The sequence below is a fragment of the Paenibacillus sp. NRS-1760 genome (genome assembly GCF_050467785.1).
Classification (GTDB): Bacteria; Bacillota; Bacilli; order Paenibacillales; family Paenibacillaceae; genus Pristimantibacillus.
In genome coordinates this window covers 1-57,671 of the sequence record NZ_JBITPK010000002.1, presented here as the reverse complement: position 1 = coordinate 57,671, position 57,671 = coordinate 1, and the positions used below count along the sequence as shown (strand labels likewise).

Here is a 57,671-nt window from a genome sequence, read left to right as displayed (position 1 = left end):
CAGAGGTGATTACGGAAAAATCAGCAAATGTAGCGGCTACCTTAGCCATCGCTCTACGTTTCTCTGTGCCTGATTCCCCATCAGATGCGTAAACGCCGAACACGAGAATGATTTTGCCTTTGGTAAAAGGCCGGATTGTTTTTAATGCCTTCTCTAGGCTGTCCTCGGTATGAGCAAAATCGACGATGATCTTCGTATCCTCATCTTGATAGACAACTTCCAGCCGGCCTTTAATACCCTCAACAGCCAAAATGCCGTCTGCGATTTGCTGTAGCGTAAATTGATTGCAATAAGCCGTTGCAATAGCGGCTAGACTATTATATACGTAGATCGTCCCAGGCAGGTTTACTTTAATTGCGATGCTGCCCTTTGGCGTATTTACATTATAAGTCGTATAGTCGGCATAATAAGTAATATCCGTCGCGTAAATGTCAGCTTCCTGCTCAATGCCATAAGTAACCAGCTTTGGGCCTTTATGCTGCAATCGGTCAATGAGGATACGGCCAAATTTATCATCTGCATTAATAATGTTAAAGTCCGTCGTCATGTCGAACAGCAAAGCCTTCGCTTCGAAATATTCCTCCATCGTATGGTGAAGCTCCAAATGATCCGGCGTTAGATTTGTGAAAATGCCAGTTTTGAAGCTGGAATGAGCAACGCGTTTCAAATTGAGCGCATGCGAAGAAACCTCCATGACGCAATGCTTCATATGTGATTCAATCATATCGACGAAGATTCGTTGCAAATACAGCGATTCCGGCGTCGTATTTTTGTTTTGAATCAGCTTGTCGCCGATAACTGTGCCGATCGTGCCGATAATTCCGAGGGCTGTCCCCGTTTGCTCGAATATAGATTTTAGAAAATATGTGGTCGATGTCTTCCCGTTTGTTCCAGTGATGCCGAGAAGATTCATTTGCTCAGTCGGGCGATGATAGAAGTTTGCAGATACCAGGGCGAGCGCCTCACGCGTGTCGTTAACTTGCAGTACCGTTATTCCTGCTGGCACATGAACATCCTTCTCCACAATAACGACGGTCGCACCAAGTGCGATTGCTTTTTCGATGAAATGGTGTCCATCAACCGAAAAGCCCGTTATAGCGACAAATACGCCATTGGCTGAAGCTTCCCTCGAATCAAAGGCAATGGAGCTTACTTCAATATGCAAATCGCCTTTCACGAGCGTGTAATCCAGATCTTTCAGTAAGGAGGTCAATAACATACGATCAGCTCCATTCTATTACCTATTACTATTTTCGCAGGCTATCTTCTTAGAAGCTTTTTCGTAAGCTTGCCACCGATGATAGCCGCATAGGAAAAGGCTGGTTTCGGGTCCTTCCAATCCCAGATCGCATAAGCTTTCGGTTTAAACAAGGATACGAATACTTGCTTCCAAGTCAATTGACCCGTCTTGATGTAATCGCGAACAGCAAGCATGTCCTCATATCCGTACCAGAAAACACGGTTCGTATTCTCTTTGACGGCTTTGGGAGGCACAAGGTTGCCGCCAGTTAACTCTTGGTAAGTAATCCATGGAATATTTACCCCAACTCGGTACAGCAGGTTGTTCAGGTTGGTAATCCGGCAATTGACTTCGATTAAATAAAAACGGCCAGTTTCGGCGTCTTTTTTGAATTCAATCTCCGCGAAGCCTTTCCATTTCATCTTCTCTAGAAAAGGAGCTCCGATATCGAACAGCTCTTGTACGTATCTCTGTCCTGTATACACGGATGCGCCGAAGTTGATCGGATATTGGCGGAATTTTTGACAAGTGACCCAGTGAGTGACCTTTGAATCTTGGTTTAAATACGCGTCGAACGTATACATATGATCGTCGAAACCTGGGATGATACGCTGTACGATGACTTCCAAGCTCGCTTCCTTCGCTTTGGCCAGCGCTTGTTCGAGCTCAGCGCGGCTATGTACCTTAAAGAGCTTGCGTCTAAACTTGGCAACGAAGGATGGAGAATCTGTTGGTTTGACGATACAAGGATATTTAATGATTTCGTCGATCTTCTCAAAAAAACGATCTTCGTCTACACGGACCGTTTCGGGAACAGCTACGCCATTTTCTAGAGAAAGGCGCTGCAGCACTTCTTTATTCATCATATCCGAGTATATGCCCGGAATGTCTTGTGGTATGAGATAGTGTTCTCTAAGCTCTTCCAAATGCTCATCGATAACCTCAAGATAAGAATCGTGGCATGGAATAAGGACAGGAGGAGCGCTTTGCTTGCGGGCATATTCCTTCAAGAAACGAATGAACGCTGCCGTGTCTTCTTTATAATGAGGAGAGATTAGTCTCTCAGACGTATATTTTGAATCGGCGCCATAGGTATCTTTAGTCGAATAATCTACGGCAACCGTATGTACACCGTTAATGCCTAGGCAACGAATGGTGCTTAAACCTATATAATAATTACAACCCAAAATTACTGCTTTATTATTCACAAAGGCACATCCCGACATCCTAATTTATGTTCATTTCCCTGTATTACGACTAATGTTTTAAATAATTTTACTTCATACTTTCTTATAATACAAATGGATTTATCCTCATAATAGCTACAAAGATGTGGAGGATTTGGACCAAATCCGAGGCGCATGCTGCCGCTTAAAACAGCTTCTTTAACAGCCGTTTTTTCTGGCATTCGACACCATTACCCGTAAATCGCTGAAACCATTTATCGGATTTTTTAACATTAAAGCACTTGATGAGCGTTATTAGCATATTTGTGATTTTATTAACATTTTTCAATTATTCATATATATGTATATTTTACTATTCTATATTTAACGCAAGTAACTTTTTCCATATATTGATCGATTTTACTAGTTAAAAAGAACTAGAAATTGGATAAAATAACTTCATTTTGTCGAATAATGCCCGAAAATTGTCTACGTTCGTCGACAAGTTTTTACAAACTCCTTATTGCTCTACGAGTATAATAGAAGCATTACCACACGAGTGCTAGATAAGGAGCGTGCCCCGAAGCGAGCTATGGACAAAAAACACTTGCTTAAACAATTGCAGTCGTTGCGGCTAAAGCTTCATGAAATAGCCGAAGCGCGCGGCAGTCTGACAGATCCGGATGTTCTAGCGATTAGCGAAGAGGCCGATCAACTAATTGTTGCGTTACAGCATATACAAAGAAACGAGCTAACACATATTACGATACGCCGCGACGATATGTAGAGAATATTATCTCTCTCGAAGCCGTCGGAAAAATTGAGTCAACAGGTTTGAGCATTCAGGCTGTAAAATACCACTAGTGAGCTCCGTTTCATGGTTGAAACGGGGCTCTTGCAGTAAATTCATGAGTGTCCCAGCACATCCAGCCTTCGGGTCGGTTGTTCCATAAACGACACGTTTAACCCGAGATTGAACAATGGCGCCGGCGCACATTGGACAAGGCTCCAACGTGACATACAATGTACAATCTAATAATCTCCATGCGCCGATGCGATCGCAGGCGTCACGAATAGCTACCATTTCGGCATGAGCGGTTGGATCAAACCTCGTCTCACGCAAATTGTAGCCTCTTCCGATGATTTCATTGTTTCTGACGATAACAGCCCCGATAGGAACCTCTCCAATTTGCTCGGCTTTTTTGGCTTCTTCAATAGCTTCCAGCATCCATTTCTGATCTTCTTGCTCTCTTGTCATATACAATAACTCCTTTACTATTTATTCATTATACAACGAACAAATATTCCGTTGTTAACATGTCGTGGATAACATTGTGGATAACTATCATGATATACACATAAATACTCACAATTTATTCAGAGCTGTGCACAGTAATTGTGGATATTGTGTATAAGTTGTTAATAAAAACGTTTTTGTGTAAAAGGATGTGTCATTCATTGTCAATAAAGATGAAATTTTCAGTCTTGATCACGCTTATCGTTCTGACGTTTTTTATATTCCAGCACATGCTTAGTGAGTATTCGATGATTCAAAGCATGCGTGAGCAAGCAAAACGAGCGATGCACGATACTTCCATGCATGTGGCGAACACATTTTCCTCTTACGAGAAGAAGTCAGGTTCAGGCTATATCTTTCCGGAGAAGGATCGCTCAGGCCCTGGGCATATCTTTGATATCGTAAAAACATTAAATCCAAATATAAATGAAATTACAGTATTTGAGCAAGATACGTTGGCTGTTCGTTACGGTACTTACACGTATTTGGATTCGAATAGCGATCAATCTATTATAACCGATGTAAAGAAAACAGGTTTTGAGCTTCGAAAGATGGAGATCAATGGAAAATGCTATTTTAGAAGTTATTATTATACGAAGCAGATGGGCAACTACATTATAAGTGTCGTTTATGACAGTAAGGGAATTAATGATCTTATCGCGCAGAAGCGAAATGATTCATTTATTTATACGGGCATATCGATGGTGCTCGTCCTCTTTATTAGCTATTGGCTGGTAGGAGTAATGATTAGACCTTTAAAAGATATATTATGGAAGGTTAACGAGGTTTCATCTGCAAGGTTTCAACAGCCGATTCGAATTAAACGCAAGGATGAATTCGGCTTGCTGGCTCTTAAGGTCAATGCGATGTCGCAAAATCTAAGTATATATATGAACAAGCTGCGCAGAGCGTTTGAGGAAAACCGCCGGATGAAGGAGCATTTGGAGTCATTTATTAACCACACGAGCGATGCGATTCATCTTATTGATTTGGATGGTAAGGTTATTCAAGTAAACCGTGCTTTCGAGCTGCTCTTTGGTTATGAGGAAGAAGAAGCAATTGGTCTCATTAATCCTATTCTTCCCGACTCTCATCATGCAGAGATGAGGGATATGTTAAACCAGATCTTGTCGGGCAAAGTACTGCCAGCTCAGGAAACGATACGAATGACGAAGCTTGGAGAGCTGATACCTGTAAGTGTAACCATATCGCCAATTCGTGATTCGGACGGAACGATTCGTGCCTTTGCCAGCATTTCAAGAGACATGAGGAGCCGTAACAAAATGGAAGAGCTGCTGCGCAGGTCGGAGAAGCTGACGACAGTAGGGCAGCTAGCAGCAGGCGTAGCCCATGAAATTCGCAACCCGCTGACGACGCTGCGCGGTTTCCTGCAGCTCCAGCAGGAGAGTAAGAAGCTGGCGCTTTCCCACGTAACGCTTATGTTATCGGAGCTTGACCGGATCAATCTCATTGTTGGCGAGTTTCTCATTCTAGCGAAGCCGCAAGCGACGAGGTTTGTCACCAAGGACATACGGGATGTACTGCAAGATGTTATTGCGTTAATGAACAGTGAGGCACTTCTTCATAATATCGAGTTTTGTGTTACTCTAACCGATGATTCTTGCTTAATTTCATGTGAAGAAAATCAATTGAAGCAAGTTTTTATTAATTTGCTGAAAAATGCGATTGAAGCGATGCCAAATGGTGGACGAATCCATATTCATATTAACCATAAACGGGAATACATTTCGATCACGATAACGGATGAAGGAATGGGCATCCCGGACGATATGATACCGAAAATTGGAGATCCCTTTTTTACAGCGAAGGAAACGGGCACAGGGCTCGGCATTATGGTTAGTCAGCGTATTATTAACAGCCACCGCGGAACGATGGATATTAAAAGCCAGGTTAATGTCGGAACAACGATACATTTGCTGCTGCCAGCTTTGAAAGAAACACGGGAGAGCGGTATACTGGAAGCATAAGCACAGATCGGGCTTCTAACGGAAATGTAAGAGGAGGGATTCTCGTTGAAGCAGGAATCTTCTGTAGATGGTTCATGGCAAAAAGAGAACGTGCTTCATGATGCTTCAGGCTACAGCGCCTTACTCGTAGGAGCCACTGGTTTGATCGGAGCAGCTTTGCTCCGTCAGCTGCTTCGTGATCCGCTGGTGACGATGGTAACCGTTATTGTAAGGCGGCCGCTAGAGACGAAAACTTTGGGCAGAGCAAATGAGCTCTCCAAACTGAATATGATCGTTATCTCCTTTGAGGATTTGGATCAAACGCTGGAGCAGGTACATGCAGACGTCGTATTTTGTACGCTTGGCACGACGATCAGGGTGGCGAAGACGCAAGAAGCCTTCCGCAAAGTAGATTACGAATATCCGCTCACGCTTGCCAGGTTTGCAGAACGAACGAATGCTTCTTTATTTTCTATCGTGACGGCTATGGGGGCTTCCTCCAGCTCGAAAATATTTTACAGCAGAGTGAAAGGGGAACTGCAGGATGCGATTGCTAAGCTGAGCATTCCGCTAGTTCAAGTGTTCCAACCCTCGCTTCTGCTAGGCGAAAGACCGCAGGCTCGACCTGGTGAAGCGTTTGGAGCTGTCGTTTCGAAAGGGCTGCAATTTGTGATGGTTGGTCCGCTGCGCAAGTATCGGCCGATTAAGGGCGAGGATGTAGCTTTGGCAATGAGAAGAGCGGCGGGACAAGCTGGACAAATGAAGGCAGCAAGCAAGTCATCGATGATTCAATATTATTCATCGGACAAAATTGCCGACTTGGCATTACATACAACGGGGTGAAGCAGCTTTGAGAATCAATAAGTTTATTAGTGAAACAGGTTATTGCTCCAGACGTGAGGCGGATAAGCTCGTAGACAGCGGACGTGTTACGATCAATGGAGAAAAGGCACAGCTCGGCAGCCAAGCTGAAATAGGTGACGATGTACGTGTTGATGGCCGCAAAATTGGCGAGCAAAAAAATCATGTTTATATTGCGCTTAATAAGCCGGTAGGCATTACCTGTACAACCGAGCTTCATATTAAAGGCAATATTGTTGATTTTGTTGGTCATGAGGAGCGTATCTTCCCGATCGGGAGGCTGGACAAGGATTCGGAGGGATTAATTCTTCTCACGAATGACGGTGATATCGTCAATCCGATTCTACGCTCAGAAGGCAAGCATGAGAAAGAATATTTGGTCACAGTAGATAAACCGATGACAGAAGCGTTCTTAAAAGGAATGGCAAGCGGAGTTCATATTCTCGGCAGCATGACACTGCCATGTGTTGTAACAAGAGTGACGGACCGCGTATTCCGCATTATTTTAACGGAAGGCCGCAATCGTCAAATTCGTAGAATGTGCGAAGCATTCGGTTATCATGTTCGGAGACTGCAGCGTCAGCGTATTATGAACATCCAGCTCGGCGGTCTTCATGTTGGCAAATGGCGTGATTTGAGCGAAGCCGAGAAGGCGACTTTGTTCGAAACATTAAGCTATGAGCCGGTCTAAGCAGGAAACATTCATTCGTATAACGACAAAAAAACCTGAATCACACGCTTAGGGCGAGTTGATTCAGGTTTTTTTATTATGGTTTTTTCACATTTAATTGCTGGGCATTTGTGACATCGGCGTACGTATGAATGATCGAAACCTCTACACGACGGTTTTTGGATTTGCCTGCAACCGTCTCGTTGTCGGCAACAGGGCGATACTCTCCGTAACCGATAGCGCTAAAGCGCTCAGGTTTCAGTTGTTTATTTTCGAGCAAGACGTCCAAGAAACGAATCGCCCTCATAGAGCTCAAATCCCAGTTTGATTTAAATTGGTAAGTCGAGATCGGCGTTGTATCGGTATGACCGGAAACGATGACCTCGTAATCAGGATACTGCTGCAGCATTTTGCTGATCGCAACGGCAAGCTCCTTCGATTCAGGCTTAACGGTTGCTTGTGCCGGTGCAAATAATGCGTTGTCGCTAATCGTAATCATCAGCTGTGAGAGATTTAGCTTCGTCTCAAGATCAGATGTCAGGCCGTTCTTCTGAATATAGGCATCTACTTTTTTCTTTAGATCCTCGAGATCCTTCTGCTCCTGCTTAATAAGTTCCTCGCGAGCTTTCTCTTCAGCAGATTGATTTTTGTTGACATCCTTGTCGGGAAGCTTGCCGCCTTCTTCTTTTTGCTTCTTCCCGTCATCCTCGCCGCTTTTCACAGCGGACGTTTCGGTTAGAATACCGCTGCCAGTGCTGAGTGCTAAACTAAATGCTTTCGACATTTCTTCAAACTTCTTTACGTCGACGGAGTTCATGGAGTACAACACGATAAAGAGTGCTAGCAGCAGGGTGAGCAAATCGGCGTAAGGAATGAGCCATGATTCATCCACATGCTCCTCGTGTTCTTCATGTCTATGCTTTCTGCTCAACGGCGCCTTCCTCCTTTTCCCTCATCTTCAATCTTTCTGTAGGTGTAAGGAAAACAGATAGCTTCTGATTAATAGCGATCGTTGATACGCCGGATTGAATAGAAAGAAGGCCTTCCACCATCATAAGACGGATTTGAATTTCTTTCTTAGACATGCGCTTCAGTTTATTAGCAATAGGATGCCATAATACATAACCTGTAAAGATACCAAGAAGTGTTGCGATAAAAGCTCCTGCGATGGCATGTGCTAGTTTTCCCATATCGCTCATATCAGCAAGTGCGGCAACGAGGCCGACAACTGCTCCGAGTACCCCAAGTGTAGGGGCATATGTGCCTGCTTGCGTAAAAATAAGTGCCCCCGCTTTGTGGCGGTCTTCTGTTGCGGCAATATCCTCAAGTAAAACATCGCGTACAAAATCTTGGTCATTTCCGTCAATAATCATACGCATGCCGTTACGAAGAAATGTATCTTCAATCTCGTCAACTTTTGCTTCAAGAGCGAGCAAACCCTCGCGACGTGTAATGGAAGCCCATTCCATGAAGCGCTGAATCAGCTCATCACGCATAGGCAGCTTTTGCTCAGTGAACACCATTTTGAATAGTTTACCGACTTTGGATAGCTCGGACATCGGGAAGGCGATCATGACGGAGGCTATAGTTCCCAAAATAATAATCATAAAAGCAGCTGGATTTGCAAGAGAGGACAGGTGTGCTCCCTTTAAAACCATGCCTCCAAGTACAGCGACTAATCCTAGCACCAAACCAATAATTGTTGAATTTTTCATCATACACCCCGTCCAATACATTTTCGACATTTCTCTACTTCTTATATTATCGACAAATGGGTATTCTGAAGTTAGAGTATATGGAATGATTTAAGGCGAATGCGTTAAAAAATGATAAAATGCGGTAGAATAGTAGAGAGATATGTACAAAAAATGACGATAGCAAAGGTGGTATACGCAAATGGGCGTAAGACATGCAAGAGAATATTCAGATATATTGAAGGATTTTACAGCAGCTGTGGCTGAAATTGAGAATAGCTATACTTTTTTTGAAATGGAGCCTGATGAATGGGCTCAGCTGCCTGTAAGCGATCGGCATGAAGTGATGGAGGCTTTGGCGGATGATGTTTTCTTTGGGCTAGGAGAGAATCCGGTCATTGAGGTAGGCAGCGGTGTCATTACGTATAATAGCAAACATCACATCATAGAGGTTTCACAAGACGATAAGGTGACCCAAATCATTAGATTGATATAAGCATTCGACATAAAACTTCATATAAGTAGTGCTCCTGTCGGATCTTTACATTTTATGTCGACTCTATTACAATGTTATTCAATACAACATGACATATAATTTGACATTGATCTAACATAGAGGAGAACGACATGAATGAGTGCTCATCATCGTTGCTGTTGCCGAAAGCGCTTGAATTGGATGGTGAAACATTAGCTGCATTTTATCAGCCCATTATAGCGATGGATACAAGACGCATTATGGGTTACGAGGTGCTTGCTCGAGCTGTAAAGGGTGATTCCGTGAGGAGTCTTGGACCTTTCTTCTGCAATGAGCAAATTCCAGAAGAGGACCACATTATTGTGGACCGGGTACTGCGGGAGCAAGCATTCTCGAAGCTGGCTTCAATGGAAGAACAGCAGCCGATGTTATTCATTAATTTGAAGCCGTCTTGGATTTATCGGTATGAGGAGATTGGCGAGCTCTACACGTTGTCGCTGCTTGATAAGTACGGAATAGACCCGAAACGAATTGTCATCGAGATAACGGAGGAAAGCTTCCAAGGTTCCATGGATAGGCTTCGTTCTGTTGTCGACATATACCGGGCAAGGGGTTGTTTAATTGCAATCGATGATGTAGGCAGTGGTTTTAGCAATACGGATCGGATTGCTCACATTCAGCCTAACCTGCTCAAAATCGATATTCATATGATTAAGAAAAGCGCGACTCATGACGGTTATTTCGGCGTGCTGCGATCCTTCTCTGATTTAGCAGAGCAAATTGGAGCTTCGCTCCTCGTCGAGGGAGTGGAGACAAGGGAGGACTTAGCTCGCGCAATTCAGGCAGGCGCCCGTTACGTCCAAGGCTATATGTTTGCAAGGGCAGAGCCGGAGTTTCGTGAGCCTGCTTGTTTTGCATCTCTAATTGAAGCGGAGCTTGATCAGCATCTGCTGCATTTCGTTGGAACTGAACGCTATTGGCAGCGGCAATCGGAGAAGCTGGCAGAGCAGTGGGTTGCGCTTGTTCAGGAGACGCGTTACCTGGATCATGAGGATGATTGGATAGAGGGGCTGCTTCCCGAGCTTTACGACCATTGCATTCGGGTTTATTTGTGCAATGAGAGCGGTATTCAGCTCTCATCCAACTATTATCGCGATGCGGACAAGGCTTGGAGGCGAGAGGAGCAATACCGCGGTGCCAACTGGTGTTGGCGTCCCTATTTTGTTCCTAATCTCGTCCAGCTCAATGAGCATCGACGTGCAATCGTTTCGCGCGCCTATACTGATCTCGATTCTCACGCATGGATTAGAACCGTATCTGTTCTAGCAGCGCCTGGTCTTATTTTACTTATGGATTTGAGGGATTCTGAGCGCGGAGCCCAGCGTCGTTAACGTGCGGCTGCTGGCTCATAAACCATACAATGGCATTCGGCAAAGCCAGTGGGAGTAGACCGTGCATAGGTGTCTGTTATATGGAAACCGGCTTGTTCATAAACGCGCATCGCACGAATATTCCAAGTAAGCACCTCCAAATCAATTTCGTTTTGAGGGGTGCGCCTTATTGCCTCTGCGACAATGAGACGTGTGAAGGCAAGGCCGAGGCCTTTACCGCAAAGATCAGGCCGCAATCCGAGACCGAGCCGCGTTACGCCTGTTAAAGGAAAAAACTGCGCGAACCCAATGAGCGCAGACTGAGCGTCTAGGACAGCCATATATTGGGCAGCACGAAGGACGGAATCGCCAAATTCGATTTCGTCTTTTTTCATTTGCTCCCAATCCGGCCAGTTATAAACATCAAATGGAGCCTCGTAGCGCCAGCCGCATAGTTGCTGTGCATGGACGGTTTCGAGCGGGCATATGGTCATATCGCCTTCATCTCGATTATAATGAATAGAGCTTTGATGGCTTGTCATTTGTTTTTACCTCCGCTTGAAATAAAGTAGCTGAATAGAGCGAATGTCGAATGAAATAGGTTTATTATAACAGATAGGCGTGCGTTGATCGCGCGTAAATAAGGAGAAGCATCAAAATGAAGAAGTTGATCTGGCTAGGCTGCTTGTCATATTTAGTCATCGGAGTTGCCCATGTTGTGGGCGGATCTATCTTGGAACAGCTCATTGCTCATTATGGTTTAACCTATAAAGATGGCGGGCAATGGATTATGAATCAATTCCTCGGGTTCCTGGTGGGTGTTCTGTTAGCGCCATCTATTACTTCGAGAGTTGGAAAAAGAGGCGCAGTACTGATTGCGATGGGCGTACTGACGCTCAGTGAGGCGGCATACAGTTTGCTGCTGCCATGGGGCTGGATGCTCGCGATTGCTCCGCTTGCGGGTCTTGGCTTTGGGATGACGGAAGCGGTCGTCGGCGCAATGATTATTGATATGGCAAAAAACGGCAAGGCATCGGCAATGAGCCGATTGGAAACCTTTTTTGGCGTTGGCGCATTGTTGATTCCAATTGCAGCGGCTTATCTGATTCAGCATAGCATATGGCAGGTTTCCTTTCCGATTCTGGCAGCGATGTCAGGCATCACCTTTGTTCTCTGGCTGACGATGTCCTTTGGAGAGCTGGATGATGAGCTTGGTATAGTTGCTCGAACACCGGAAGTGAAGGAAGGCCATTCGAATGAGTTGGAAGGATTGCAATCCACTCGCGGATCTGTCTTTTTTGGCTATCCGCGCAAAGCACTTCCATTTCTCTTGTTATCGGCTTTATTTTTTATGCTTTATGTAGGAATGGAAATGAGCTTCTCCAACTATCTGCCTTCTATTCTCATCGTTCGTTCAGGCGTAGGAGAATCCAGTGCGGCAGCGGTGCTCAGCTTGTTCTGGGGAACGATGGTGCTAGGGCGTCTATTTGCGGGGCTGCTGGCTGATCGAATGGGTTATTCGCGTTATTTGCTTATTGCTACAGCAGGCGCCTCGGTCGTTTTTGTTTTAATGGCTGTTATGGGTCAGCTTAGCTGGATGCTTGCCTTTGTCGCACTTAGCGGATTGTTCTTCTCGGGTATATTCGGTATCGCTCTTGTTTATGCCAATGAGCTCATTCCAGGTATGACGGAGAGGACAACGAGTTTGCTTGTAGCATTCGGCGGGCTTGGAGGAGCGATTTTTCCGCGTTTGACTGGCTGGATAATGGATCAGTACAACGTGCAATCTACGTTATGGTATATAAGCAGCTTAGTTATACTGATGCTGCTTCTGCTAGCGGCGATGCTCCTGCTCGGAAGAAAACAAGTTCACAGCGTACGATCCAAGGCTTAAATGAACTACAAATTATAAAAAACCTCCACATTCGCTGTTTCAAAGCGGGTGTGGAGGTTTATTTATTATTAAACGTGTTATTCTAAATGTTTTCAGCTATTTAAGAATGGTTTTGTATACCTCTATGGCGCGCGCGCGTGATGCTTTCAAGTCGACGATGGCACCGCTTTGCGGCTGATGAATCTCTTTGTCTGTCAAATGATTCAAATGAGGCAGCCAGCGCCTAATATAGCTGCCGCTAGGATCATGCGTCTGTGACTGAGTTGCGGGATTCATGATGCGGAAGTAAGGCGCTGCGTCATACCCGAGTGAAGAGCACCACAGCCAACCGCCGCGATTAAGCGTGTTGTCATAATCGCTTAAGTGAAGGCGGAAATATTGTTCGCCAAGCGTGAAGGGACATAGCAGATTTTTAGTTAAAAACATAGCTGTTACCATTCGCAAGCGGTTGGGCAGCTCACCTGTACGATTGAGCTGCGTCATGGCCGCATCAATGATTGGAATGCCGGTGGCAGCTGCAGCCCATGCTTCTAGATGAGCATCTGAGAGCTTGGACATATCAGCGAGCTGCTCGTAACGAAAAAAATCATCATGATACATCGCTTGATATAAATAAAAATCACGCCATGCCAGCTGCCTTACCCATGATTCAGACCCCGGAAGCCCTTGGGTCATTTCGTAGGCTTGGCGGGCGGAGATGGCGCCCGTATTAAGGAAACGTGCAAGCTGGCTTGTATGATCGTCGGCATAAGCGTCCCTGCTCTCCGAATAAGAGGCAAGGCGTTCTCGTACGAACCGTTCCAGCTTGGATAATCCTTTGGACGATCCTTGCACGTTTGTGCCGCCTAGGGCGCATGAAACGGATTCGGGCAAAGCGAAGGACAACGCAACCTTGGCATTAATTTCGCTTAAGGTAGCAAGCTCATGAATCGTCGTTTCACTCATTGGGCTATAGCACTCCAGCATAAAGCTGCTCCACTTGCGATAAAAGGGTGTGAAAACCTTGTATGGCTCCATTTTTCGAGCAAATGCCGGGAAAGCATCTAGATCAGCAAGAGGTGAATCGGCAATAGACATCCAGCGGCGGCCAAGGCTGCGTGTGATTAGCCCAAGCTGCTCATCTCGCTGCCGTGAGTAAGGCGTATAGTCTGTATGAACAATAACCTCATCAATAGGATGCTCATGCAGCAGTGCTTCGGTGATCGCAGCAGGATTACCATAAAGCACATGCAGTTCCTTTCCTGCATTAGAATAGCTGTGCAGAAGCGAGGCGGCTTGCGCCATGAAATTTCGACCGCTATGACTAGTTAAACGGCCATCTCCTGTAATAACGGGATCTATGATTAGCAAATGAATGCCTTGTTTCTCTTTTTTCTTCAAATAATCAAAAGCGCGCAAATCTGCAATACGCAAATCCTTGCGGTGAATAAACAAATACATCAGTGATAGCTCCTTCCATAAGCGCAACAGTGAACGGCCGCATTCCAGCTGGAATGAAACAGCAAAGCCGCAAGTCATTTGTCGTCAGAGGACAAAAAACTGCGGCTTTGCTAGATGAGTCTACCCGTTCAATCCTCAAGAAGAGGGATTAGGTTGCTCTATTTTACGTCAACGTTGGCTTGGTATGAATCAGCATCCATGATACGACGAGCAGTTACATATCGTCCCTCATAGTACTCGGAGTTAAGTTTGTCAGTTACAACGCCTCTGCTCGAGGATGAATGTACAAACTTTCCATCTCCAATGTAAATGCCAACATGGGATACGGCGCTATTATTGCCGCCAACTGTGTCGAAGAACACAAGATCTCCCGCAATGAGGTCAGCCTTAGCGACCTTTGTACCTTCTTTTGCTTGCGAACCAGAAGTACGTGAAAGCTCAATGCCCATTTTCTCGAACACATAGCTCGTGAAGCCGGAGCAATCAAAACCTTTCGACGACGTTCCGCCGCTTTTGTACGGAGTGCCAATAAGATCATTAACAATTCCGTTCAATTTTGAGTCAGCGAAAGCGCTTCCCGCTTGAAAAGCGAGCACGAGAACGAGACCCAGGATTAATGCGGTAATCTTCTTCAATTGTGAAACTCCTTCCAATGCCGACGAGGTTAGCTGTGGGGTTCGGTTGAAGGCTCCCTATGATTCCTCGGGCGTTTGAAAAAAACTCAAACGTCGGAATCAATTCACCCAAAGTGGTTCCCCCGTATCCCAATAGGGAATTAGGCAGTTTTTTTATTGCTTTGAGAAATATTCGATTATTTTCAATGATCTCCTGCCTTTAGTGGCAATTTCTAATAATTCTCATGTAACCTTTTGACAATTTGCTTCGTTAAACCGTTCTTTCTGTAATATAAACACGCCATAGTAGTGCTTTCTAACTAAATACATGGAGTCAATTTCATTAATTATGTGGATGTTGTGTAAAATATACCTATTTGTCCTTTAGGTGCTATATCGCAAGGACTAGCTTAAAGTGCCGTAAACGGCGGTATTTCACTATTTTGCTCCTAATAAATTAGAAAAATCTCATCTATATCACTCGTGAATAAGCGTAGATTCAGACAGCCTAGCTGCTGCTCCAGATAGAGCGGCAGAAATAGACAAAGGAGGCTGTTCATGAGAACAGCCCCCTTTGGGCAATCGAAAAAAAGTTTTATTTTGCAGTAACGATTTTTTCAGAAATGAGCTGTGGATCGTTGTTTTTTTGCTGCATCCAAAACTGTACCTTGTATTTTCCAGCATTTTTAAAATCGTAGGAAACGAGCTTGGAGCTGAACCAAAAGGTGTCTTTTTCGACGAACTCTTTAAAATCATCATCATCCTGGCTGCGGCTGTCGATTGTCGTTTCCTTATCATTAGGATCAACGATGGTCACTTTGAACTCTGAAATCGCCATATTCAAATTATCGATTTGCGCTTGCACTAAAAATTTCTGAACACTGCCTTTATCAACCTGTCCGAACATAGCTCGCTTCTCGTTCATTAGAAACATATGCACATTGGGCTTTTGAATAATGAGCTTCTTATCACTGCTCTTCCATTGGACGAAGGCTTGGAGGCTGTCGCTTAAAGAACGAATACTAATATAAACCTTATCATCCACAACGACAGCATCGTCAGTGGATTGCTTATTATTATAAAGGAGCGTTACCTTCTGAAATAGTTTGTCTGCTGCAACCAATGAACCGCCCGATAAGAGCAATACCATGGATATAATAACTAGTTTTTTACGCATCATTTGTGAATATCCCCCATTTTTGATTTTCTTTCAGTTATTTATACAGAACTGCCATCATTTAGTTGCGGTTAGTTGTAAAAAAAACCTCCACACCACAGCAAAGCGTGGAATGAAGGTTTATTTTTGCTTCAGCATCTAGAGGACGCTGAAGGCTTTTTTGGTTTGCTACATTCTTTTCGTTTCCAAAAAGTCATATTGCGCGGCAATCGTCCAAACCTTCATCAGTGTTTGAATGAGATAATAGCCTTGATGCAGGATAAGTGCAATTAGCCCGGCCCAAAGCATGGAGAGACTTGTCACCACAAGCCCAGCAGCCGCTCCAATCCCCCACATGATGAGCGACACAGCTGCATAGGTGAGGAAATTTTGGAGAGCGTGCCATAAGGAACGGAATATGCTTCCTCCTGATGCAGCGCTGAATTGCATGGCTAGAAACAGCAGATGCAGTACTGTGCCCCATAGGAGCCATAGAAGGGCTCCAGGGAGCACCGTTTGCAGTAGCTCTGGAATAGAGCCGCTCTCTAGCAGAGCATCCAGTGAGCGCGGCAGCACATACCAAGCAGGAGCCACAGATAAAATAACCTCGATCCAGTAAAGCAGAACTACAGGCTTCCAAGCTTTGCGAATGCCTTCTAGAAATCGTGTCCCTCCATTCGATCTGGACTGATTTAACGAATAGAATAGACCGGCATTGAATAAGGGAGTGATCAGCATTCGGGCAACAAGGAGACCGCCCAGCGTCCAGACGTAAGGATTAATGAGATCGGTCTTGAACAGCTGGAATTGTGCTTCGGTCATGAATAGCTGAACGGCTGCTTCTGAAGGAGCGGAGCTTGGATATCGCCGCAGCAGCGGAGCTACGACCGAATCAATGAAGCGGTAAAGGAAGAACCCCCAGATCAGCTGATAAAGAAATAATAAAACAACAATGTAAAAATGTTTCACCGCTAACCGCCAGCCTTGCTTCAAATGTATTTTCATCGTTTATCGCTCCTTGAACGCAATTACTTACCAGCTCAGCGACCCGAGCAGTCCTTCAATTAGTTGGACAACGCCGAGGCTCCATCTCGTGCGTTTATCCTCTGGCAGCTGAGCCTGCATGTAGTTGTTAATGAGCTTATTATCAAGCACATTGCTGTTGTTTGGGTCAACGACCGCCCATTCAAGCGGAGCGGAATGCAGCTGTTTATATTGCATATGGGATTCCTGAGTATCCCAAAGCTTTGTTATTTTGGTGCCGTCAGTAAACTTCATCAACACTTTTATCTCGCCATTGCTGCCGCCGTTTTTCTTAATGAGTACAACAGATTCATACATCTCAGCACCATCTTGGGTGACTGGGCGTACATGAATCGATTCGATCGAAAAGTCGGCCATTTTGTTGCCGTAGACATATTGGCTGAAATAATCATTCCATTTCGTTTTTGTTACCTGTTCGACAACACGCTGGAAGTCTGCTGTCGATGGATGCTTGAACTTATACTTTTGGAAATAGGTTCGCAATATTTTTTGCATCGTTCTGGAGCCGACCTGATTCTCGATACCAATGAGCACCAGCTTTGCCCTCAGATATACATTCTCGGCATATTGCGAGTGGCTGGCGTATGACCAAGATTGCTGCTTGAGCGGAGCAGGGTTGGTCATATAGCTCGCTTCCATGCGCAAATTCGGCTCCAAGCCGTATGCCGTCTCCATTACTTTATCCTCGGCATAGGACGTAAACCCCTCGTCCAGCCATGCCTCCTCGAATTCATTAGAGGCGACCATTCCGTACCAATATTGATGGCCAATCTCATGAACGACCGTACGTTCAAGATCGTAGCCTGGGTTATCATTTTCTGCAGCGAAAGCGGTTATGAGTGTTGGATACTCCATGCCGCCAGCTCCGTTCGCTCCTTTGGGCGGAACGACGATCGACAGCGTACTGTAAGGATATTCACCATACCACTTGGCGTAGCTTGAGAGTGCGGACTTGGCTGCATGCATGTAGCGATCCTTAAGGTCAGCATGCGCAGGATCAAGATACAGCTTAATGCGCACACCGGGAATGCCGGTATCTGAATAAGCAGTCTCTTCATAAACGAAGTCTGGTGAGGCCGACCAAGCAAAATCATGAATATCATCAGCATAAAACTGGTAAATCTTTGTTGCTTCCTTGATCTCGATAGGCTTTGTTTGGAAGCCCGTTGCAGCGACGGTGTAGTTCTCAGGCACATTAATCCGAACGCTGTATATGCCGAAGTCGCTGTAGAACTCAGAATTGCCATGATACTGATGGACATTCCAGCCCTCAGCTGTACGTCCGCGCATGCCGGCTGTCTCATATACAGCGAGCTTTGGAAACCACTGCCCAGCCATCACGAAGTTGCCGGAATAGCCCATTCTTGCGAATACCTCTGGGAGCTTCACCTCGTAGCTCATTCGCAGCGTTACGGAGGTGCCGGGAGCGATAGGCTCCGGCAAGCGGATTTTGGCCAAAGTAAAATCATTGGCATTGCCATCGTCAGGTTGTACATATTGAAGACGTGGCAGAAGGCTCTCACCGTTCAGCGTTTCTAGCGTAAGCAGGTTCATATAGCCTTGGCTATTGGTTGTTGCTTTGTCCTGGCGCAGCTTGCCGCCGGATTCTTTCATAAACGTGGTTTTGCCCGATTGAAACGCGTTCGGGTACAGATGGAAATAGAGCTCGGACACTGTTTTTTTGCCAGGGTTAGTCCAAGTTACGGTTTGCTCACCGTTCAGCTGCTTTGCATCATTCGTTAAATGCACGTTGATATGGTACTCAACGACACGTTTGCTTAGCTCTTGCGGTTTAGGTGTGATGACCGTATTCGGCTCCTGCACGGCAGGCGGCTTGACCGACTTTTGGGCAGGCGCTAGTGCTTGCTTGGCGTTAGCGGCGGGGGCGAAAGCATAAGTATATTGGGATTGCCAAGCAGTCCCGAAGTCATGCTGCATCGATATACCGAGCAGCGCGACTGCGAGTATTACGAGTAAAATTCGTTTGAAATAGCGTGGAGTCATTGAACGTTTCCCTCCCGTTGACAAGCATCTACAGCATGTATATGTTTGCTTTTCGATGATTATTAGCTAAAATGGAATTATTGTATCGGGGAAGGTGTGAATACGCATGACGGAAGAACAAGGACAACCGGCTGAGCCGGTAAAGAAAGAAAAGAAATCACTGTCGCTCAACGTAGTGAGCAGCAAACAACATAAAGGTTTTGGAGCAGGAACGATCGATTTGAGCGCGGTATCCTGTGTTATTATTGATGATGGCGTTGCTTATATTGATGTTGGCGCTATGCATGCAAAGAGTAAAGTAGAGCGTGGCATTAAGTTTACGCCTAACAAAGAGGATACTCCGAACGGTCGTCAATGCTGGATCGTATGGGTAGCGGTTGACCGCAATGAAGAAGGTTCCTATTACGCGGGCGCTACGGCATGCGAGATGCTGATTGATTCCGAGGCGCGTCGCGGGTGGAAGCTTCTCCCGGATCACGTGAACAAGCTGGATCAATCACTCAAACGCCGCTATAACTTGTCCGAGCTTGGCGATGTCGATAAATCGGCGCTTCGCAAGCTGCTTGTGGAGCATAATCTTGAGTGGTGGGATCGCTCCCCAGATGAGCTTAAGCAAGCTTTGAACGTATAACAGCTGGCGTTATTAGCAGCAGATTGAGTTTATTGTGAATTTTGGATGAGAACCTCATCGTTCGTAGGCTAGTCCTATCGAATGATGAGGTTTTCCGCGTTGATAGAGGCTGATAAAGCATTAGAAATTTTTTTTTGGCAGCAAGTGCAGGGTATGCGGGACAAGCTGGCGTCTATTAGATTGGGAAGGAGGGGAGCGACATTCAAGACGAGGATTGGATCAGAGAGGTACAGAAGGGCGGGCCCGAGCATTTTGGTCCTTTTGTACAGGCATATGGTCCTTATATATATAGAACAGTCTTCGCAGTGCTTCGTTCACCGCATGATGCGGAGGATATTACACAGGAAGTGCTGCTGCAAATTTATCGCTCCCTTCCGGATTGTCGATTGGATGGGCTCAAAACATGGATTACCCGTATTGCCGTCAATCGAGCGATCGATTTCAAACGCAGCCGTGCACGAAAGCCAGAGGAGCTAATGGATAGCGAAGCGATGTCTGAAAAAGTACATGAAGAACTTGTGTCTGCTCCTGCTGCAGAAACATTAGCCATCGAACAGGCGGATAGGCAGCAGATACGAGAGCGAGTTGATGAAATGCCGGAAAACTATCGTGAAGTCATAACCGCTTATTATATGGAAGACAAGTCATATGAACAAATCGCAGCCGAAACTGGACTAGAACGCAAAAGCGTAGAGTCCAGGCTGTACCGTGCAAGAGGCTGGATGAAGCGCCATTTTCGGAAGGAGGACTTCGAATGATGATTGAGCATATCTCTTCTGATCAAATGTCCCGTTACGTAAACGACAGACTGGTTGAGGCTGAGCGTATACCGGTTGAGCAGCATTTGGCTGCTTGCGACTTCTGCTTGCAGCTGTTCGTCATAGCGATTGAAACAGCTGAGGGCGAGATGCAGCGGGCAGATTCTCATTTAACGACGCCGCTGCCTAACATGGAGCAAATAGAGAAGCGTGTCGTGGAGCAATTGATGATGGAGCAGGAACATGATCATAGAGAAGTCGGGCCACATGTTGTGACGAGTACTATACAAGAGAAGCCTCGCCGCCTGCGGACATGGCTTCAGCATCCGGTAACACACTACACCATTGCAGCTTCGATTACGCTGCTGCTGCTTGCCAGCGGGACTTTTGCCTCCTTCTCACAGAAGCTGGCTCAGCTTGATATGAATGAGAATAAACAGCAGGATATAAGGCCGAATCCGCCAGTGGCGACAGGTGGACATTCCGAATCTTGGTCAGACAGAATGGTTGATCAAACGGGGTCGTGGCTCGATGGCTTAAAAGCATCTCGATTTAGATAAATGAAAAACGATGATAGAAGGGAATGAATCAATGATGAATAAAAGCCCGTTAGCGGCGTTCTTTCTTTCTTTTTTACCTGGCGTAGGACATGCCTATGCAGGTCGCCCAGTACGTGCGGTTTTGTACGGGGGAGCTTTCTTTGGTTCGATAGGATTGTGTATTCTATTTGGATTAATGGGCGGGTATATGGAGGATACAGTTTATATCTTTTTGTTTTTTATAGCGGCGATGGCGGGAATCATTAATATGATTGATATGGTCATCTTCCTGTTGCTAGGCAAGGGATTGCCGTCAGGCGCTGCTAACCAGCATCCATTCGCGCATCCTGCTGATCATTTCTCGCCAGGCTTTGTTCCTTTGGAGCAGGAGCGCCAGCGCGAGAAATCGCGTACCATCATGTTCTCTCTGATTCCGGGTCTAGGGCATATGAATATGGGGCTTATGCAGCGGGGCATTACCTTTCTCATTTCCTTCATTGGCTGGTTTGCGATTATCGTCTTCTTAGGCACGATAACGCACAGGGCAGAGCTGCTCGTGTTTCTTTTGGCGCTTCCCGTTATTTGGATATACAGCATGTTTGACGCAATCAGCCAGCTGCATGCCAAGCAGCGCGGGGAGCATGTGGCGGACCGTGCAATATTTGAGGATATGGAATCGTACATCGCCTCTGGGCGTAAAAGCAAAGTGCTGGCTATCGCGTTAGCTATTTTTCCAGGTGCAGGACATCTGTATCTAGGTTTGCAAAAACGCGGACTGCAGCTAATGGGCGGTTTTCTTCTCGCCGTCTATATTATGGACAATTTGCGCTTGTCGCTGTTTTTTTTCCTGCTTCCGCTGTTCTGGTGCTTTGCTTTCTTCGATGCGCTGCAGCAGACGTCTCGTTATGAGCGTCAGGAGCTTACCGATGAACCGGTATTGACGCAGCTTGTCCCTTATCAGCGCTGGTTTGGTTTTGGGCTGCTGGGATTCGGCGTTTATTACTTGCTCGATCGTGTAGCTGTAGAGGTTACTTCTCATTTCTCAAGGGAGCTTTATTCCCAATACATGCAAATTAAATATATGATACCAACGGCTGTTGTCGCATTTATTATGATTATTGTAGGCATGCGTCTAGCTTTCGGAAGCAAGGCATCTCCGGTAATGAGCAAAGGTAAACCGCCAGAGCTTCATAAGCCGGTGCCAAGAAAGTACGAGGAGGATTCGCATTGAACACCAACACGGTAAATATGGCTGAACCGTCTGTCAATCAACCATCAGGCGTTCGCACTTGGCGCGTCGGCTCATTATCCATGGGCGTGACACTGATTCTCGTGGGGACAGCATTAGCTGTCTCTCTATGGCAGGACATGGAGGCTTACGAGGTGCTCGTGTGGGTCGCACCCGTCGTTTTCATTATGCTTGGAGCGGAGCTGCTGCTTTACTTGAAGTTTTCTAGCAGTGCGCGTACTATCGTTCGTTATGACTGGATGAGTGTCTTTTTTGTAGGAATGGTTGGAACAGCCAGTCTCGGGCTTGCACTGCTCATGTCAACGGGCTTGTTCGATGAGCTGCAGCGAGGGCTGCAAATGTCGCAGCGATCGGCATTCGTGGAAACGAAGAAAATAGGGGTGCCTGCTGATATTAAGAAGATTGTTGTGCATACCTTGGATGGCGTGACGCTTGAGCATACGGAAACACGTGAGCTTAAGCTGTTTGGCCAAATTCGTTATTGGTCATCCGAGAAGTATGAGCGATTGGACAATAAAATGCTGAAAACCGATGTTGTTGGCTCAACGATGTATGTCATGATTGGTTCCGTCGATCACCGGGACGGCGGCCTCATCTCAGACACGGTCAGCCAGGAGCTGACATTAATTGTACCGAAGGATGTAGAGGTTTTGGAACAGGGGCGTTAGTAGCGGAATTGGAAAAGCAGCTTGAAGCGGGATGTTCTCGCTTCAAGTTGCTTTTTTTAAGAGAGGGGATATGAGGAGATGTCGTTCATTGCTGTACTTCGATGGGCAACTTACTCAACACCTCTTGAAGAGGAGCTAGGACACGATAAGAGCCGCGAAGAGGTATATAACCTAACTTGCGATTAATGCTGAGAATAGGTGCATTTGTTGAGTCATTATCTGTACGGATATATGCGGCTTGATGCTGCTGAGCAAGCTCAATCGCTTTGAGCTTTAAAGCAAAAGCAATCTTCCTGCCGCGATAAGCTCTGCTTACACCGGTATATTCATGATACATCCCGTTTGTTTGTGGATTAAGCAGGACATTAGTAACCCCCACGAAGCGGTTGCCGTCAGCCGCGATAATCACTTGCTCAGGCGCATAGCCGTCTACTTTCAAATACCATTTGCGCCATTCGACGAAATCAGGGACTTCACCAAGATAACCGGGAATGTCCACCAGCGTTTCTTTATAGATCTCATACAGCTTCTGTTCGCTTTCTTCACCGGGTTCATCGGCAAGCGTTAGGAAGCGCAGCGCCCCAAGGTCTGGCATGCTTGGAAATTGTGGTTGTTGCGCTCCATCATGTTCGCCAAGTGTAAGGACGGACTGGAAGGCATGGCGTTCAATTACAAAAGCATGTCGCTTTGCAAACTGAATCGCATCCTCATTATCGTCCCATACTTCAGTAATGAGCGTAGAAGCGCCGATTTTCAAAGCCCATTTTCCAATGTGAGCTAAAAGCAATTGGCCGATTCCCTGCTTGCGATAAGGCTCTGATACGACAAGCGTATTGCATAAGTAGCCAGGCTCTGTCCAAGGCGCCCGCCAGGTCCAGGCGTAGCCAACAATATCGCCTTGCTCGTTTACTGCAACCTGCCGCTCACGATCGTATCCGGCAAGCAGTCCGTTCTCATCCATCCATGTATGTCCAATCTCATAAAGCTTCTTATCTGCATCATGCAGGTTCTCAGCAGTCGTCGGTTCTGACCACACTTGATTAAGCAATTGTGCAAGCTGCTCGTAGTCCTCTGGCAGCTGCAAGGGGCGTAGTGTAATGGACATGGCGTCCCACCTCATCTTTCGTTTCGGTATTCATATAAGATGATTATGGCACGGATGAAGCAGCCCTAGATAGGGAGAGTTTGACTATAAGCATTAAATAACAAACGAAAAAAAGCTGTGCCAAAGTCAGAGAGACTTTGGCACAGCTTTATATTTATTCATATTGCCGATTATGAAGCGACGGCAACGGCATTGTAAGTCATAATCCATACAGAACCTGCGACGATCGTCAGCAAAATAACGAGGCCGAATATAAGCGCCATCAGGTTGAAGCGAGGTTTCTCCTCATCCCTTATGTGCATAAAGAAGATAAGCTGAACAGCAAATTGCAGAACTGCCGTCACAAGGATGAGCAGCGTTGCAGCTTTTTTGCTGAGTAGGTCATTCATTACTACGACAAGCGGAATGATAGTCAGAATGATGGAGAATAGGAAGCCGATCACATAAGACTTCATCGATCCGCCATGGGACCCGTGTGCGTCCTGCGAATGTGTGTTATGGTTTTCCATCCTACATCACCCCCATCAAATAAACGATTGAGAATACGAAAATCCATACGACGTCCAAGAAATGCCAGTACAAGCTGATGATGCCTACTTTGCGCTTCGTAACGGGTGTAATGCCGCGGCGTCTAATCTGAAGAATTAGTGCAATCATCCAGACTAAGCCGAGCGATACGTGAAGTCCGTGTGTGCCGACGAGAACGAAGAAGGCCGACCAGTAGGCACTTGTTCCGATATTAGCGCCTTCGTGCACCAAATGCATGAACTCATTTACTTCAAGATAGATAAATGAAGCGCCGAGCACTGCTGTAATGGCGAGCCAAAGAATAAGGCCGCGCTTGTTGCCTTTGTTCATTTCAAGAACGGCTATACCACTTGTAAAGCTGCTTGTCAGTAGAATGAAGGTCGAAATGATAATACCGTTCATCTCAAGCAACTCGGCACCAGTCGGTCCGCCGTCAGTGTTGAGACGGAGGACGACATAGGTTGCAAATAACGTACCGAACAAAATAACGTCGGTTATAAGAAACAGCCAGAAGCCGAACATTTTCATCGATTCTTGATCGTGATGATCGTCATGGTGACCGCCGCCGTGTCCAGCGCCGTGTCCGCCATGCGCTCCTGCTGGAGTGGAAACTGCATGTGCCATTATTTTGTCCCCCTTAACGCTGCTTCCGTACGTTCAATCTCATCCACCGGAATGTAATAATCGGTATCGTAAGAGAACGAACGAACAAGCATACATACGGCTACGCCGACTAGACCTGGTATGGCCATCCATAGCCAATCCCATACGAAGCCGAAGCCTGCAATAAACCAGCAGATCGACATAATGAATGGAATACCTGAATTTTTTGGCATATGAATCGGTTCAAGCGGCGCAAGTGGTTTAGCAGGCTGACCATTCGCAATGCGCTGCTTTTCTTCCCACCACTCGTCTTGGCTAGTAACCTGTGGCAAGCGAGCAAAGTTATAGAGCGGCGCAGGTGATGGAATCGACCATTCGAGCGTACGGCCATCCCATGCATCGCCATCCTTTTCTTTCTTGAAAAACTTGATGCTGTGAGCGATTTGCCATACTTGGAAAATAAACGCGATACCCATCAAGAATGCTCCAACAGTAGAGACGACGTTCAAAGGCTGCCAGCCCATATCGAAGTCATATTCGTTGAAACGACGCGTCATACCCATTAAGCCAAGCGCGTATTGCGGCATGAAACAAACATAGAAGCCGATGTTCCAGAACCAGAATGCCCATTTGCCTAGACCTTCATGCAAACGGAAGCCGAACATTTTTGGCCACCAGTAGTAAAGGCCTGCGAAGTAACCGAACACAACGCCGCCGATAAGCACCTGATGGAAATGCGCGATCAGGAAGTAACTGTTGTGGAACTGGAAGTCAGCAGGTGCGACAGACAAGAGCACCCCGGTCATCCCACCGACAACGAAGCAGGGAATAAATGCTACCGTCCACATCATCGGAGTTGTAAACCTAATTCGGCCTCGATACATCGTAAACAGCCAGTTGAATATTTTAACCCCGGTCGGTATTGCGATAATCATCGTCGTCAAAGCGAAGAAAGCATTGACGTTGGCGCCTGAACCCATTGTGAAGAAGTGATGCGCCCATGTAAAGAAGGAGAAGAAGCTGATCGACATAAGTGCGAATACCATTGACTTATAACCGAACAATTTTTTCTTCGAGAAAGCCGAAACAATTTCAGAGAAAATACCAAAAGCAGGCAAGATAACAATATATACCTCAGGATGTCCCCACATCCAGATGAGGTTGATATACATCATCGGGTTGCCCCCGCCGTCGAGCGTAAAGAAGTGAGCGCCCAGATAACGGTCGATGAACAATAGGAACAAGGTAACAGTCAAAATTGGGAATGCGAAGATAATAGTTACACATGACGACAAAACAGACCATACGAACATCGGCATTTGCATGAGCTTCATGCCTGGTGCGCGCATTTTTAGAATCGTAACGATAAAGTTAATACCTGTAGCCAATGAACCGATACCTGAGATTTGAATACCCCATATATAGAAGTCCTGTCCGAGTCCCGGACTTCCTGACAGCTCAGAGAGCGGCGGATAAGCGAGCCATCCAGCATCAGGTGAACCGCCGATAATGAAGGAAACGTTAAACAGCATGGCACCGAAGAAGAACATCCAGAAGCTAAGGGAGTTCAAGAACGGGAATGCAACGTCGCGGGCACCAATTTGCAGTGGGACGACGATATTGAATAAACCGAACATAAGCGGCATCGCCATGAACAAAATCATGATTACGCCGTGCGTCGTAAAGATTTGGTTATAGTGATCCGGCTGCAAAAACTCCACTTCAGGAGCTGCGAGCTGAACACGCATGAGCAGCGCATCAACTCCGCCGCGGAACAACATAAGAATAGATGCGATGATATACATAATACCGATCTTCTTATGATCGACGCTGGTCAGCCATTCCGTCCAAAGCCAGCGCCATTTTTTGAAAAAGGTAAGCGTGAATATAATCGCCACAACCGACAGGCCGATGGATACTTGAGCCCCTAAAATAAGCGGATCGCCTGTGACGAAAAATTCGGACGCGAAATCTTTAATTTTGTCTAACATGAGGGGTCCTCCTAAAAGTTTGTGGCACAAACTCGCCTCTTAAGCATTTGCTTGAAAGCGGGTTAATGACCCGCATGAATATGAGCATTTAAATCTGGTTTGCTTTTCGTTTCTTTTTGCGTCTCAGACGTATCCGCTGTAATGGATTCTTTATCCGTTCCTGCGGCGGGCTCTGTTGCGGCTCCACCATGATGCTGGTGAGCGCTGCCGTCGCCTTTTACATATTGCGTTACAATTTTATTGAACAATCCTTCAGGGAAGCTGGAGAACAACTGCACATTAGAAGGACCTGGTTCAGTAAGCTTCTCGAACCCTTCCATTGTCAGTTCAGGCGATGATGCTTTAACCTCGCTTACCCAAGCTTTATAGTCCTCTTCGGACGTAGCATCCACCTTGAATGTCATTTTGGCAAAATCTTTTCCTGTGAAGTTAGCACCGGAGCCATAATAGCTGCCTTGCTCATCAGCCTGTAGGAATAAGGTCATTGCCATCCCTGACATGGAATAAATTTGTCCGCCGAGTTGTGGAACCCAGAAGGAGTTCATCGCCGTATCCGATGTTAACTGGAATCTAATCGGCGTATCTTCAGGAATCTTCAAATAGTTGACGGTCGCAATATCCTCTTCTGGATATTTAAACAACCATTTCCAATCAAGTGAAGTAACCTGAATCGTAATTGGCGCCTTAGCCGACTCAATCGGTTTGGAAGGCTCGAGCGCATACGTGTATTTGACGGTGACTATAGCAAGAACAAGGATCGCTACAATCGGAATACTCCACCAGGTAATCTCTAGCTTCGTGCTGTGCTCCCAGTTAGGCTTATAGGAAGCTTTACTGCCGGGCTTATCACGGTACCGCCAGACGATAACAGCTGTCAGGATAAGTACGGGCACGATAATTACCGCACACAGAATGGTTGAAAAATAAATCAAATCTTTCTGAGACTCGCCGATTGGCCCTTTCGGATCGAGCACGATGAATTGCTCGCCGCAGCCGGAAAGCATAACGGCCATTAGCATAATCAGTGCGGGTGTCAGCATACGAAGAAACGGTCTCATCATCAGTTCAACTCCTCAAAATTACTGCTTACGACTACAATAGCAGATCCACAAGGTAATAACTGCGGGGTTAACAATTACGTCAATAATTCGTCTTTATTCTGTAATAGAAAGTTCACGGCTTAGACAACTGTTAGATTTAGGAGCGTTCAGACAGTGAATTGTTCTTACATATAGTAACTTTACCCAAATAAAATTGTTTTGTCCCAGTAAAAGCAAATAGACAGTCGCATCTGGTCATTGACCGAATGTGACTGTCTATTGGTTAAGAGTGATGAAGTTAATTTTAATTATTGAGGCTCGTTAAAATCCTTTGACGACTGCTCTTGGTTAAGGCGTGCATGAACAAGTCCGATCGCTGTGCCAATAACATAAATATGAACGCTGCCGATTAGGAATCCGATGCCGACCATAAGTCCAACATTTTTATCGCTGAAATGGCTTAAGTTAATGAGGCTGAGTAGAACGCCAATAGATAAAACGATCCAAGAGATGGCAGTCATTGCCTTTACGAGGCACTTGACATCTGATTTAGAAGGCTGAATGTTGCTGATTGTTGCGGTTTTTGTTGTCATATTTAACACTCCCGATCAATTGTAAGTGTTTTCTTATCCATACTATACCACAACTTTGTGGTTTTGTTCAAAGAAAATTCACTTTTTGATCATAAGTTGGACAAAAATGCGCAAAGATCACGGTTGGTTCAATATTGGAAGGAACAAGAGCCCTCCTCATTAAAGGAAGGCTGCTGTTTGTTTAGTCTGTCCACCAGCGTTTCAAGTCATTCCACCAAGAGCGTCGTCCTGCTGTACCAGATCCATTTTGAGTGGCGTCACTGTCGTTATTTCCTGCACCCGCAGGCTCGCCGCATACATCAGTCGGCTCCGTTCCGCTGATGAAGGTTTCTAATCGTCTGTGCGGACAGCTGCTTTCTGCAAGCTTGCCGCTTGTCGGATCGATATACACGTTCACGATACCTTCCGGAATCGGGAAAATCTTCGGCGGTATGGCAGACAGCGCTTGCTCCGTAAATTTCGCGAAAATGGGAGCAGCTCGGTAAGCTTCGGCAACGGTTAATTTGCGATCCTTATCGTATCCTACCCACACTGCTGTCGCTAGTTCAGGCGTATACCCAACGAGCCATGCATCTGTTGGGGTCGTACCTGTCTTGCCTGCTATCGGCCGCTTAATAATAGAAGATACGCGGAAAGCTGTTCCGCCTTCTTCAAATACACTCTCCATTAAACTGGTCATGACATAGGCTTCGGCTGGGGTGATGGCTTGCACTGATTTTTGTTTCGCTTCATATAATACCTGTCCCTTGCGGTCCTCAATGCGGAGAATCGCAATCGGCTCCATGTGGATGCCGCCGTTTGCGAAAGTGCCAAATGCAGAAGCCATTTCGAATGGGCTGACTGGAAAGGTGCCAAGCGCAAGTGAAGGGACCGGCTTCATCGGACTTTCAATTCCCAGCTTCTTTGCCGTTTCAATAACTTTATCAGCGCCGACGGTCATGATGGTGTTAACCGCATAAATATTATCCGAGCTGGCCAGCGCCTGTCTCATATCAATCAGCTCATTCAAATACTTGTCACCGTAGTTGCGTGGTTCATACGTCTTCCGTCCCTCATCATATGTGAATACAGTTGGTTCACTTTTATAACGGGTAACAGGTGACATAAAACCACTTTGCAAGGCGGTTAAATATAAGAAAGGCTTAAAGGAGGAGCCGGGTTGGCGCGTCTTTGCAAACACTCGATTATATTGGTTGTTCTTATAATTTCTTCCGCCAACCATCGCTTTGATATATCCGGTGCGCGGGTCTATAGCAATGAGCGCCGCCTGCTGCTCAGAGTTTTCGGGAAAGCCCTTTGCAATGACCTCTTCAGCCGTTGCTTGCGCGGACGGATCAAGCGTTGTATAGATGGTAATTCCGCCCTCATTCAGCAAATGTTCATTAATACCTAGCTTGTCGACAGCAATATACCTGATATAATCGCGAAAATAAGGCGCAAACCCTTCCTGGTCGCCAGAGCCAAGTGTCTGGAAGCTCAGCATTTCCTTATAAGCGGCATCGGCCTGCTCGGATGTAATTGAGCCGCCTTCAAGCATCGCCTGCAAAATAGTAAGCTGGCGGTCCTTTGCATTCTTCATGTTAAGGTACGGCGAATAATACTTAGGGCCCTTCGGAATGCCGGCAAGCATCGCGCTTTCTGCAAGCGTGAGCTCGGAAGCGTGTTTATTGAAGTACATCATCGCCGCTGCTTCAATACCATAGGAGCCGTGGCCATAATAAATTTGATTCAAATACATGCCCAGAATTTCGTCCTTGGAGTAATTCATTTCAAGCTGAACCGTGTACATCGCTTCCTTCAGCTTGCGCTGCCAGGTTCGCTCATGCGTCAAATATAGATTACGTGCGAGCTGCTGAGTAAGCGTGCTTGCGCCTTGGCGTGCCGAGAAGCTTTGGACGTTAACCATAACGGCTCGCGCCATTCCCTTCATATCGAAGCCGCGATGATCATAGAAGCGGCGATCCTCAATAGCTAAGGTTGCTTCAATTACATAATGCGAAATGTCGGATAGCTGTACAGAACGGCGGTTCTCTCCAGCATGAAACGTATCGATGACATTGCCATGCAAATCAAGCATTTGAGATGTTTGGCTAATCGCAGTGACTGGCAGCGATTGCGTACGTAAGAAGATAAGTGTACCGGCCAAGATGAGTATGAAAAGGGTGAATGCGGCAGCTGCCCATCTCAACCATTTCTTCATTTTCAGAAATTGGGGAAGGAACCTCTCGGTTATAAATGGAAAAGCAGGCCTGCGGCGCAGCTTACCCTGCTGGTTGGAATTTTTTTTCATGGAGCAGGCTCCCTTCAATGCAAAACTTCGCTTTTCCTTAGTATGGAAAAACGAAGAACACCCTATTCACGAAGAGGAGCGTAATCGTAAATATTTGTAGAAGGGGATTAGATAGTTTTCATTATATAGATTGATATTCGGACTTTATTCAGTAGCGTGGCAAAAGAATGAGCAGCCTGCAGTACAAAAATAATAGGCTTGAAATTAGGATGTTGACGATAAGGAAAACGCATGATAATCTCTGATTAAAGGTTTAACCACGAATGACGAGCGTTATTTGGTTAAACGTTTAATTGGTTATCATAATCGTAAAATAAGGCATGGTATTATGCAAAGATCCATGAACCTTCCTTATTATGCTGCCAAGGGTTCAAAAATTGTTCTATTGAAAGGTGGTGTTGCCTGACATAGTGGATGACGATTTATGAATGCGTTTACATTATAATCGCACTTATTCAAATCAACGCAGGTAAATGAGCTTCTATTATATGAAAAGGATCGTGATGATTAATGACGAATAGCCTTAAGAAACGTCTATCCGTACTCATTATTATGAGTATGGTGCTCACATTCTTCGCGCAGGCACAGACTAGCTATGCAGCTTCTTACGAAGCGGAGTCGGCTTTACTCTTAGGGGGAGCTGTATACGCGAATGATCATACGGGTTATTCCGGTTCTGGCTTCGTTGGCGGTTTTATAGATGGCAATAAGGGAAATGCAGCTGCTCAGTTTACGGTAAGCGCGGCAGCAGCTGGGGTTCATAACGTAACCGTGCGGTATGCGAATGGAAATGGCAGTGCGAAGACGTTGAGCCTATACGTAAATGGCGTCAAAATGAAGCAAACGACGCTGAATGCAACCGCGAATTGGGACAGCTGGACGACCAGCACGGAAGCATTGACGCTCGCAGCAGGCAGCAATACGATCCGCTACAAATTCGACACGACAGACACAGGAAACGTAAACTTAGACAAAATTGATGTTGAAGCAGTGCCAGCTGGGCCAAACACCCTTGAAGCAGAAGCGGCGACTCTTACGGGAGGAACAACTATAGCTAACGATCATACGGGCTATACGGGAACCGGATTTGTCGGAGGCTTCACAGATGGCAACAAAGGAAGCGCGGCGGTACAATTTGCAGTTACGCCAGCCGCAGCCGGAAGCCGTGAGCTGACGTTCCGATATTCAAATGGAACAGGCAGCGATAAAACATTAAGCCTTTATCTGAATGGAACAAAGCTTCGTCAGGTTACGCTTCAAGCTACATCGAATTGGGACACATGGGGCACCAAGCTGGAAGTCGTTACTCTGAATGCAGGCAGCAATGCCGTTCGGCTTCAATTTGATACGACGGATTCTGGAAATATCAATTTGGATAACCTCGTTGTAGGTGCTCTTACAACAACGCCGACACCAACCCCTACAGCAGCTCCAACACCAACCGTGACACCAACGCCTACGCCTACTGTAACACCAACACCAACGCCGGGCACGGGGTTTGTGTATCAAGCGGAAGATCAATTTTTCTCAGGTGGAGTAACCAAAGCATCGACCTATTTGCAAAACTTTACAAGCGTCGGTGCGAGAGCAATTTGCACCGTTAACCGGACTGCGGAGGGGAACTCGGCTGTTGAGCTTCGCTACGCAAATGGAACAGGGGCGAGCAAGACGATAAATATTTACGTGAATGGCGTGTTTGTTAAAACAACAACACTCTCAGCAACTGGAGGAGCAACCACTTGGGGCAGTCAAAGCGAGACGCTGAGCCTCCGCAAAGGTTTAAATACGATTACGTATCAATATGACAGCGGAAATAGCGGCGGAATAGCGATCGATTACATTTCCGCAGCAGGTGGAATCAGCTTGGCGGCGCGGGGAGCAACCGTACCTTATCAAGAGCTGGAAGCGGAGAGCGGCACGACGAACGCTCAGGTGCTTACAGCAAACCGTACTTATTTAACTGTTGAATCAGAATCGTCGGGAAGACGCGCTGTAAAGCTGACATCTACTGGGCATTATGTGCAGTGGACAGCGCCACAAGCAGCTAACTCTGTTGTTGTCAGGTATAGTATGCCTGATTCGGCTGGGGGCGGCGGTACGAATGGAACACTTAGCCTTTATGTGAACGGAGCTAAAACACAGACACTCAGCCTAACGTCACGTTATGCATGGACGTATGGCGCTTATCCGTACAATGACAATGCTGCGAACGGCGAAGGACATCGATTTTATGATGAGAGCCGCTTCCTTGTCGGAAACATTCCTGCGGGGGCTACGGTGAAGCTGCAGAAGGATTCTGGCGATACAGCTTCTTACTATACGATTGATCTTATTAACTTGGAACAAGTAGATGCCGCCTACACAATGCCTGCTAATTTCGTGAGCATTACCTCCTTCGGAGCTGTTGCGAGCGATGCAGGTGATGATACGCAAGCGATTCGCGACGCTATTGCTAATGCGAAGTCGACAGGCAAAGCAGGCGTGTGGATTCCATTAGGCACCTTCCGAATGAATGACCGTGTGAATGTGGACGGTATCCATATTCGCGGCGCTGGCATGTGGTACTCTAATTTGCAAGGCACTAACGGGAAAGGCGGCTTTTATGGCGTAGGCGGTAATGTAACGATTACCGATCTTGCGATTACGGGAGATTCGCTGTATCGGAACGACGGTGCGGACCACGCTGCTTTCGAAGGAAACTTTGGAATAGGCTCGCTTATTCAAAATGTATGGATCGAGCATACGAAGGTGGGCTTCTGGCTGCAGTCTGGAACGGACGGTTTATATGTAGTCGGAGGTAAGATTCGCAATACATGGGCGGATGGAGTAAACCTTCATGGCGGTGTCAAAAATACAACGATCAGCCATTTAAGTGTACGCAATACAGGAGACGACGCCTTCGCGATGTGGTCGGACGGCTCACCGAATGAGAACAGCATGTTCCGCTATAATATCGCCCAGGTCCCTGTTCTTGCAAATACGTACGCCCTTTACGGCGGCAAGGACAACAAGATATGGGATAACATCGGTGCAGACACGGTGACGGCTTCTGCAGGCATCGTGGTCAGTACAAGGTTCAATGCCATTGCATTTAGCGGCACGACTGAAGTGAAACGAAATACGCTGAACCGTACAGGCGGCTGGGAGCGCAACTGGAACACGAGCTTCGGCGGTTTATGGATCTATGCAGAAAACCAGAGCATTTCGGCTCCAATCGTTGTCGATAATGTTCAAATTAATGACAGCACCTATGAAGCTGTGAAATTCAGCTACAATCAATCGATAACAAACGTGAGCTTTAATCAAGTGAATATCAGCGGCGCCGGCACCTATGGGATATTGTTCGATTCCGTTACTGGATCAGGGACGTTTAGCAATGTAACGGTCACAGGGGCTGCATCGGGAGGGCTATCGAATCCGAATAATCAGTTTGTAATAACTAGAGGTGCAGGCAACAGCGGCTGGTAGTATGCAGTATAGGGGAAGCAGGCGGCTCGCTTGAGCCGGTTTGCTTCTTCTTTTTTTATATTTTCGGAGTACAAATTTTAGTGCCTCCACAAATAAGCTATACTATGATAAAACGTTTAACTCAAGGAGCCGGATGGGCTTTGAGACGAAAGAGAGCGATAAGAGGATGAAAAATGAAGTAAGCATCGTAGACGTTGCCAAGATAGCTGGTGTATCGATTGCGACGGTCTCTAATGTTATTAACGGCAAGGGAAGGGTATCGGGCACAACGAAAGAAAATATCGAGCGGGTAATTATCGAGCTTGGCTACACGCCCAATCTGCCTGCTAGAAATCTAAAGACTCGGCGTACGCATCTTGTTGGACTGGTCGTACCGATGATGCAGCCTGGGAGGCTGCAGGACAACCCATTTTATTGGGACCTGCTTACAGGTGTAGAAGAAGGGGCTCGTGATCGCCAATTTCATATTATTTTATCGGGTATTGATGAGAGCACAGAAACATTCACATTCGCCAAGGAGCGTCGATTGGATGGATTAATCGTGATGGGGACGAATGAGGGCTCGCAGGCAGTTGATCGCATTGTAAACTTAGGCATGCCTGCCGTCTTTATTGATAGCTACTTGAAGCGGGAGGATCTATATCAAGTTAATTTAGAGGACAGAAAAGGAAGCTATCGCGCGATTCGTTATTTAATCGACCAAGGACATCGACGAATTGCGCTTTTAATTGGAGATATTCCGCTTGAGCGCATCACATATTACGGTGTTTTGCATGAGCGATGGTTAGGCTATAAGGATGCGCTGGCAGAAGCGGGTATTCCATACGACCAAACCTTAATGATCAGGCTCCCGACATCGCTAGAAGGTGGCTATTGCGCTGCGGATCAGCTCATCAAGCTTGCGGACGTGACGGCGATCTTCTCGTTTTCGGATGTAAGTGCGATGGGCTTGCTTAAGCGGCTGCGAGAACTCGGCAAAAAGGTGCCGGAGGACTATTCGGTAATTGGCTTTGACAATTTGTCCATCTCTAGTTTTACTTCGCCTGCGCTAACGACCGTCTCTCAAAATATTTTGGAGAAAGGGCAGGAAGCGATCCGCATGCTGCTCGATCAGATTGATGGCAACCCTGTTCAGGAGAGGTGCAAGGCATTGCCGGTAGAGCTGATCATACGTGAGACGACAGGCTGCGTGAAGCTGGCAAATGATTGAGAAGGACGTTATATAAAAGAACAGGTATGACCTTCTCAAGATGAACAAAGGCTGTCCCATGTTATGTGGAGCAGCCTTTGTTGTGAAACAGCATCTACATATCGTACGGAAAATCAGGATATTATACTTAATAAAATCTTTGAAAAACGTTAATACACGGATTGTCTAGAGTACTTGTAGTGATTTAATAATTTTACTATAATACAGGTTGAACGATTGAAGGAAAGAAGGGATTTAACACCATGGAATTGTGGTATACGGAAAAACAAACAGATAGCTTCGGCATAACGGCGAAGATCACTAAGACTTACGTTAATGAACAAACAGATTTTCAACAGCTTGATATGATCGAAACGGAAGAGTTTGGAACGATGCTTGTTCTCGACGGTATGGTTATGACCACGGTTAAGGATGAGTTCGTTTACCACGAAATGGTTGCGCATCCTGTACTTTTCACGCATCCGAATCCGGAGTACGTGCTTGTTGTTGGCGGCGGAGACGGCGGCGTTATTCGTGAAGTAATGAAACATCCGAAGGTGAAGAAGGCAGTTCTTGTCGACATCGACGGTAAAGTAATCGAGTACTCCAAAAAATACTTGCCATCCATCGCTGGCGAGCTCGACAACCCGCGTGTTGAAGTGCTTGTAAACGACGGCTTTATGCATATTCATGATCATAAAAACACCTATGACGTTATTATGGTTGATTCCACTGAACCGGTTGGCCCTGCGGCAAACCTATTTACGAAGGGCTTCTACCAAGGCATCTACGAAGCATTGAAAGAAGACGGTATCTTCGTTGCTCAAACGGACAACCCTTGGTTTAAAGCGGACCTGATCCAAAGCGTAAACAAAGACGTGAAGGAAGTATTCCCGATCGTTCGTGTATATGGCGCGAACATTCCTACTTACCCAAGCGGTCTGTGGACGTTCACAATGGGCAGCAAAAAACACGATCCTCTTGCTGTTGATGAGACAGCAATTCCAGAAATTGATACAAAATATTACACGCCTCGTCTTCACAAAGCAGCATTCGTGCTTCCTAAATTTGTTGAAGATCTTGTGAAGTAACAAGCGGCTACGCTTCAGGAAAGAGAGGGACATACCTCATGAAATTGGATCAAAAATATTCAGGCAATGTCTTCATTTTGAGCTCTGACAACTACGAAGCTTCCAAAGCGGTTATCTACGGCATGCCGATGGATTTCACGGTTAGCTTCCGTCCAGGCTCCCGTTTCGGCCCTCCTCGCATTCGCGAAGTGTCGATTGGACTTGAAGAATACAGCCCTTACCTAGATCGCAGCCTCGAGGATATTGAATATTTCGATGCTGGTGATTTGCTGCTTCCTTTCGGAAACGCAGCGCGCAGTCTGGAAATCATCGGCGAATTCGTTCGCGGTGTGCTAGACGACGGTAAAATTCCTGTTGGTCTCGGCGGCGAACATCTTGTTTCTTGGCCGATCTTCCAAGAGGTGTACAAAAAGTACCCTGATCTTGCGATCATTCACTTCGACGCTCACGCTGATTTGCGCGAGTCGTATGAAGGCGAGCCATTGTCTCACTCTACGCCGCTGCGCAAAGCAGCTGGTCTTATGGGTGGACAGAACATTTACCAGTTCGGTATTCGTTCAGGATCGCGCGAAGAGTGGCAATATGCACGCGAGAACATCAACTTCCATCCGTTCGAGGTTTTGGAGCCGCTTAAGAAGGTGCTTCCTGAGCTCGAAGGACGTCCAGTTTATTTAACGATCGACATCGATGTGCTTGATCCATCTGCAGCACCAGGTACAGGTACAGCGGAAGCGGGCGGCATTACATCGAAGGAGCTTATTGAATCCGTTCATGCCATTGCACGTTCCGGCGTGAACATTGTGGGCTTCGATCTCGTTGAGGTTGCTCCAGCTTATGATCCGACGGAGCAAACGCAAATTGTTGCGGCGAAGGTTATTCGCGAGATGCTTCTAGGCTTTTTGAAATAGTCATTAAATATAGTGAAGGCTTCACTGCCAGCGGTCATTTATCCGCGTGGCGTGAAGCCTTTTTTTTATTGTAAAAGGGCACTTTGGATTAACAAAATAAATAAATGACAATTCAGAATATTTAAATTAATATATTGTAGGAAAACATTATTTCATCTTGTGCTTGCAGCAGAGCATCTTATTAATAGAAAAAGAATGAAGGAGGCGTTTTTGTTGGTTAACAAATCGGTGTGGAAGGGTGCTTTAGCTGCTGCTATTACCGTTAGTCTAGGGGCTATGCCGTTCACGGCAATGGCTGATGCGGGTGCAGGCAATACAGTGCAACTGCGAATTATGGAAACGTCGGACCTGCACGTGAACATGATGAACTATGACTATTTTGCGGACAAGCCTACTGATGAATATGGGTTCGCGAAGACGGCTACGCTCATCAAGAAAGCGCGGGAGGAAGCTCCGAACAGTCTATTATTTGATAATGGCGATTTGATACAAGGAAATCCCCTAGGTGATTATGTCGCTACGGTTGATAAGCTGAAGCAGGGCGAGACGCATCCGGTGTACAAAGCTATGAATTTGCTTAATTACGATGCAGGCAACTTAGGCAATCATGAATTCAATTATGGCTTATCGTTTCTGGACACCTCGCTCGCGGGTGCAGACTTTCCTTATGTAAATGCAAACATTTATAAAGTAGATGGAGACAAGGATGAGACGAATGATGTTAATTTGTTTAAGCCTTATCTCATTATTGATAAAGAGGTAACAGACAGCAAGGGCGCGAAGCATAAGCTGAAGGTTGGCGTGATTGGATTTGTGCCTCCGCAAATTACAACATGGGACAAAGCTCATCTAGAAGGCAAGGTTATCGTTAAGGATATTGTCAAAACGGCAGAAAAGTTTGTACCGGAAATGAAAGCGAAGGGAGCGGATATCATTGTTGCGATTCCGCACTCGGGCTTTGAAGATATCCCGCAATCAGAGCTCATGGAAAATTCGGTGCTCTATTTAAGCAAAGTTGCTGGCATTAATGCGATTTTGTTCGGACATGCGCATAAAGTATTCCCTGACAAATCGTTTGAAGGAAAAACGGGTGTCGATCTCGCCAAAGGAACGATTAACGGAGTGCCTGCGGTTGAACCGGGCTTCTGGGGAAATAATCTTGGGATTATTGATTTAACACTGGAGAACAAGGATGGGAAATGGGCCGTTGTTGATTCGAAAAGCACGGTTAAGCCTATCTTTGATTCGGTAAATAAGGTACCTCTTGTAGAAGCTGACAAAGCTGTTGTCGATGCGGTGAAAGAGGATCATGAGCATACGCTGGCGTATGTGCGAGGGCCTGTCGGCAAGACGACAGCGTCAATCAACAGCTGGTTTGCTCTTGTTCAAGATGATCCATCCATTCAAATCGTTACGAATGCACAAAAATGGTATGTAGAGAAGCAGCTGCAGGGAACGGAATATGAAGGGCTTCCTGTTCTTTCGGCAGGAGCGCCGTTTAAGGCTGGCGGCCGCCAAGGACCGAACTATTATACCAATATTCAGGCGGGCGATATTGCAATCAAGAATGTTGCCGATTTGTATTTGTACTCGAATACTGTGAATGCTGTACTCGTCACAGGAGCGGAGATTAAAGAATGGCTCGAGTGGTCAGCTGGTCAATTCAAGCAGATCGATGCAGCGAGCACAGAGAAGCAAGAGCTGATCAATTATGATTTTCCAACGTACAACTTCGATGTCATTGACGGTGTGACCTATCAGATCGATGTTGCACAACCGACGAAGTATGAAGCTGGCGGCGCGCTCAAGAACGAAAGCGCGAAGCGGATCGTTAATTTGCAGTTTGAAGGAAAACCAATTAAGGCGGATCAGAAATTCGTTGTTGCAACGAACAACTACCGTGCATCTTCTAGCAAATTCGCTAACCCGGACGGCAAACGTATTATCCTTGCGTCCCCGGATGAGAACCGCCAGGTTGTCATTGACTACATTCGCTCCTTCAAGACGATTGATCCGGCAGCGGATGGCAACTGGTCGCTAGCGGCAATTAATGACACCGTGAACGTGACAATCAAGACATCACCGGAAGCAAAGAGTGCAGCGGAAGCGAATAAGTTGACTTCCTACACGGGTGATACAGCTGACGGTTATGCAGAGTTTAAGCTTAATCTAAGTGCGAAGTCAGTAGTGTTGCCGGTAGAACCAACAAAACCGACAACACCAACAACACCAACGAAGCCGACAGAGCCAGCTAAACCTGAGAAGCCAACGACTTCTGTTCCAACGACTCCTCAAGCTTCGGTTTATACGGTTAAAGCAGGGGATACTCTTTATGCAATAGCTTTGGAACACGGAACGACGTGGCAGAAATTAGCCAGCTATAATAAGCTAAAGAACCCAAATAGAATCTATCCGGGTCAAAGCATAAAGATTCCGGCCAAATAATCGATTCGCATTGATAAAAAGACGTTTTCCGCGTAATCTTAGCGGGAAGCGTCTTTTTCTAATACAAACAGAAAATGCGATCGTATGATCAAGGCTAGAATGGGCTTATAATAAGACGTTATTGCTGCTTTTAAAAATAGATTAGGGGGCTATACGACATGCGCATTTATTCGTTTCCGCCTGTTATCGATGAGCGATCACGCGTGCTGATTCTTGGGACAGCACCAAGCGTTAAATCGCTTGAGCATAAGCAATTTTATGGACACCCGCAAAACTTTATGTGGAAAATTATATATCGTTTATTTAATGAGTCAGACCCAGACCCTGTGTATGACAACCGTCTCGCATTCTTAAAGGAGCATCGCTTAGCGCTATGGGATGTTATCGAATCTTGCGAGCGCGAAGGCAGCTTGGATGTGAACATACGTGGAATCGTACCGCAGAAGCTGCCGGAGCTTGTAGCCAAATATCCAGAGCTGCGCTGCTTTGCATTTAACGGAAGCAAGGCATACGATACCTTTCAGAAATTTTATAAAGGGCATGAAAGCTTTCGAAGCATCACGTTACTCAAGCTGCCTTCCTCCAGTCCGATTCCAACTCCGCGTATGCGAACGCTCGAGGATCGTGTGGAGGCATGGCGTGAAATCGTACCGTTTGCAACAAGTTAACAGGGCTCTAGCGTTGAAATTCGGAGCCTACCTGTATATAGTAGTTACATAAGATTAGACTGATAACAGGAGCAAGATGATGGCAGACAGCAGGAAAGTGCGAATTACATTGGAGAGTGTGCAGGATGGAAGCTCGCATACTCATGCTTACAAAGGGGATTGGTTCCGCAAGGAGAAATCCATATTTATCCGCTACATCGAGCCGGCAGTGGAAGGCGATACAGAAGCTGGTGAAATACGGACGCTTATTCGATTCCGGCCGGAAGAAATGTCAGTTGTGCGGCGCGGCGCTATAGAATCGGAGCAGCTTTTTGTTCCTGGTCATAGGAGAGCTGGCAGCTATCAATCACAAATGACATCTTTATCACTTGAAGCAGAAACGCTGCAGCTGCGGCTTCATGCGCCGGGTGAAGATGGTGTAATGAAAGTGATGGACACATTGCCCGATCAGCTTCCTTTTACACTTGAATGGGAGTATGAATTGTACGTTGGTGATCAAATGTCGGGTCGGTTTCATATCCGGCTCCATATACAGGAGGAACAAAATTAATGAATGCAAATGTATTAGAGAAGATGTATGAACAAGTCAAAGCAGCGATCGCAGATGCAGCGGTAGCGGCTGGTTTGGCAGCGCGGGAAGAGCTTCCGGCGTTTGTGCTTGAAGTTCCTAAGGATAAATCGCACGGAGATTTGGCAACAAATGCAGCGATGCAGCTGACGAAGCTGGCGAAGAAGAACCCTCGTCAAATCGCTGAGGCGATTATTGCGCATTTGGATACGAAGCAAGCTTCTATTCAAGCAGCGGAAATTGCAGGCCCGGGCTTTATTAACTTCCGTATGGATAACAGCTATCTCTATCCGGTTGTGGCTGCAGCGCTTGAAGCGGGAGAAAACTATGGACGTACTTCGGATGGTTCCGGCAAAAGTGTACAGGTAGAGTTCGTGAGCGCGAATCCTACGGGCAGCCTGCATCTTGGACATGCTCGCGGTGCCGCAGTTGGCGATGCATTGTGCAATGTACTTGATTATGCGGGATATGATGTTACGCGCGAATATTATATTAATGATGCGGGCAAGCAGGTGGAGAACCTAGCTGTATCCATTGAAGCTCGTTACCGTCAAGCGCTTGGTCAAGCGGCGGAAATGCCGGAGGATGGTTATTATGGCGAGGACATCATTGGTTTTGCAAAACTTCTTGTCGAGCAAGAAGGCGATAAGCTGCTGGAATTGCCGGATCAAGAACGTTTTACGTTTTTCCGCCAGTTTGGCCTTGAGCGGGAGCTAGACAAAATTAAACGCGATCTCGGAAGATTCCGCGTCGGTTTTGACGTTTGGTACAGTGAAACAGCATTATACGAGAGCGGACAAGTGGAGCAAGGTCTTGCAACGCTGAAGGCGACAGGGCATGTCTATGAAGAAGAAGGAGCGACATGGCTGTCTACCATGACTTTTGGCGACGACAAAAACCGCGTGCTCGTGAAAAATGACGGCTCATATACCTATTTGACGCCGGATATCGCATATCATATGGATAAATACGGACGCGGCTTCGATCAGATGATCAACATTTGGGGTGCCGATCACCATGGCTACATTCCGCGTGTGAAAGCAGCGATGGAGGCACTAGGCAACGATCCGAAGAAACTGACCGTGTTAATTGCACAGATGGTCAGCTTGTTCCAGAACGGCGAGAAAATGAAAATGTCGAAGCGTACGGGCAAAGCGGTTACCATGCAAGATTTAATGGATGAAGTGGGCATCGATGCGATTCGTTACTTCTTCTCCATGCGGAGCATGGATTCGCATCTTGATTTCGATATGGATTTAGCGATCTCTACTTCAAATGAGAACCCTGTGTTCTATGTTCAATATGCGCACGCTCGGATTTGCAGTATTTTCAGACAAGCGGAGGAACAAGGCATTGTTCTTAAATCCACAGACTCTATCGATTTCAGCAAGCTGACTGCCGAGGGCGAGTTCGATCTTCTTCGTAAAGTTGGTGAGCTGCCGCAGGAGATCTCTGAGGCTGCAGCACAATATGCGCCTCATCGTCTTATTCGTTATGTATACGAGCTGGCTTCCCAGTTCCACAGCTATTATAGAGCGGAGCGCGTCATCACAGAAGATGCTGAGCAATCGCAAGCGCGCTTAGCCTTGCTTGGAGCCGTACGTATCGCTATTGCGAACGTGCTTCGTTTGGTCGGCGTTTCTGCTCCAGAACGCATGTAAGCTTTGTTTCATAAAAACAAACCGTGGACTCATACCTTATCCACGGTTTGCATCATACGCATCACGTCAAGCTCGCCGATCGTTCGGCGGGCTTTACTGCCTCTAAGGGGCTGAACGGATCGTTTAATAATTGTCTTGATCTCGGTAGGCGTAAGTCCCGGCTTATGTGCGAGCAGAAGCGCGATTGCTCCGCTGACATGCGAGGTGGCCATGGAGGTTCCACTCATTTCATTGTATTTGCCGCGCAGCCATGCGGATACGATTTTGTCGCCAGGTGCGTAAACGTCAATATAGGAGCCTCGATTGCTGAAAGGTGCAACGCGGCGGAGTTTATTCGTAGCGCCAACAGCAATCGTTTGAGGGTAGCGTGCCGGATAATCAACGGAACGGCGCTTCCCGTCATTGCCGGAGGAAGCAACGATAATGACACCTGCATTGTGAGCGTTAATGACAGCTCCAAGCAGCGCTTTGCTTTTTGTCTTCATACCGAAGCTCATGTTGATGACGTTCATGCGATTGCGGATACACCATTCAATACCGAGAATAATGTCGGATACGAAGGCGCTCCCATTATGGTCAAAAGCTTTGACAGGCGAGATTAACGCCCGCGGGGCTACGCCAATCATGCCCTGTAATTGATTTGCTGCGGCGATGGTACCTGCAATATGTGTACCATGACCGTTATCATCATGAGGGAGCATGCTGCGATTGAGAAGGTTGATGCCCCTAGAGAGTGATTGGCGAAGATCTGGATGGCTGAAATCAGCTCCTGTATCGATGACGCCGACTTTGACCCGGTGACCGGTTGTCGTGCTCCAAGCCAGCGGGGCTTTAATCTGGTTTACACCCCAGGGGATGCCCTTATCTACAATAATCGACTTTTGTGGAGAAGAATGCACGCTGATTTTACAATCTTTCTCAATCCAAACACGCCCGGCGAATCGCTCTAATGATTCCTCGGCCGGCAATGTGCAGGCTATTCCAAGAATGCTGGGCATTTGTCTAATGCTTTTTTGCGGTAAAGATGATGAAGTGACTTTAGGCAATTGCTGTAGGAAGTATCGGTAGTCGCTCGCACGCTGAAAGCGAATGATACGCTTAACAGTCGTTGTGTCCGTGCGAGCCATCGTATCCTGCAACATACGGATAAAAGCGACGGTGTCCAAACTTGGCTTCCCCTCCCGACGGACCATGCTGAACTATTGTATGAACGAGCGCTCTATAACGCATGAGCAACTTGCCTTTTTTCACATAATTAGGCTGAAAACCGTGTCAAAAATCGACTGGGGACATACGATGAACAAAGAGTTCTCAGGGACTCTTACGACCAAGGTGCGTTGCCTCGTGTCATGGCCGGATGGATACAGTCAAAGCGGAAGGACTATCCTTTCGCTTTTTGCATAGAAGTCCAAGCTATACCGCAGCAGCGTGGTCCGCTTGCTTTTTTGCAGGAAATAGGTTTTACTATACTGTGACTAGCGTAAACGACGGGTGCGAGCCTCTGGCAGTTACCGATCGTTTTGCGATTAAATGTGAGCGGTGTATAAGAGAATAACGTACACGATCCTTGCATTTTATAGGTAAGAACGAGTACATAAATTGAATGGCAAGAGAGGATGTGTCCATATGAGCAGCAGCAATTTCACGTTAAAGCTGGATCCTGAACGTATGAAGGAAATGCCTATGGTCGATTTGGCCTTTGAAGTGCTGAAAGCGGCTAATACGCCTTACTACTATCGCGATCTAATGATGGAGATCGCTAAAATACGCGGTCTTTCCGCAGACGGAATCAACCAGTTCATCGCCCAAGTGTATACAGAAATCAACATTGATGGACGTTTCGCTTGCGTTGGCAGCAACATGTGGGGACTGAAACGCTGGTATCCAGTTGAGCGTTCTGAAGATCCTGTAGGTAATGCGAAGCGTACGCGTATCATTAACGATGATGATGATCTCGAAGATGATGATGTATTTGCGGACGAAGAAGAGGATACTTACGCAGAGGCTGAAGAAGACTATGATGTATTCGACGAGGACCGCGAGGACTTCGAAGAGGCAGAAGAGGAAGCTGAAGTCGATGAGGAAGTTGGAATCGACGACGAGGAGCTGGACGAGGAAGAAGTCGACGGTGAACTCGATGCGGATGATGATGAGTCGGATGATGAGGAATTTGAAGACGACGACGAGTCTGACAAGTAAATGTTTGCTGAAAGTATAAGGAGGTTTAAGCACCCAGCTTATCCTCCTTCTTATACTTTTCTGCGGTACGAGCTCTGCTCTATACAGATGGCTTAGTCGTTTGAACTGGCGTGAGGAATATCCAGTCAGTTTCGCTTGACAGTTGCTAGGAGCGCAGAGTAAACTATCTCATGGGCTTAAGATTCGGTTAACAAATAACGCATACAAGCGCAAACGACTCGTTTTCGTCTTTTGACGAGAAGGTCAAGTTTCGCGGTGAAATAGAAGTGGAGCATAACGCATTGCTGATGCTTGCTTGTATTTTTATATATGCCAAAAAAGGAAAAGTGCCCCGTTGCTACGGGTGTCACTTTTTTTGTTTGTGAGGGATGGGTCTGTAGGATGCATTCCCACAAATTGGATGGATAGGCGGAGTGTATCCGCATCCATGTTTATCGAGTAAATGGGCAAACCTAAACATTAACCATAGGGCTTGGAGGGTATCATCACAGTGACCAAATATATTTTTGTAACCGGCGGCGTAGTGTCGTCCTTGGGCAAAGGGATAACAGCAGCCTCGCTTGGCCGATTGCTGAAGAACAGGGGCCTCAAAGTAACGATTCAGAAGTTTGATCCATACATCAACGTCGACCCAGGAACGATGAGTCCATATCAGCACGGAGAAGTATTCGTTACCGATGATGGTGCAGAAACAGATTTGGATCTTGGTCACTATGAACGGTTTATCGACATTAATCTGTCGAAGAACAACAATGTGACGTCCGGCAAAATCTATTCCAACGTAATTACCAAAGAGCGCCGCGGCGACTACTTGGGTGGAACTGTTCAGGTAATCCCGCATATTACGAACGAAATTAAAGACCGTGTATTCCGTGCGGGCAAAGAAGCGGGTTCTGATGTTGTTATTACAGAAATCGGCGGTACGGTTGGTGATATCGAAAGCTTGCCTTTCCTTGAAGCTATTCGTCAAATCAAAAGTGATATCGGGCGCGACAATGTAATGTATATCCACGTAACGCTTATTCCTTACATCAAAGCGGCAGGTGAAGTGAAAACAAAACCGACGCAGCATAGTGTTAAGGAATTGCGCAGCATCGGTATTCAACCGAACGTAATCGTATGCCGTACAGAGCATCCGCTTGCTGAAGATTTGAAACGTAAAATTGGCTTGTTCTGCGATATCGATGCGAATGCAGTCGTGGAATGCCGCGATGCGTCCACTTTGTATGAAGTGCCATTGATGCTTCGTGAGGAAGGCCTCGACGAGATCGTTGTTAATCATCTGAAGCTTAAGACAGAACAGCCAGATATGCGCGAATGGGAAAGCCTTGTTCAGCGTGTAAAGTCGCTTCATAAGAAGACGGAAATTGCAATTGTTGGTAAATATGTCTCGTTGCATGATGCGTACCTCAGTATTGTAGAGTCGCTAGAGCATGCGGGTATTGCTTCCGACTCAGAAGTGAAAATTCGTTGGCTGCATGCAGATGAGCTTACGGAAGAGAACGTCCACCAGCAGCTTAAAGGCGTTAATGGTATTCTTGTGCCAGGCGGCTTTGGCGATCGCGGTATTGAAGGCAAGATTACAGCGATTAAATACGCACGTGAAAACAAAATTCCGTTCTTCGGTATTTGCCTTGGCATGCAGGTAGCTGTCATTGAATATGCTCGAAATGTGGCGGGACTAGCTGGTGCGAATAGCTCTGAAATTAATTCATCCACTCCATATCCGGTTATTGACTTGCTGCCGGATCAGAAGGATGTTGAAGATATGGGTGGCACGATGCGTCTTGGTCTGTACCCTTGTAAACTTAAGCCAGGTACGCTTGCTGAGCGTGAATATGGCGATGAGCTCGTTTATGAGCGTCATCGTCACCGGTATGAATTTAACAATGAGTACCGTGAAGCAATTGAATCTGCTGGTCTTACTATTTCTGGAACTTCTCCAGACGGCCGTCTTGTTGAGGTTGTGGAAATGGCTGATCATCCTTGGTTCTTGGCTGTTCAATTCCACCCGGAATTCAAGTCTAGACCGAACCGTCCGCAGCCGTTGTTCCGCGGATTTGTACAAGCAGCGCTTAACCATTCCGAGTAATATATTGCATTTTTGATCAATGGCAGATTCTTTAACAACAACAGATAAGTTTTTCTCTTAACGAGAAGGATTATATACCCACTTTAGCGAATATATTAACGATTATGGAAGAGTTGGCCATTTTCTGGGTAAACTCATTTGCGGGGGGATTTGGAGTTGGATAAGAAGAAAGTGTTGATCGTTGATGATCAGAACGGTATTCGCGTATTGCTTATGGAAGTTTTCAGCAGCGAGGGCTATAATACGTTCCAAGCGTCTAATGGCAAGCTGGCTTTGGAAATCGTCAAGAACGATGCTCCTGATCTTGTTCTGTTGGATATGAAAATTCCCGGCATGGATGGTTTGGAAATTTTAAAGCATGTGAAAGCTATCGACCGAAACATTAAAGTCATCATGATGACCGCATATGGTGAATTGGATATGATTAAAGAAGCGACGGATCTCGGGGCATTAATGCACTTTACGAAACCTTTCGACATCGATGAGATGCGAATTGCGGTTAATATGCAGCTGCGAGGCGGCAACTCCACAAGTCGTTTTGCAATAGGCTCCTGATTTAGCAAATAAACGGTATCGTCTCTTACTTGATGGCGATGCCGTTTTTTTATTTATTGGCAATAGCAAAACAAGCTTTACTATTCCAAGGCTCATTATGTTATAATGTCTCAGAATGACAAGTCGGACCGAGCTGGAGGAAGAAAGATAACATTTACGAGGAAGACAGCGATCTTGTTAGTTCCTATGAATGAATTTTGCCAGGCGCTTATAGCAAGCGAGAAACAGTAGTCCAGTTCAACACAGACATCAGGGTAATTACACAAACGATTGTTGAAGCTGCTAAGGAAGAAAAATCACCGTTTATTTGCAAGGTCAGCGAAAGCGCCTTGAAATATATGGGCATTCAATTCACTGCTGCAATGGCGTGTGCCGGGGCCAAAAAAAATCTAGTCTTCCAATCGATTTGATTTTGATCATGATTTCAGTTTCAGTATCCCTTTGAGAGAAACATGTTGCTTTTACAAATACAATTTCAAGAAAACAAATAGCTAACGCTGATTCGTTGGAACTACGCCAATACTTGACAGCTGTGCGAATTGAGAAGCTGGCTGTTACTAACAAAAATCCGTTTGTTCGGAAGTAACAACTATGTGTAATAACAGGAGCAAAGGAATAAACCGCCTCATAACGGCAAGTGGGTTTAACACTCGCTTGCTTTGGCGGTTTTTCCTTTATTCTCTTCCAATCTACGGGAGGAACTATAATTAGATGGAGAAATTGATGATACGCGGTGGACGGCCGCTTCGCGGTACCGTTCAAATCAGCGGAGCCAAGAACAGCGCGGTGGCTCTTGTACCTGCTGCTATTTTAGCAGAATCAGAAGTTGTGTTGGATAATTTGCCTATTATAAGTGATGTAGCTGTATATAGTGAAATTTTGCAGGAGCTTGGTGCTGTCGTAAAGCGTGACGGCGATATGATGCGCATTGATCCTTCCGCGCTTGTCTCCAAACCGATGCCAAACGGCAAAGTGAAATTGCTGCGCGCATCCTATTATTTGATGGGGGCAATGCTTGGTAGGTTTGGTGAAGCGACAATCGGAATGCCAGGGGGCTGCAACTTTGAGCCTAGACCAATTGATCAGCATATTAAAGGGTTTGAAGCACTTGGTGCCACGGTAACTAATGATCATGGATCTATTCGAATTCATGCTGAGCAATTACGAGGCGCAAAGATTTACCTTGACGTTTCAAGTGTTGGAGCAACGATTAATATCATGCTAGCTGCCTCGCGGGCCAAAGGAATAACGATTATTGAAAATGCGGCAAAAGAGCCTGAAATTATAGATGTAGCTACTCTCCTTAATGCCATGGGCGCAAAAATCAAAGGTGCCGGGACTGAGACGATTCGTATTGAAGGCGTCGATCAGATGCATGGCTGCCGCCATTCCATTATTCCTGATCGAATTCAAGCCGGTACGTATATGATTGCAGCTGCAGCAACGCGCGGCGATGTCCTTATTGATAATGTTATTCCGAAGCACTTGGAAGCGATGAGCGCTAAGCTTGAAGAGATGGGTGTTCAAGTTATTGAGATGGATGAATCCATCCGAATTATTGGCGGACCTAATTATTCGTCCATTGATGTAAAGGCACTTGTGTACCCTGGTTTTCCTACGGACTTACAATCTCCAATGACAACCTTGCTTACACAAGCGAATGGAGTCAGTATTTTAACTGATTATGTATACGGTACTAGATTTAAGCATGTTCCTGAGCTCACTCGCATGGGAGCGGATATTCGTGTTGAGGGCCGTTCAGCTGTTATTGAAGGCGGCAAGCTGAGTGCTGCAAAAGTTAAGGCTGCTGATTTACGCGCAGGGGCTGCACTTGTTGTCGCTGCTTTGACTGTTGAAGAAGGCGTTACTGAAATTTCGGGCGTCGAATATATTGACCGAGGTTATGATAATTTAGTAGAAAACTTATGCCGCCTGGGTGCGGAAGTATGGCGTGAAACGGAAGCCACTTCATAAGGAATAGGACGATGCAGACGCTGTGGAATAGACGGCGTCTAATTCGGCAATGATGGATAATCAATCCTATGATTTTACTAGATATACAAAATCATAATGAAAATTAAATAAAGTGGTGAGAACATGACAGACCTTCAGATCGCAGATCTAGAAGAGATGAAATTGACCGACCTTTATAAATTGGCGAAGCAATTTCAGGTTCCCTATTACGGAACACTTAAGAAGAAGGAATTAATTTTTGCAATTCTTCGAGCGCAAGCAGAGAAGAGCGGCCTTATGTTCATGGAAGGCGTCCTCGATATTTTGTCAGAAGGCTTCGGATTTTTACGGCCTATTAACTATTTGCCGAGCAAGGAAGATATTTATATTTCAGCATCACAAATTCGCAGATTTGATTTGAGAAGCGGCGATCTTGTTTCAGGTAAATGCCGTCCACCGAAAGAGAATGAGCGTTATTTTGGTCTATTGCAAGTAAATGCTGTTAACGGCGAGAATCCGGAAACGGCTTCCGAACGATTGCACTTTCCTGCGCTTACTCCTCTTTATCCAGAAAAGAAGCTAGTGCTTGAGACGACACAGTCGAAGCTTTCCACTCGAATGATGGATTTGCTTGCTCCTGTAGGACTTGGCCAACGCGGTCTAATTGTTGCTCCTCCGAAGACAGGTAAAACCTTGCTTCTTAAAGAAATCGCCCACAGCATTTCCGAAAATCGTCCCGATATCAAATTGTTCGTTCTGCTTATTGATGAGCGTCCAGAGGAAGTTACTGATATGCAGCGCTCCGTGAAGGGTGAAGTTATCGCCTCCACATTTGATGAGCTGCCCGAGAACCATATCAAAGTAGCAGAGCTTGTACTTGAGCGAGCGCTTCGTCTTGTTGAGCATAAGAAGGACGTTGTCATCTTGATGGATAGTATCACCCGTCTTGCTAGGGCGTATAACTTGGTTATTCCTCCATCTGGTCGTACGCTTAGCGGCGGTATTGATCCAGCGGCGTTCCACCGTCCAAAACGGTTTTTTGGTTCGGCTCGAAACGTGGAAGAGGGCGGAAGCTTGACTATACTTGCGACTGCGCTGATCGAAACAGGCTCGCGTATGGATGACATCATTTATGAAGAATTTAAAGGTACGGGCAATATGGAGCTCCATCTAGACCGTAAGCTTTCTGAGCGTCGTATTTTCCCTGCGCTTGATTTGCGCAGATCTGGAACTAGACGTGAGGAAATGTTGCTTACGAAGGAAGAGCTGGAGAAGGTTTGGGCCATCCGCAGAGGTATGACGGATACGCCTGATTATGTAGATAATTTCTTGAAGAAACTTAAAGATAGTGAGAACAACGAACAGTTCCTCATGTCTCTTGATACAACAATTGAAGCGAAGCCGGAGCGGTCCGGTATAAAGAGCAGTACTACAGCGACCAGCAGGCGTCCAACGCCTAGAACTACGCACGGATCGTAAGACCGCAGGAGGGAGAACAACATGAATCTCGTATATGCGGATAAAAACGGAAATGTATTTGACCATCCCGACTTTATAGCTTTGGGAAGAAGCGGCGATATGATTGTCGAAATCATGGAGGAGGAATTAATTCCACTTCCTAATGGAGCAACTCTTGTTAGCCTGCCTTTCACTAGACCCATTGGTCTTAATCCGAGCACGGGCGAGATGCAGGCATTGCAAGGCGGAGCTCAAGCAGTCGGCGCATTACTTCCGCAAGGCTTTACTCGTCTATGCTTGCCGGGCTATGTGAAAGCGGACAAGAACGAGAAGCTGCCATTGTTCGGTTATACAGCTGTCGTATGGAAAGACGGTAACTTTTATGTAACGGCTGAGCAAAGTGACGATCCTGAAAGATGGGATCCACTTAATTGCGACCGTGGCGAACTAGGTATTCAAGTAGAGCGTATTCTTGCTAAATATCCGGATAATCGTCTTTATAAGCATCTGTCGAACTGTGCTCTAGGTTATGAGTGCTTAACCTCTTCCAACACATTTCTAGGAAGATGGGAGGGTGCTGTTCCGGTATCGTATTCTTGCAATGCAGGCTGCTTCGGATGTATCTCTGAACAACCTGATGATAGCGGCTTTGTTGCTCCGCAGACTCGGATGAATTTTAAGCCGACTGTTGATGAGATCGTTGAAATTATGCTTGAGCATTTGCGCGAGCCGGAATCCATCATTAGCTTTGGTCAAGGCTGTGAAGGGGAACCTTCAACACAAGCTAAAATCATCGTTGAGGCTATGAAGCGTGTTCGCAGTCAAACTTCGCTTGGATACATTAACATTAATACGAACGCGGGATTGACTGATTTCATGCGCGCGATTGTTGATGCAGGCCTTAATCTAATGCGCGTAAGTACGATTAGTGCACTTGATGATCATTATAATGCTTACTATAAGCCTCGCGGCTACAACTTAAAAAATGTTGAGAAGTCTTTGAAATATGCTTCTGACAATGGTGTATATACGTCGATCAACTATTTGATTTTCCCAGGGGTCACTGACCGTGAGGAAGAAATAGAAGCGATGATTGGATTCGTTAAGCGTACTGGACTAAAACTCATTCAAATGCGCAACCTGAATATCGATCCTGAAAGCTACTTAGCGATTATTCCTAAGGCACAAGGTGAAATATACGGGATGAAGCAAATGCTTGAAATTTTCCGTGAAGAGCTGCCGGGTGTAGTTATTGGCTCTTATACACATGTTCCACCAGCGGCATTACGTCGATAAGTACCTATTAGGTAGTAAATTCGGCTAATATTAACCATATCACTGATTATTCATTGCAACAGCAAATAAGTTCATGCTATAATCCGAGATGTGCGATTTAACTCTGAGTCCGCATGCGATTCAGGGCAGAAAGAGGTGAACGAGATGAAACAAGCTATTCATCCGACATACCACATCATTACAGCAACTTGCGCTTGTGGAAATTCCTTCGAGACTGGTTCGGTTAAACCGAGTCTTCGCGTAGAGGTTTGTTCCCAATGCCACCCATTCTACACGGGTAAGCAAAAGTTCCTGGATGCTGGCGGCCGCGTCGATCGTTTCAAGAAGAAATACGGTATTTAATCCTACAAATCGTTCCGCCTTTATTTGGCAGAATACAAGAGCCTCCCTCAGCCATCCTATTGGATAGAAGGGAGGTTTTTTGATTGAATAAACAAACATTCGGTTTGAGTAAACGATTTGGTTTATTTCAAATGGCAGCCTTGCTGGCTTGCTTATTTCTGTTGGCCATGACGCTCTCAGGATGTGGGAATGGAAGAAGTAAGCAAGAAAACAGGCTGAAAACCTACGGACATGATGGATACATGGGCTATTCCAACAGCAATCCCAATTTACCGAATCGTTATCAGTATCTTAATTATAATGCAGATGGAAAATTCATTGAGCAGGTGTTGAAGCCGATTTCCGGCATCGAGCATACGCAAATTTATTTTAACGGTACCGATCTTCATGTGAATGTAAAAGCAAATAAAGCACTGTCCGACGTTCAAGTCGAAGAGCTGCGAGCAAAGGCCCAGTCGGTCGTTCAATACAATATGCCTCGGTATAAGGTTCATGTAGAAGCCAAAAGGTAGCCCTGTCATTCGTCCAATTTCAACCGCGAGTTGCGCTTTAGGACGGAATCGGCTATACTTATTTTTGCCGTGCTAGATGGGGAGGTAGCGGTGCCCTGTAACTCGCAATCCGCTGTAGCGAGGTTGAATTCCTACTTGAGGTTATACTGATGTAGGGTCTTGGCACTTGCGAGCAGTGTTGACAGTTGGGTCCTCCGCAATGGACGTTTATGAACTTGGTCAGGTCCGGAAGGAAGCAGCCATAAGTAAATTAGTTCATGTGCCGGGGGAGTGCCTGACTCGAGCTGTAGTGCAAGGATGTCGCCTGGGTCGTATTTATCAGGAGTAGGTGCACGGTACTAAAATTTTCTAATATGATTTGCTAATAGCAAAAGTAGCACCTGTGATCGCTGTTCGATGTTTTTGTCGGAATTAGCGAATGCAGGTGTTTTTGTTTTTAAATGTTGTTTTAATAGGGTAAAGTCTTAGCAAAAGAAAGTTTTGCTTGCTACACAGTTGTTGTATAATAGGGGAGTAGCAATTGTTTAAAATATAAGAAAGTAAATTATTTTCTATTGCTACACTTATATTTCGCAATGCAAAGCAATTTCAGCGTCTATAAGACCGAACGTGCTTTTGCTTATTGTAAATGAAAAGGCAACTTGAAAGGAAAGGTCTGCGTGTCACATATCGCTTTATACCGTGCCTGGCGTCCGCAGACGTTTCAGGACATGGTTGGACAACAGCATATTATTCAAACGCTGCAAAATTCTATACGTGAGCAGCGTGTATCTCATGCTTATCTTTTTAATGGGCCGCGAGGAACCGGAAAGACAAGCGCTGCGAAAATATTAGCCAAAGCGGTTAACTGTGAACGTGGTCCGGCTGAAGAGCCATGTAATGAATGTGATGCTTGCATAGGGATTACCGCGGGACATATTATGGATGTAATTGAGATTGATGCTGCATCTAATCGCGGTATTGATGAAATTCGTGATATTCGTGATAAAGTGCGATATGCACCTTCAGAAGTGCGGTTCAAAGTTTATATTATAGATGAAGTACATATGCTTACGGCCGAGGCATTCAATGCCTTGCTCAAAACATTGGAGGAGCCGCCGGGGCATGTTATCTTTATCTTGGCGACGACCGAACCGCATAAGCTGCCTGCTACGATTATCTCCCGCTGTCAGCGGTTTGATTTCAGGCAGGTATCGCTTGAAGAGCAGACGCAGCACTTGCTTAAGATTTGCCGTGAAGAGAGCATACAGGCCGACGAAGATGCGCTTGCTTATATTGCAAGATTGTCAGAAGGCGGAATGCGCGATGCGATTAGCTTGCTGGAGCAGGTTTCAGCTTTTGCAGGTGATCGCATTACTCTCGACGCGGCAGTAGATGTGACAGGCGGCATGGCCGCTGATCATTTCTACCAGCTGGCGGAGGCTGTAAAGGATCGTCATGTAGCAGCAGTTATGCCGCTCGTGGAAAGCTTGATGCAAGCCGGCAAAAGTGCGGACAAATGCATGGAAAACTTAATTTATTATTTCCGTGATTTGCTTGTTATGAAGCTTGCTCCGCAGGGAGGCGCAGTAACAGAGAGGATCGTTGATCCTGAACGCTTCAAAATGATGGCCGAGGCCTTCACTCCAGAGCGATTGTTCGCTATGATTGATACGTTGAACCGTTATCAAGTGGAGCTTAAACATGCCTCGCAGCCTCAAACCTTGTTTGAAGTAGCGCTTATGAAGCTTTGCACGTTAAATGACGAGCAATCGTCAGGCGGAGCGGCTTCTGCAAGTGCAGCTGCTTCAGCATCAAGCGGCGGACAATCAGCTGAAGTAGGACGTTTGCGTCAGCAGATTGAGGCATTGGAGCGTAAACTAGAGCAAGCGATCCAAAACGGAGTGGGCAGCGGGAATAACGCTTCTTCGGCTGACAGCTCGGCCAGCAAGCAAGCAGCGCGTACTAATGCGGTTCGCAGTTCATTCGGCGGCTCAGGCGGCATAGTACGGTCCGCAGTCAAGCTTGATCCTTATCTGGCAACAGCAGGCAGTCCAGAATTCAATCAGTTCAGAATGAAGTGGAACGATGTGCTGCAAGGTGTGAAGGACGCTAAGATTACGGTCCATGCTTGGCTGAAAGACGGTGAGCCGGTTGCTTCCGCTGACGATGCCATACTCGTCGCATTCAAGAATACGATGCACCGAGAAACGACCGAGAAGCCCGCCAATCGCGAGATTATTGAGAAAGTCATGCATGATGTGCTCGGCGGTTCATTCCGTATTGTTACGGTTATGATGAAGGACTGGCAGGCGGCAGCGGCACAAGGCGCTAGTACGCAGAAGAGCGAGACGCTTCAGCTTGAGCCCGAATCTTCTGCATCACCACAAGCTGCAAGTCGGCCGGTATGGGTGGAAGAGGCCGTCAAACTTTTTGGTGAAGATTTAGTAGTAGTGAAGGATAAAGATTAAATTCTAATGATGAGGTGAATGGTAATGAACAATATGAACCAAATGATGAAGCAAGTGAAAAAGATGCAAGATCAAATGATGAAGGCTCAAGAAGAGTTGGAAACAAAGACAGTTGAAGGAACAGCGGGCGGCGGAGTAGTAACTGTATCTGCGAACGGCCATAAGAAGCTTCTTAGCATTACGATTAAACCTGAGGCTGTAGATCCGGAAGATGTCGAAATGCTGCAAGACCTTGTCCTTACAGCTGTTAACGATGCGCTAACTAAAGTGGATGATCTAGCGAATAAGGATATGGGTAAATTCACAGGCGGAATGAAAATTCCAGGATTGTTCTAAGAAGCAGTATTGCTTCTGTTTGAAATAAAAGAAAGTATATTACGTGTATACTTATCTTTTATTTTTCCGCCAAAGCTGCTTCAGTGTCCAGGGGACACTGAAGGCGTTTTTTGCTTGAAAGGAGCTGTACTCAGTTTTGTATTACCCAGAACCGATAGCGAAGTTAATTGATGCTTTTACGCGATTACCGGGTATTGGACCCAAAACGGCCGCCCGTCTGGCGTTTCATGTTCTTCGAATGAAGGAAGACGACGTCATTGATTTTGCGAAGGCGCTAGTAAGCGTTAAGCGCAATTTGTTCTATTGCTCGGTTTGCTGCAATATAACCGATACAGATCCATGTAGAATCTGTCAGGATAAATCACGTGACAACTCCATCATATGTGTTGTTCAAGAATCTAAGGATCTTGTTGCGATTGAGCGTATGAAGGACTTCCAAGGACATTATCATGTGCTTCAAGGCGCAATCTCGCCTATGGAGGGCATCGGTCCAGACGAAATTCGTATCGCTGAGCTGTTAAGAAGGCTGAGCGACGAACGCGTTCAGGAGCTTATACTGGCCACTAACCCGAATATTGAAGGCGAAGCCACAGCAATGTATCTATCCCGGCTGATCAAGCCATTTGGTATTCGAGTTACGCGTATCGCGCATGGCTTGCCTGTTGGCGGTGATCTTGAATATGCGGATGAGGTTACTTTATCCAAAGCATTAGAAGGTCGAAGAGAAATAAACTAGTCATAATAAATATAGAAAACGGCAGGTCGAGAAATTACTCGATCTGCCGTTTTTGTCGTCTTGAAAAGGTGCTCCGTTTAATATCTCGTTCTATTCTAATGTCCAAGCTTATACATATAGTAATGAACATGATGTAGTGAGGACAAGCGGGAGGGATAGATATGAGCAATACAGGCCAGCTCGAATTGAAAAAAGGGATGAACCAAATGGATGACATCCGAGCCGAAATTGTTGAGGCACACCGTGAGTGGGAAAATGCGAATCGTTTCTTTAATTACGCAGTCGGCAAGGATCAAGTGGATTACGCGATATATTGTATGATCACAGCAGAAAAGCGATATGAGATGCTGCTTCGATTGGCAAAGCGTACTAGCAAGAACTGGCCAGCATGGAGAGGGGTGAGAGTGTGAAGACAATATGGTTATCGATTTTTATTGGATCTTCTCTCCTGTTAGCAGTCGTACTGCTTAAGAACAGGTTATCGTGGGGATGGCTGCGCAGTTTCTCGCTTCATCTTGTTCTGGCGGCTGGTTTGCTGTACTTGTTAAACTATTCAGGTCTTGTTCCAGGGATGTATATCCCGCTGAATCCCATAACGATAGGAACTGTACTTACATTAGGTGTACCTGGAGTAGCCTTAATCGTTGGGCTCCAGTGGGTGGTGGTTTAGCAAATTTGAAAAAAGGTTTAAGGAAAAGGTTGACTCTGTATTCAATTATGTGCTACATTAGTTCTCGCCCCAAGAGTAAGTAAACAAGCTTCGAAAAAAGAATTTAAAAAAAAGCTTGCATTAACTTGGGCGAATGTGATATATTATAAAAGTCGCCGATACGAAATACGCGGTTGACACGAAAGAA

54 protein-coding genes, 1 other RNA gene and 1 riboswitch (1 of these 56 running past the window's edge) are annotated in these 57,671 nt (G+C 46.1%); of the genes, 35 read left to right on the top strand and 20 right to left on the bottom strand.

The window, feature by feature from the left end; translation table 11 throughout:
• The 3 genes in view from ACIFSR_RS00280 to ACIFSR_RS00270 are tightly spaced (at most 41 nt apart) and all read right to left on the bottom strand, a layout consistent with a single transcriptional unit that may run on beyond the window.
• On the bottom strand, nt 1-1,219 hold the 5' portion of the coding sequence (locus ACIFSR_RS00280; protein ID WP_430053951.1) for a UDP-N-acetylmuramoyl-L-alanyl-D-glutamate--2,6-diaminopimelate ligase. Its footprint begins 251 nt before the window's first position; 1,219 of the gene's 1,470 nt are visible here — the first part of the coding sequence; its start codon is at nt 1,217-1,219; the stop codon falls past the left edge of the window.
• Nucleotides 1,220-1,260: 41 nt separating this feature from the next.
• The gene (locus tag ACIFSR_RS00275; RefSeq protein WP_076271558.1) at nt 1,261-2,448 is read right to left on the bottom strand and encodes a carboxylate--amine ligase; all 1,188 of its coding nucleotides are present in this window, start codon (nt 2,446-2,448) and stop codon (nt 1,261-1,263) included.
• The gene (locus ACIFSR_RS00270; protein ID WP_339205953.1) at nt 2,445-2,648 is read right to left on the bottom strand and encodes a hypothetical protein; all 204 of its coding nucleotides are present in this window, start codon (nt 2,646-2,648) and stop codon (nt 2,445-2,447) included. Before ACIFSR_RS00270 ends, ACIFSR_RS00275 begins: the two co-directional genes overlap by 4 nt.
• 350 nt (nt 2,649-2,998) lie before the next feature.
• Here ACIFSR_RS00270 and ACIFSR_RS00265 point away from each other — a divergent pair, with 350 nt between their 5' ends.
• Nucleotides 2,999-3,193: an aspartyl-phosphate phosphatase Spo0E family protein gene (locus tag ACIFSR_RS00265; protein WP_076271559.1), complete on the top strand. Its 195-nt coding sequence runs from the start codon at nt 2,999-3,001 to the stop codon at nt 3,191-3,193.
• 6 nt (nt 3,194-3,199) lie between these two features.
• On the opposite strand, the gene tadA is transcribed toward ACIFSR_RS00265, so the two are convergent.
• A complete protein-coding gene (tadA, locus tag ACIFSR_RS00260; protein ID WP_076271560.1) occupies nt 3,200-3,664 on the bottom strand; it encodes a tRNA adenosine(34) deaminase TadA in 465 nt (154 codons plus the stop codon).
• Between the two features lie 200 nt (nt 3,665-3,864).
• On the opposite strand from tadA, the gene ACIFSR_RS00255 reads away from it, so the two are divergent.
• The 3 genes from ACIFSR_RS00255 to rluF are packed head-to-tail and all read left to right on the top strand — an operon-like array spanning nt 3,865 to nt 7,222.
• Nucleotides 3,865-5,691, top strand: coding sequence for an ATP-binding protein (locus ACIFSR_RS00255; protein ID WP_430053947.1), 1,827 nt, complete (start codon nt 3,865-3,867; stop codon nt 5,689-5,691).
• A gap of 45 nt (nt 5,692-5,736) precedes the next feature.
• Nucleotides 5,737-6,513 carry an NAD(P)H-binding protein gene (locus tag ACIFSR_RS00250; RefSeq protein WP_430053943.1) on the top strand — a complete coding sequence of 259 codons (777 nt, stop codon included), beginning with the start codon at nt 5,737-5,739 and terminating at the stop codon, nt 6,511-6,513.
• Nucleotides 6,514-6,520: 7 nt separating this feature from the next.
• Nucleotides 6,521-7,222, top strand: coding sequence for a 23S rRNA pseudouridine(2604) synthase RluF (rluF, locus tag ACIFSR_RS00245; RefSeq protein WP_076271562.1), 702 nt, complete (start codon nt 6,521-6,523; stop codon nt 7,220-7,222).
• Nucleotides 7,223-7,298: 76 nt separating this feature from the next.
• Here the strand turns inward: rluF and ACIFSR_RS00240 are convergent, their stop codons facing one another.
• Both ACIFSR_RS00240 and motA read right to left on the bottom strand, forming a co-directional pair.
• Entirely contained in the window at nt 7,299-8,132 is an 834-nt protein-coding gene (locus ACIFSR_RS00240) for a flagellar motor protein MotB (protein WP_339205957.1), read from the bottom strand.
• Nucleotides 8,116-8,916, bottom strand: a complete 801-nt coding sequence (gene motA, locus ACIFSR_RS00235) for a flagellar motor stator protein MotA (protein ID WP_054027115.1) — start codon at nt 8,914-8,916, stop codon at nt 8,116-8,118. Before motA ends, ACIFSR_RS00240 begins: the two co-directional genes overlap by 17 nt.
• A 181-nt stretch (nt 8,917-9,097) precedes the next feature.
• On the opposite strand from motA, the gene ACIFSR_RS00230 reads away from it, so the two are divergent.
• Together ACIFSR_RS00230 and ACIFSR_RS00225 are read left to right on the top strand one after the other, a co-directional pair.
• On the top strand, nt 9,098-9,391 hold the full coding sequence (locus ACIFSR_RS00230) for a hypothetical protein (protein ID WP_076271564.1): 294 nt from the start codon (nt 9,098-9,100) through the stop codon (nt 9,389-9,391).
• A gap of 131 nt (nt 9,392-9,522) precedes the next feature.
• Nucleotides 9,523-10,761: an EAL domain-containing protein gene (locus ACIFSR_RS00225; RefSeq protein ID WP_430053939.1), complete on the top strand. Its 1,239-nt coding sequence runs from the start codon at nt 9,523-9,525 to the stop codon at nt 10,759-10,761.
• On the opposite strand, the gene ACIFSR_RS00220 is transcribed toward ACIFSR_RS00225, so the two are convergent.
• Nucleotides 10,758-11,282, bottom strand: coding sequence for a GNAT family N-acetyltransferase (locus tag ACIFSR_RS00220; protein ID WP_430053936.1), 525 nt, complete (start codon nt 11,280-11,282; stop codon nt 10,758-10,760). The genes ACIFSR_RS00225 and ACIFSR_RS00220 overlap by 4 nt on opposite strands.
• Before the next feature lie 116 nt (nt 11,283-11,398).
• On the opposite strand from ACIFSR_RS00220, the gene ACIFSR_RS00215 reads away from it, so the two are divergent.
• Nucleotides 11,399-12,634 carry an MFS transporter gene (locus tag ACIFSR_RS00215; RefSeq protein WP_430053933.1) on the top strand — a complete coding sequence of 412 codons (1,236 nt, stop codon included), beginning with the start codon at nt 11,399-11,401 and terminating at the stop codon, nt 12,632-12,634.
• A gap of 96 nt (nt 12,635-12,730) precedes the next feature.
• Here ACIFSR_RS00215 and ACIFSR_RS00210 read toward each other — a convergent pair whose 3' ends face one another.
• The 5 genes from ACIFSR_RS00210 to ACIFSR_RS00190 form a co-directional block, all read right to left on the bottom strand.
• A complete protein-coding gene (locus ACIFSR_RS00210; RefSeq protein WP_339205960.1) occupies nt 12,731-14,074 on the bottom strand; it encodes a deoxyribodipyrimidine photo-lyase in 1,344 nt (447 codons plus the stop codon).
• A gap of 158 nt (nt 14,075-14,232) precedes the next feature.
• The gene (locus tag ACIFSR_RS00205; RefSeq protein WP_339205961.1) at nt 14,233-14,709 is read right to left on the bottom strand and encodes a C40 family peptidase; all 477 of its coding nucleotides are present in this window, start codon (nt 14,707-14,709) and stop codon (nt 14,233-14,235) included.
• A 3-nt stretch (nt 14,710-14,712) separates the two neighbouring features.
• Nucleotides 14,713-14,866, bottom strand: a riboswitch (cyclic di-AMP (ydaO/yuaA leader).
• A gap of 417 nt (nt 14,867-15,283) precedes the next feature.
• Nucleotides 15,284-15,868 (bottom strand): hypothetical protein, encoded by a 585-nt coding sequence (locus ACIFSR_RS00200; protein WP_339205963.1) that lies wholly within the window; start codon nt 15,866-15,868, stop codon nt 15,284-15,286.
• A gap of 165 nt (nt 15,869-16,033) precedes the next feature.
• Nucleotides 16,034-16,849, bottom strand: coding sequence for a hypothetical protein (locus ACIFSR_RS00195; RefSeq protein WP_339205965.1), 816 nt, complete (start codon nt 16,847-16,849; stop codon nt 16,034-16,036).
• A gap of 27 nt (nt 16,850-16,876) precedes the next feature.
• On the bottom strand, nt 16,877-18,892 hold the full coding sequence (locus tag ACIFSR_RS00190) for a M1 family metallopeptidase (RefSeq protein WP_339205966.1): 2,016 nt from the start codon (nt 18,890-18,892) through the stop codon (nt 16,877-16,879).
• 106 nt (nt 18,893-18,998) lie between these two features.
• On the opposite strand from ACIFSR_RS00190, the gene ACIFSR_RS00185 reads away from it, so the two are divergent.
• The 5 genes from ACIFSR_RS00185 (at nt 18,999) to ACIFSR_RS00165 (ending at nt 22,737) form a co-directional block, all read left to right on the top strand.
• Complete coding sequence (locus ACIFSR_RS00185) at nt 18,999-19,523, top strand: YwhD family protein (protein ID WP_430053929.1); 525 nt, start codon at nt 18,999-19,001, stop codon at nt 19,521-19,523.
• Nucleotides 19,524-19,828: 305 nt separating this feature from the next.
• Nucleotides 19,829-20,281, top strand: a complete 453-nt coding sequence (locus ACIFSR_RS00180) for a sigma-70 family RNA polymerase sigma factor (protein ID WP_339205969.1) — start codon at nt 19,829-19,831, stop codon at nt 20,279-20,281.
• The gene (locus ACIFSR_RS00175) at nt 20,278-20,841 is read left to right on the top strand and encodes a hypothetical protein (protein WP_430053926.1); all 564 of its coding nucleotides are present in this window, start codon (nt 20,278-20,280) and stop codon (nt 20,839-20,841) included. Before ACIFSR_RS00180 ends, ACIFSR_RS00175 begins: the two co-directional genes overlap by 4 nt.
• 31 nt (nt 20,842-20,872) lie before the next feature.
• Nucleotides 20,873-22,051 carry a hypothetical protein gene (locus tag ACIFSR_RS00170; protein WP_339205973.1) on the top strand — a complete coding sequence of 393 codons (1,179 nt, stop codon included), beginning with the start codon at nt 20,873-20,875 and terminating at the stop codon, nt 22,049-22,051.
• Complete coding sequence (locus tag ACIFSR_RS00165) at nt 22,048-22,737, top strand: hypothetical protein (protein ID WP_430053923.1); 690 nt, start codon at nt 22,048-22,050, stop codon at nt 22,735-22,737. The genes ACIFSR_RS00170 and ACIFSR_RS00165 overlap by 4 nt, the downstream gene beginning before the upstream one ends.
• Before the next feature lie 85 nt (nt 22,738-22,822).
• Here ACIFSR_RS00165 and ACIFSR_RS00160 read toward each other — a convergent pair whose 3' ends face one another.
• The 7 genes from ACIFSR_RS00160 to ACIFSR_RS00130 form a co-directional block, all read right to left on the bottom strand.
• A complete protein-coding gene (locus ACIFSR_RS00160; protein WP_430053920.1) occupies nt 22,823-23,842 on the bottom strand; it encodes a GNAT family N-acetyltransferase in 1,020 nt (339 codons plus the stop codon).
• Between the two features lie 170 nt (nt 23,843-24,012).
• Nucleotides 24,013-24,351: a cytochrome o ubiquinol oxidase subunit IV gene (gene cyoD / locus ACIFSR_RS00155; protein ID WP_076271578.1), complete on the bottom strand. Its 339-nt coding sequence runs from the start codon at nt 24,349-24,351 to the stop codon at nt 24,013-24,015.
• Between the two features lies 1 nt (nt 24,352).
• Nucleotides 24,353-24,994: a cytochrome o ubiquinol oxidase subunit III gene (cyoC, locus tag ACIFSR_RS00150; RefSeq protein WP_076271579.1), complete on the bottom strand. Its 642-nt coding sequence runs from the start codon at nt 24,992-24,994 to the stop codon at nt 24,353-24,355.
• Complete coding sequence (locus ACIFSR_RS00145) at nt 24,994-26,964, bottom strand: cbb3-type cytochrome c oxidase subunit I (RefSeq protein ID WP_076271580.1); 1,971 nt, start codon at nt 26,962-26,964, stop codon at nt 24,994-24,996. The genes cyoC and ACIFSR_RS00145 overlap by 1 nt, the downstream gene beginning before the upstream one ends.
• Before the next feature lie 62 nt (nt 26,965-27,026).
• On the bottom strand, nt 27,027-28,025 hold the full coding sequence (cyoA, locus tag ACIFSR_RS00140; protein WP_430053916.1) for a ubiquinol oxidase subunit II: 999 nt from the start codon (nt 28,023-28,025) through the stop codon (nt 27,027-27,029).
• Between the two features lie 287 nt (nt 28,026-28,312).
• Nucleotides 28,313-28,597, bottom strand: coding sequence for a hypothetical protein (locus ACIFSR_RS00135; RefSeq protein WP_430053913.1), 285 nt, complete (start codon nt 28,595-28,597; stop codon nt 28,313-28,315).
• Between the two features lie 181 nt (nt 28,598-28,778).
• Entirely contained in the window at nt 28,779-30,887 is a 2,109-nt protein-coding gene (locus ACIFSR_RS00130) for a transglycosylase domain-containing protein (protein ID WP_430053910.1), read from the bottom strand.
• Nucleotides 30,888-31,397: 510 nt separating this feature from the next.
• Between ACIFSR_RS00130 and ACIFSR_RS00125 the strand changes: the two genes are divergently transcribed.
• The 8 genes from ACIFSR_RS00125 to argS all read left to right on the top strand — a co-directional run bounded on the left by ACIFSR_RS00125 (nt 31,398) and on the right by argS (nt 42,885).
• The gene (locus ACIFSR_RS00125; RefSeq protein WP_430053907.1) at nt 31,398-34,355 is read left to right on the top strand and encodes a carbohydrate-binding protein; all 2,958 of its coding nucleotides are present in this window, start codon (nt 31,398-31,400) and stop codon (nt 34,353-34,355) included.
• A gap of 166 nt (nt 34,356-34,521) precedes the next feature.
• Entirely contained in the window at nt 34,522-35,565 is a 1,044-nt protein-coding gene (locus ACIFSR_RS00120) for a LacI family DNA-binding transcriptional regulator (RefSeq protein ID WP_339205982.1), read from the top strand.
• 242 nt (nt 35,566-35,807) lie between these two features.
• Nucleotides 35,808-36,635: a polyamine aminopropyltransferase gene (speE, locus tag ACIFSR_RS00115; RefSeq protein WP_054025894.1), complete on the top strand. Its 828-nt coding sequence runs from the start codon at nt 35,808-35,810 to the stop codon at nt 36,633-36,635.
• Between the two features lie 38 nt (nt 36,636-36,673).
• Complete coding sequence (speB, locus tag ACIFSR_RS00110; protein ID WP_076271583.1) at nt 36,674-37,543, top strand: agmatinase; 870 nt, start codon at nt 36,674-36,676, stop codon at nt 37,541-37,543.
• Nucleotides 37,544-37,738: 195 nt separating this feature from the next.
• Complete coding sequence (locus tag ACIFSR_RS00105) at nt 37,739-39,988, top strand: bifunctional 2',3'-cyclic-nucleotide 2'-phosphodiesterase/3'-nucleotidase (protein ID WP_430053901.1); 2,250 nt, start codon at nt 37,739-37,741, stop codon at nt 39,986-39,988.
• Nucleotides 39,989-40,146: 158 nt separating this feature from the next.
• On the top strand, nt 40,147-40,656 hold the full coding sequence (locus ACIFSR_RS00100) for a DNA-deoxyinosine glycosylase (RefSeq protein WP_076271584.1): 510 nt from the start codon (nt 40,147-40,149) through the stop codon (nt 40,654-40,656).
• 79 nt (nt 40,657-40,735) lie between these two features.
• A complete protein-coding gene (locus ACIFSR_RS00095) occupies nt 40,736-41,206 on the top strand; it encodes a DUF1934 domain-containing protein (protein WP_430053897.1) in 471 nt (156 codons plus the stop codon).
• Nucleotides 41,206-42,885 (top strand): arginine--tRNA ligase, encoded by a 1,680-nt coding sequence (gene argS / locus ACIFSR_RS00090; RefSeq protein ID WP_430053894.1) that lies wholly within the window; start codon nt 41,206-41,208, stop codon nt 42,883-42,885. The genes ACIFSR_RS00095 and argS overlap by 1 nt, the downstream gene beginning before the upstream one ends.
• Nucleotides 42,886-42,914: 29 nt before the next feature.
• Here the strand turns inward: argS and ACIFSR_RS00085 are convergent, their stop codons facing one another.
• Nucleotides 42,915-44,051 (bottom strand): S8 family peptidase, encoded by a 1,137-nt coding sequence (locus ACIFSR_RS00085; RefSeq protein ID WP_339205988.1) that lies wholly within the window; start codon nt 44,049-44,051, stop codon nt 42,915-42,917.
• Nucleotides 44,052-44,511: 460 nt separating this feature from the next.
• Between ACIFSR_RS00085 and rpoE the strand changes: the two genes are divergently transcribed.
• The 15 genes from rpoE to ACIFSR_RS00010 all read left to right on the top strand — a co-directional run bounded on the left by rpoE (nt 44,512) and on the right by ACIFSR_RS00010 (nt 57,484).
• The gene (gene rpoE / locus ACIFSR_RS00080; RefSeq protein WP_076271588.1) at nt 44,512-45,084 is read left to right on the top strand and encodes a DNA-directed RNA polymerase subunit delta; all 573 of its coding nucleotides are present in this window, start codon (nt 44,512-44,514) and stop codon (nt 45,082-45,084) included.
• A gap of 490 nt (nt 45,085-45,574) precedes the next feature.
• Nucleotides 45,575-47,176: a CTP synthase gene (locus ACIFSR_RS00075; protein ID WP_430053890.1), complete on the top strand. Its 1,602-nt coding sequence runs from the start codon at nt 45,575-45,577 to the stop codon at nt 47,174-47,176.
• A 156-nt stretch (nt 47,177-47,332) separates the two neighbouring features.
• The gene (locus tag ACIFSR_RS00070) at nt 47,333-47,731 is read left to right on the top strand and encodes a response regulator (protein WP_076271590.1); all 399 of its coding nucleotides are present in this window, start codon (nt 47,333-47,335) and stop codon (nt 47,729-47,731) included.
• A gap of 197 nt (nt 47,732-47,928) precedes the next feature.
• Nucleotides 47,929-48,141: a class II fructose-bisphosphate aldolase gene (locus tag ACIFSR_RS00065; protein WP_430053886.1), complete on the top strand. Its 213-nt coding sequence runs from the start codon at nt 47,929-47,931 to the stop codon at nt 48,139-48,141.
• A gap of 301 nt (nt 48,142-48,442) precedes the next feature.
• Nucleotides 48,443-49,705 carry a UDP-N-acetylglucosamine 1-carboxyvinyltransferase gene (locus tag ACIFSR_RS00060; RefSeq protein ID WP_076271592.1) on the top strand — a complete coding sequence of 421 codons (1,263 nt, stop codon included), beginning with the start codon at nt 48,443-48,445 and terminating at the stop codon, nt 49,703-49,705.
• A 123-nt stretch (nt 49,706-49,828) separates the two neighbouring features.
• Entirely contained in the window at nt 49,829-51,163 is a 1,335-nt protein-coding gene (gene rho, locus ACIFSR_RS00055) for a transcription termination factor Rho (protein ID WP_430053883.1), read from the top strand.
• Between the two features lie 21 nt (nt 51,164-51,184).
• Complete coding sequence (locus ACIFSR_RS00050; protein ID WP_339205995.1) at nt 51,185-52,438, top strand: radical SAM protein; 1,254 nt, start codon at nt 51,185-51,187, stop codon at nt 52,436-52,438.
• 144 nt (nt 52,439-52,582) lie between these two features.
• Nucleotides 52,583-52,780: a 50S ribosomal protein L31 gene (gene rpmE, locus ACIFSR_RS00045; RefSeq protein WP_339205996.1), complete on the top strand. Its 198-nt coding sequence runs from the start codon at nt 52,583-52,585 to the stop codon at nt 52,778-52,780.
• A gap of 83 nt (nt 52,781-52,863) precedes the next feature.
• Nucleotides 52,864-53,292: a hypothetical protein gene (locus ACIFSR_RS00040; protein WP_076271596.1), complete on the top strand. Its 429-nt coding sequence runs from the start codon at nt 52,864-52,866 to the stop codon at nt 53,290-53,292.
• Between the two features lie 67 nt (nt 53,293-53,359).
• Nucleotides 53,360-53,628: signal recognition particle sRNA large type (gene ffs, locus ACIFSR_RS00035), an RNA gene on the top strand.
• A 323-nt stretch (nt 53,629-53,951) separates the two neighbouring features.
• Nucleotides 53,952-55,742 carry a DNA polymerase III subunit gamma/tau gene (gene dnaX, locus ACIFSR_RS00030; protein WP_430053878.1) on the top strand — a complete coding sequence of 597 codons (1,791 nt, stop codon included), beginning with the start codon at nt 53,952-53,954 and terminating at the stop codon, nt 55,740-55,742.
• A 24-nt stretch (nt 55,743-55,766) separates the two neighbouring features.
• Nucleotides 55,767-56,078, top strand: coding sequence for a YbaB/EbfC family nucleoid-associated protein (locus ACIFSR_RS00025; protein ID WP_054025909.1), 312 nt, complete (start codon nt 55,767-55,769; stop codon nt 56,076-56,078).
• Nucleotides 56,079-56,214: 136 nt separating this feature from the next.
• Nucleotides 56,215-56,814, top strand: coding sequence for a recombination mediator RecR (gene recR, locus ACIFSR_RS00020; RefSeq protein WP_076271598.1), 600 nt, complete (start codon nt 56,215-56,217; stop codon nt 56,812-56,814).
• Between the two features lie 161 nt (nt 56,815-56,975).
• Nucleotides 56,976-57,224: a DUF2508 family protein gene (locus tag ACIFSR_RS00015; protein WP_430053873.1), complete on the top strand. Its 249-nt coding sequence runs from the start codon at nt 56,976-56,978 to the stop codon at nt 57,222-57,224.
• Complete coding sequence (locus tag ACIFSR_RS00010) at nt 57,221-57,484, top strand: pro-sigmaK processing inhibitor BofA family protein (RefSeq protein WP_076271600.1); 264 nt, start codon at nt 57,221-57,223, stop codon at nt 57,482-57,484. Before ACIFSR_RS00015 ends, ACIFSR_RS00010 begins: the two co-directional genes overlap by 4 nt.
• The last annotated feature ends 187 nt before the right edge of the window (nt 57,485-57,671 follow it).

What these genes read in the sequence shown, in the direction of transcription:
- ACIFSR_RS00270 (WP_339205953.1), bottom strand. Translation starts at nt 2,648, where the DNA reads ATGCCAGAAAAAACGGCTGTTAAAGAAGCTGTTTTAAGCGGCAGCATG.
- ACIFSR_RS00265 (WP_076271559.1), top strand. Translation starts at nt 2,999, where the DNA reads ATGGACAAAAAACACTTGCTTAAACAATTGCAGTCGTTGCGGCTAAAG.
- tadA (WP_076271560.1), bottom strand. Translation starts at nt 3,664, where the DNA reads ATGACAAGAGAGCAAGAAGATCAGAAATGGATGCTGGAAGCTATTGAA.
- motA (WP_054027115.1), bottom strand. Translation starts at nt 8,916, where the DNA reads ATGAAAAATTCAACAATTATTGGTTTGGTGCTAGGATTAGTCGCTGTA.
- ACIFSR_RS00230 (WP_076271564.1), top strand. Translation starts at nt 9,098, where the DNA reads ATGGGCGTAAGACATGCAAGAGAATATTCAGATATATTGAAGGATTTT.
- ACIFSR_RS00225 (WP_430053939.1), top strand. Translation starts at nt 9,523, where the DNA reads ATGAATGAGTGCTCATCATCGTTGCTGTTGCCGAAAGCGCTTGAATTG.
- ACIFSR_RS00220 (WP_430053936.1), bottom strand. Translation starts at nt 11,282, where the DNA reads ATGACAAGCCATCAAAGCTCTATTCATTATAATCGAGATGAAGGCGAT.
- ACIFSR_RS00215 (WP_430053933.1), top strand. Translation starts at nt 11,399, where the DNA reads ATGAAGAAGTTGATCTGGCTAGGCTGCTTGTCATATTTAGTCATCGGA.
- ACIFSR_RS00210 (WP_339205960.1), bottom strand. Translation starts at nt 14,074, where the DNA reads ATGTATTTGTTTATTCACCGCAAGGATTTGCGTATTGCAGATTTGCGC.
- ACIFSR_RS00200 (WP_339205963.1), bottom strand. Translation starts at nt 15,868, where the DNA reads ATGATGCGTAAAAAACTAGTTATTATATCCATGGTATTGCTCTTATCG.
- ACIFSR_RS00195 (WP_339205965.1), bottom strand. Translation starts at nt 16,849, where the DNA reads ATGAAAATACATTTGAAGCAAGGCTGGCGGTTAGCGGTGAAACATTTT.
- ACIFSR_RS00190 (WP_339205966.1), bottom strand. Translation starts at nt 18,892, where the DNA reads ATGACTCCACGCTATTTCAAACGAATTTTACTCGTAATACTCGCAGTC.
- ACIFSR_RS00185 (WP_430053929.1), top strand. Translation starts at nt 18,999, where the DNA reads ATGACGGAAGAACAAGGACAACCGGCTGAGCCGGTAAAGAAAGAAAAG.
- ACIFSR_RS00175 (WP_430053926.1), top strand. Translation starts at nt 20,278, where the DNA reads ATGATGATTGAGCATATCTCTTCTGATCAAATGTCCCGTTACGTAAAC.
- ACIFSR_RS00170 (WP_339205973.1), top strand. Translation starts at nt 20,873, where the DNA reads ATGATGAATAAAAGCCCGTTAGCGGCGTTCTTTCTTTCTTTTTTACCT.
- ACIFSR_RS00160 (WP_430053920.1), bottom strand. Translation starts at nt 23,842, where the DNA reads ATGTCCATTACACTACGCCCCTTGCAGCTGCCAGAGGACTACGAGCAG.
- cyoD (WP_076271578.1), bottom strand. Translation starts at nt 24,351, where the DNA reads ATGGAAAACCATAACACACATTCGCAGGACGCACACGGGTCCCATGGC.
- cyoC (WP_076271579.1), bottom strand. Translation starts at nt 24,994, where the DNA reads ATGGCACATGCAGTTTCCACTCCAGCAGGAGCGCATGGCGGACACGGC.
- ACIFSR_RS00145 (WP_076271580.1), bottom strand. Translation starts at nt 26,964, where the DNA reads ATGTTAGACAAAATTAAAGATTTCGCGTCCGAATTTTTCGTCACAGGC.
- cyoA (WP_430053916.1), bottom strand. Translation starts at nt 28,025, where the DNA reads ATGATGAGACCGTTTCTTCGTATGCTGACACCCGCACTGATTATGCTA.
- ACIFSR_RS00135 (WP_430053913.1), bottom strand. Translation starts at nt 28,597, where the DNA reads ATGACAACAAAAACCGCAACAATCAGCAACATTCAGCCTTCTAAATCA.
- ACIFSR_RS00130 (WP_430053910.1), bottom strand. Translation starts at nt 30,887, where the DNA reads ATGAAAAAAAATTCCAACCAGCAGGGTAAGCTGCGCCGCAGGCCTGCT.
- ACIFSR_RS00125 (WP_430053907.1), top strand. Translation starts at nt 31,398, where the DNA reads ATGACGAATAGCCTTAAGAAACGTCTATCCGTACTCATTATTATGAGT.
- ACIFSR_RS00120 (WP_339205982.1), top strand. Translation starts at nt 34,522, where the DNA reads ATGAAAAATGAAGTAAGCATCGTAGACGTTGCCAAGATAGCTGGTGTA.
- speE (WP_054025894.1), top strand. Translation starts at nt 35,808, where the DNA reads ATGGAATTGTGGTATACGGAAAAACAAACAGATAGCTTCGGCATAACG.
- speB (WP_076271583.1), top strand. Translation starts at nt 36,674, where the DNA reads ATGAAATTGGATCAAAAATATTCAGGCAATGTCTTCATTTTGAGCTCT.
- ACIFSR_RS00105 (WP_430053901.1), top strand. Translation starts at nt 37,739, where the DNA reads ATGAAGGAGGCGTTTTTGTTGGTTAACAAATCGGTGTGGAAGGGTGCT.
- ACIFSR_RS00100 (WP_076271584.1), top strand. Translation starts at nt 40,147, where the DNA reads ATGCGCATTTATTCGTTTCCGCCTGTTATCGATGAGCGATCACGCGTG.
- ACIFSR_RS00095 (WP_430053897.1), top strand. Translation starts at nt 40,736, where the DNA reads ATGGCAGACAGCAGGAAAGTGCGAATTACATTGGAGAGTGTGCAGGAT.
- argS (WP_430053894.1), top strand. Translation starts at nt 41,206, where the DNA reads ATGAATGCAAATGTATTAGAGAAGATGTATGAACAAGTCAAAGCAGCG.
- rpoE (WP_076271588.1), top strand. Translation starts at nt 44,512, where the DNA reads ATGAGCAGCAGCAATTTCACGTTAAAGCTGGATCCTGAACGTATGAAG.
- ACIFSR_RS00060 (WP_076271592.1), top strand. Translation starts at nt 48,443, where the DNA reads ATGGAGAAATTGATGATACGCGGTGGACGGCCGCTTCGCGGTACCGTT.
- rho (WP_430053883.1), top strand. Translation starts at nt 49,829, where the DNA reads ATGACAGACCTTCAGATCGCAGATCTAGAAGAGATGAAATTGACCGAC.
- ACIFSR_RS00050 (WP_339205995.1), top strand. Translation starts at nt 51,185, where the DNA reads ATGAATCTCGTATATGCGGATAAAAACGGAAATGTATTTGACCATCCC.
- rpmE (WP_339205996.1), top strand. Translation starts at nt 52,583, where the DNA reads ATGAAACAAGCTATTCATCCGACATACCACATCATTACAGCAACTTGC.
- ACIFSR_RS00025 (WP_054025909.1), top strand. Translation starts at nt 55,767, where the DNA reads ATGAACAATATGAACCAAATGATGAAGCAAGTGAAAAAGATGCAAGAT.
- ACIFSR_RS00015 (WP_430053873.1), top strand. Translation starts at nt 56,976, where the DNA reads ATGAGCAATACAGGCCAGCTCGAATTGAAAAAAGGGATGAACCAAATG.